Raw genomic sequence first — 43,939 nt, 5'->3', positions numbered from 1 at the left:
AAAGCACACCGACAAAATCGGCGAACCACCCGGGGGTCACTGTCCGCGGGGCCTGTTGACCGGGCCTCTCAGGGCCCGTTCTGTCCGGCTCTCTCGCTGACAGGGAGAAAGTTACGGCACGGTGTCCGGGCGGGTCAAACCGGGGGGTCCCCCGGGCCTCCCGTCATCGTCCTCGCAGGTCAGGGCGGTCGGATCGGGAGAACGCAGGGTTACCGACACCCACTCACACGGGTTTCGGGCCGATCATCAGTCGGTGTGACGCCGGGCACTCCTGCTTCGTCCGGTGTCCGCAGCGTGGTCTTCTCGGTGGTCGGGCCATCGTCCGTCCGGGTACGAACCGGCCGTTGACCAGCGGGGACGCCCCTGAGCCCGGCCGCGTCCGCGTGCACGTCGGCCGGCGTCGGCACGCCGGACCGGTCCCGTCGAGGCCCGGCCATCCGGCGAGCGGGCGCCGTGACCGGGCCCGGTCCCGCTTCGCGCGGGGCGGCGGCGCCGTCCCCCACCGGTGGAGGGGCACGGTCCGGGGCGGCGCGGGAGCCGGTCTCCCCGGCCCACGGGGCCCGACCTGCGGGGACAGCCCGCGTCACGCGGGCAGGCGGGCGGGTGCCCGGCCGGGTACCGGACCGACCGTCCACCGACCGGATCGCCCGTCGGCGACGTCCTGACCTGCGGGGACGTCGGATGGTTGCCCGGGCGCGCCCGCGTCACCGCATCAGGGGGGTATCCGTGCCCGTTCCGGCGCGTTGGTCCGTCGAGTGCTCCTCGTCGGGTCCTGCAGCGCGTCGGGGGCGAATGCGCGACGCGATCCGACGAGGGGCACTCCCCGTCCCACCCCCTGCGCGGTGACGCACGGGGCGTCACCGCGCGGAGCGGATCACGGCGTCGCGGGGGCCTGCGGGGCAGCCGGTGCGGCGGGCGCCTGCGGTGCAGCCGGAGCCGCCGGAGCCGCCGGAGCCGCCGACCGTCCCGGAGCGGCCGGGGCCTGCGCACCGGAGCCCTGGGCGTCCGGAGCCGCCGGGGCCTGCGCACCCGGCGCGGCCGGGGCACCCGCGGGCGGTGCCGGCGGAGCGGGCGGCGTCGCGCCGCCGTTCCCGGGTGCGCCGGCCGGACCACCCGGGGCCGGGCACGCGCCCGGGCCCGCGGGGCCGCCGTCGTCACCCGGCCCGTGCCCGCGGTGCGCACCCGGGCCACCGGTGGGGCCGCCGTCACCGCCCGGGCCGCCGGGGCCGCGGTCGTCCTGGGCGACGGCGGTGCGGCCCGGTCCGTCGCCCGGCCCGCCGAACGCGGTGCCCACGATCAGGCCGCTGCCCGCGGCCCCGATGACCAGGCCGATCACCCCGGCCGCGACGGCGGGCAGCGCGGACCGGCGGCGCAGAGCGGCGAAGCGGCGGCGGCGCGGCGGCGGGTCCCCGGCGTCCGACGCGGCGGCGAGGGTGCCGCCGTCGTGCGTGCCGTGACCGGCCCCCGCGGCCGCGTCGGACTGCGCCCGCTCGTAGGGCGCCGGGACCCGGCCGGTCGGGGTGTCGTCCGCGGGGACCGGCGGCTGCCGGTCGGTGGGGCGCTCGTCGTCGTCGCGGGGGGTGCGGTTCTCGTCGTTCATGGTTCTCCTCGGACGGGCCGTGCCCGGGAGCGGGCAGCGGCGACCGGCGGACCGCCGGACGGCGGACCGCGTCGGACAGGCGGGATCAGGCGGCGGGCGGGCGCGCGGCGTCGACGACGTCGCGGGCGGCGGAGGTCGTGGCGGGCAGCAGCGCGGTCACCGAGTCGACGATGCGGCTGCCGCCGAGCGACTCGACGGTCGTCGTGACCGGGGCGAGCGCCTGGGCACCGACGACCGCGGGCAGCACCCAGGAGACGAGCCAGATCACCAGCAGCGCGGTGACACCCCCGGTGACGGCACCGACGACGCGGTCCAGCACGGACAGCTTCGCGCGGGCGAGCACCCGGCTGACCAGGCCGCCCAGGAAGCCACCGACCAGCGACCCCAGCAGCAGGCCCGCGAGGACCCCGACCAGGCCCCAGAGCCACGCGGCGTCGGGGGTGTCGCCGTAGCCCGCCAGGTTCGAGCCCCAGGCGGCCCCGATCCCGGCGCCGACGACGAGGCCGAGCAGGCGTCCCGCACGGGCCACACCGCCCAGCCGGCGGAAGCCGCCGACGGCGGCGGCCACCACCACGATCAGCACGATCACGTCGAGCAGGGTCATGTCGTCCTCTCCGTGCGGGGCCCGCGGCGGGCCCGTCGCCTCCCGTGTCCCCCACGACGGTGCCCGTCGTACCTGAGACGGACCTGAAACCGGCGGGTCCTTCAGCTCCCCCTCAGGCTCGCGGCGCACCCTTGTCCCGTGCGGACACGTCAGGACCGGCCCGAACCCGACGACGCCCGCGGGCCCGCGACCCGCGTGCTGGTGCTGGAGGACTCCGACGCGATCCGGGAGTCCGTGGTCGACGCACTCACCGACGCCGGGCACGTCACCGAGGGCGCCGTCGACGGGGCCGGGTTCGAGGAGCGGCTCGCCGCGTTCCGGCCCGACCTGGTCGTCCTCGACGTCATGCTGCCGGGCGGGCGCGACGGGTTCGACCTGATCGACGTCGTCCGCGGGCACGGCGACGCCGGGATCGTCATGCTCACCGCCCGCGACGCGCTGCCCGACCGGCTGCGCGGCCTCGACGCCGGCGCCGACGACTACGTCCTCAAGCCGTTCGCCCTCGACGAGCTCGTCGCCCGGGTGGCGGCGGTGCTGCGCCGGCGGGGGCGGCTGCCGTCCGCGGTGCAGGTCGGGGACCTCGTCCTGGACCCCGAGGCGGCCGTCGCCTCCCGCGGCGGGGCGCTGCTGGAGCTCTCGGCCACCGAGCTGCGCCTGCTCACCTACCTCGCCGAGCAGCGCGGCCGGACGGTGTCCAAGACCCAGATCCTGCGCGCGGTCTGGGGCTACGACGCCTACGACCCCAACCTCGTCGAGGTCCACGTGTCCGCGCTGCGCCGCAAGCTGGAGGCGCACGGCCCGCGGCTGCTGCACACCGTCCGCGGGCTCGGCTACTCGCTGCGGGGCCCGTCGTGACCGCACCCGGCCCGCGCCCGGCCGCGACCCGGACGCCGTCGCTGCGGCGCCGGGTCACCGCCGCCGTGCTCGGGGCCGTCGCCGTGCTGCTGGTGCTGGTCGTGGTGCTCGTCGACGTGCTGCTCGGGGCCCGCCTGGAGTCCGACCTGGACTCCCGTCTGGCCGACCGGGTCACGCAGGCCCGCCAGCTCGTCGCGGCCGGGGCGAGCCCGGAGGACCTCGTGAGCAGCCTGTCCGGCCAGCAGATCCGGGTCCGCGTCACCACCGCCGACGGCGAGGTCCTCGGCGACCCCGGGCTCAACGCACCCGGCACCCCGCCCGGCCGCGACCGCGACGGCCCGGGCGACGACCCGACCACCGGACCCGCCGGACCGGGGGCGCCGGTCCCCGGCGTCCGCCCACCGGTGCCGCCGGACCGGGCCAGCCGCACCGTCACCCTCGACGCCGGCGACGGCACGCGGCTCGAGCTCGTCGCCGACGCCGCCGACGTCACCCAGGTCCGGACCGGGCTGCGGGCCGTCCTCGCCGGGTCGGTGCTGCTGACCCTGCTCGTCGCGCTCGGCGCGGTGTCGCTGGTCGTGCGCACCGCGCTGCGTCCGCTGGACCGGATGACCGCGCTGGCCGGGCGGATCACCGCCGGGGAGCGGGACGCGCGGCTGCGGCCGGACCGCCCGGGCACCGACCTCGGCACCGCGGCCGCGGCGATGGACGGGATGCTCGACGCCCTCACCGACGCCGAGCGCCGCGCCCGCGAGGAGGCCGAGCGCACCCGCGTCTTCCTGGCCGACGCCGCGCACGAGCTGCGGACCCCGCTGTCGGGGATCGCCGCCGTCGCCGAGTCGATGGAGCGCTCCGGCGCCGACGACGACCCGGCCCGCCGCGCCCGGCGCCTGGAGCTGCTGCTGGGCGAGACCCGGCGCGCCGCGCGGCTGGTCACCGACATGCTCGACCTCGCCCGCATCGACGGCGGCACCGCGGTGCGCCCCGTCGGCACCGACCTCGCCGCGCTCGCCCGCGCGGAGACCGACCGCGCCGGCGTCCTCGCGCCCGGCCTCGCGGTCACCACGGCCGGCGCCCCGGCCGCGCCCGTGCACGCCGACCCGCAGGCGGTCTCGCGCATCCTCGCCAACCTGCTCGACAACGCGCGCCGGCACACCCCTCCGGGCGGGCGGATCGACGTGACGGTGACCGCGGCGGGCACCGGCGCGACGGCGTCGGTGGCGGTCCGCAACACCGGCACCCCCATCCCCGACGACGACCGCGAGCGCCTGTTCGACCGGCTCGTGCGGCTGCAGGACGCGCGCGACCGCGACAGCGGTGGCGCCGGGCTCGGCCTCGCGATCGCCCGCGGACTGGCCCGCGCGCACGGCGGCGACCTCACCTGCCCGCCCGACGGCGGCGGCGCCACGTTCGTCCTCACCCTTCCTGCGACGGGCCCGGACGGCGCCGGACCACTACCGTCGTGACGGCACGCAACCATCCGCCCGAGGAGGCCGCGGTGAGCGAGGAACCGCGGATCCCCCGGGGGCTGCTGACGGCGACGAGCCTGGCCTGGCGCGGGCTGCTGATCGCCGCGGCGATCGCCGTCGTGCTGTGGCTGGTCGCGCAACTGGCGGTGCTGGTCGTCCCGGTGGTGCTGGCGCTGATCCTGGCCGCGCTGCTCGCACCGGTCGCCCGGCTGGTGAACCGGGTGCCGATGATCCCGCGCGGGCTGGCGACGGGCGTCGTCGTCGCGGGCGGGCTGGCCGTCGCGGTCGGGGTGCTGTGGTGGGCGGTGGCGGCCTTCCTCGACGGTCTCCCGGACCTGTCCGCGAGCATCGGCGAGACCGTCGTCGCGCTGCGGGACCAGCTGGCCGGGCCGCCGTTCGGGCTCGACGACGCGCAGCTCGCCGCCGTGTTCCAGTCCCTGCTCGACACCCTGCAGCGCAACCAGGCCGCGCTGGCCAACAACGTGCTCGGGGCGCTGGGCACCGCGGGCGAGCTCGCCGCCGAGACCCTGCTGATGCTGTTCGTGCTGATCTTCCTGATCCACGACGGGCGCCGGATCTGGCGGTTCCTGCTGGGCGTCGTGCCGCAGCACTCCCGGCGGCGCGCGGACGTGGCCGGGCGCCGCGCGTTCGCGTCGCTGGTCGGCTATACCCGCGCGACGGTCGTCGTCGCCGCCGTGGACGCGATCACCGCCGCGGTCGGCCTGTGGCTGATCGGGGTCCCGCTGGTCGTGCCGCTGGCGACGCTCATCTTCTTCGGGGCGTTCGTCCCCACCGTCGGTGCCGTCGTCACCGGGATCGTGGCGGTGCTCGTGGCGCTGGCCTCGGGCGGCTGGGTGGAGGCGCTGCTGGTCGTCGGCCTGCTGGTGCTGGTGCAGAACGTCGAGGGCTACGTCCTGCAGCCGCTGCTGCTGGGCCGCTCGGTCCGCCTGCACCCGCTGGCCGTGGTGCTGCCGATCAGCGCGGGCCTCGTCGTCGGCGGGGTGCCCGGGGCCCTGCTCGCGGTACCGCTGGTGACCCTCGCCGACGCCGGGGTGCGCTCGCTGCGCCGCCCCGGCGACGCGGCGCTGCGCGACCCGGACTCGGTGGACCCGCTCGACCCCGGCTCCGCCCGTCCGGGGCGCGGCCCGGGCCCCGGGCCCGTCACCGACCCCGGATCGGGCTGATCCGCAACCCGGATCCGGGAATCGAGACACGGCGCACCCCTGAGGGTGGCCCCGGTTTGTCGCGCAGGCGGTTCGGCTATCCCACCTCCGCCTCGCTCGAACGAACGGAGGACGACGCATGTCATCGATCGGGTCCGACCCGCGCCGGCTGAACGGTCTGCACCGTGTCAGCAGCGCGCTGGTCGGGATCATGCTCCTGGTGTTCGGGGTGCTGGGCTTCACCGACAACCTGGACTTCTTCTCCACCACCGGGTCCCCGGTGCTGGGCCTGTCGACGAACTGGCTGCTCTCGACCGTGTCCGTGGTCGTCGGTGTGCTGCTCGTCGGCGCCGCGGTCCGGGGCGGGCGCTTCGCCTCGACGGTCGGCGTGACCGTCGGCGCGCTGTTCCTGCTGTCCGGTGTGGTCAACGTGCTGCTGCTCGGGACGCCGTACAACGTCCTGTCGTTCCGGATGCCGAACGTGATCTTCAGTCTCGTCGTGGGGCTGGTCATGCTGGTGCTGGGCGCCTACGGCCGCTTCAGCGGACGGCTGCCGTCGGACAACCCCTACGCGGCCGGGCAGCGCCACCGCGTCGACGCCGAGGAGTCCGGTGACCGCGACCAGCGGCTGCCGACCGACGCCGCCGACGTCGCCGCGGCCCGCTCGCTCGCCGAGACCGAGCGGCTCGTCGCCGGCGGTGGCGGGACCGAGGAGCAGCGCCGCATGATCGCGGAGGTCGACGCCATCCGTGACCTCGGTGAGCGCCGGGCCGCGTGGCGTGCGCTGACCGAGCGCGGCAACGCCCCGGCATGACCGGGCCCCGCCCGGCGCAGGCCGGGTCCGCCACGGCGGGCCCGGCCGGTCCCGCGCCCGAGCCGGTCACCCCGGACCCGCCGGTCGCGTTCCGGCGCCCCCTGCTGCACCAGCACTGGGCCGACGTCGTGTTCCTGCACTGGCGTGCCGACCCGGACGCGATCGCCCCGCTGCTGCCGCCGCGCACCCGTCCGGACGTCCACGACGGCGTCACCTGGGTCGGCCTCGTGCACTTCCGGATGCGCCGGCTGGGCTTCGGCCCGTTGCCCGGCCTGCCCTGGCTGGGCAGCTTCGCCGAGACCAACGTCCGGCTGTACTCGGTCGACACCGAGGGCCGTCGCGGCGTGGTGTTCCGCTCGCTCGACGCCGACCGGATGCTGCCCGTGCTGGCCGCCCGCGGGGTCGCCGCGCTGCCCTACGACTGGTCGCCGTCGACGGTGTCCGGGCGGGTCGCCGAGGGCGAGGAGGTCGCCTACACCAGCGTCCGGCGCTTCCCCGGCCCCCGCGGCGCGTACGCCCGCACCCGGGTCCGCACCGGGGCGCCGTTGGAGCGGCCCTCGGAGCTGGAGCACTTCCTCACCGCCCGGTGGGCGCTGCACACCCGGCGCCCGCTGGGCACCGTGCGCTGGGCCAACCACCACCCGCGCTGGCGGCTGCACCGCGCCGAGCTGCTGGACCTGGACGAGGACCTGGTCGCCACGGCGGGTGCTCCCGACGTCGCCGGGCCGCCCGAGAGCGTGCTGAGCTCCCCCGGCCTGCCGGTGACGTTCACCGGCTGGCGGCGGGTGCGCGCCACGGGTGGGTGGGACGCAATCCCCCCGCCGACCGACGCGCCCCGGGTGGTCGCCCGCCGGGGGCGCGGTACCGTGGGGCGTTCCGTGCCCGGGTCCCCGGGCACCGACGACCGGCCGTGAGGCCAGGAGCTGACGTGACCGAACTGGAGCCGACGACCGGCGACGCGACCGTGGCGACCGGTGTCCCGACCACGGTCGACTCGCGCTGGACCGACGCCCCGTGCGCCGCGCTCACCGTCGGGGCGGACGGCGTGCTGCTGCAGGCCAATGACGCGGCCCGCGCCCTGCTGCCCCGGGCCCGTACCGGCGAGCCACTGTCCCGGGTCGCCCCGTGGCTGGCCACCGCCGTCGCCGCGGGCGAGGAGCGCCCGCGGGCGTTCTCCGACGTCGTGGACGGGCGCGCCCTGGAGGCCCAGCCGGTCCCGCACGACGACGGCACCATCACCTGGTGGCTGATCGACGTCACCGACGTCCGGTCCATCCGCGACGAGCTGCACCTGGAGCAGGCGCGCGCCGCGTTCCTGTCCGAGGCCTCCGCAGCCCTGCTCGGCTCGCTGAACCTGGCCCGCTGCATGGAGGTCGCCGCCGAGCTCGCCGTGAGCCGGCTGGCCGACGGTGCGCTGGTCATCACGCCGGGCGCGCGCGGGCAGTACCAGGTCGTCGACGCCGTCGCCGGCGGCGGCACGCGGCACCGGGTGCTCCGCTTCGACCCCGACGAGGTGCCCGGCCTGGCCGAGGCGCTGCAGGGGTTCCCGCCGGTGCCGTCGCGCTGGATCGACCCCGCGGTCGCCCCGTCGTGGATCACCCCCGAGGGGTTCGGCGAGGTCGGGTCGATCGTCGTGACCCCGCTGCCGGGGCACGGCATCCCGGCCGGCGCGCTGGTGCTGCTGCGCCGCGCCGACGCCGGCCCGTTCAGCGAGGGCGAGGAGGCGACCGCGCGCGAGTTCTCGGCCCGGTCCGGGCTCGCCATGTCCGCGGCGCGGATGTTCGCCCAGCAGGCGTCGATCACCGAGACGCTCATGCGGGACCTGCTGCCGCCGTCGCTGCAGCACGTGTCCGGCGTCGAGTTCGCCGGTGGCTACCGGCCGTCGCAGGACAACGAGCGCGTCGGCGGCGACTTCTACGACGTGCACCCCGGCGTCGAGGGCTCGGAGGAGACCCTCGCCGTGCTCGGCGACGTCTGCGGCAAGGGCCTCGAGGCCGCCGTCCTCACCGGCAAGATCCGCAGCGCGGTGCACGCGCTGCTGCCGATGGCCGGTGACCACCTGCGGATGCTGCACCTGCTCAACGACGCGCTGCTCTCCGACGACCACGCGCGCTTCGTGACGCTGGTGCTGGCCTCGGTCACGCGTCAGGGCGCCGACGTGCGGGTGCGCCTGACCTGCGCGGGGCACCCGCCGCCCCTGATCATCCGGGCCGACGGCCGGGTCGAGGAGGCGGCGACGCTGGGCACCCTGATCGGCGCGCTGCCCGACGTGCACGCCACGACCTGGGAGACCCGGCTGGCCCCGGGCGAGACCTGCCTGATGTTCACCGACGGCATCACCGAGGCCCAGGGCGGCCCGTACGGGCGCGACCAGTTCGGCGAGGAGCGCCTGCAGCGCGCCGCCGCCGAGTGCGCCGGGATGCCCGCGGAGGCCGTCGTCGAGCGGGTGCAGATGCTGGCCACCGAGTGGGTCGGGCGCAACTCCCACGACGACATGGCCGTCCTCGCCATCACGGCGCCGCGCGGGCGGCACCTCACCGCCGTCGGCGGGCACGGCCGCGGCAGGTACACCGCATGACGGCCGGGCAGGACACCGGACGCACCGCCACGGCCCGCTACACCGACCTGCTGTGGGACGCGGTCCTGCGCGGCGACGAGTACACCGCGGTCGACGTGGTCGTCGACGCCCTGCGCGACGGGATCGAGGCCGAGGCGGTGCTGCTGGAGGTCATCGGGGCCGTCCAGCGCCGGGTCGGACGCGAGTGGGCGGCCAACCGGATCTCCGTCGCCCAGGAGCACGCGGCCACCGCGATCAACGAGCGCGTGATCAGCACGCTGTCACTGACCAGCGGCCGGCACACCGGCGGCCGGGGGCGGGTCACCGTGGCCTGCGTCGACGGCGAGTGGCACGCGCTGCCGGCCCGGCTGCTCGCCGAGGTGCTGCGCCTGCGCGGGTTCACCGTGGACTACCTGGGCGCCCAGGTCCCCGCGGCGCACCTGATCTCGCACCTGCACCGGACCGGTCCGGACGCGGTCGCGCTGTCGTCGTCGATCGCGACGCGGCTGCCGACCGCGCACGCCACGATCTCGGCCTGCCAGGCCGCCGGCGTCCCGGTGATCGTCGGCGGCGGCGCCTTCGGCCCGGACGGGCGCTACGCCCGGCTGCTCGGTGCCGACGCCTGGGCGCCGGACGCGCGCTCCGCCGCCGACGCGCTGGCCGCGGGCCTGCCCGCACCGTCCCACCCGCACGCCCAGCCGATGGACGACCTGCCGCACCTGTCCGACCAGGAGTACACCCTGGTCACGCGGAGCACACCGCGGCTGGTCGCGCGGGTCGTCGAGCGGCTCGCCGAGCGCGTCCCGGCGATGTCCGGCTACGACGACGAGCAGCTCCGGCACACCGCCGAGGACGTGCGGCACATCGTCGACTTCCTCGCCGTGTCGCTCTACACCGGCGACGCCGAGCTGTTCGAGCAGTTCCTCGGCTGGACCACCGACGTGCTCGCGGCCCGCTCGGTGCCGCCGGCCGTCATCGTGCCTGCCCTGGACCTGCTGGCCGAGGAGCTGCGCGACTTCACCCGTGCCTCGGAGCTGCTGCGCGACGCGTCGGCGGCCCGGTCGGGGACCCCCGTCCCGGCCGGCGGGCCCGCGCCCGCCGGGGGCACCGACAGCGCTTCCCTGCACGAGACCGGAAGGCCCGCATGAGCGACCCGCGAGAGCTGTCCCTGACCTGGACCAGCCCCACGCCGGACGTCGCCGCGGTCGCACTCGCCGGGGACCTCGACTACGACAGCTCCGACGCCCTGACCGACGCGGTCGCGGCGCTGCTGGCGAACGGGTCGGGTGTCCGTGAGCTGCGGATCGACTGCGCCGGCGTCGAGTACTGCGACTCCTACGGGCTGTCGTCGCTGCTGATGGTCCGGCGGCGCACCCGGGCCGCGGGCGTCACGCTGCACCTGGACAACCGCACCGGCTCGCTGGAGCGGCTGCTGCGCGTCACCAACACGCTGGAGCACCTCACCGGCGCCGGCCGCGGGGCCCGCGAGCAGAAGCTCGACACCTGAGCGGGCCGCGGCGGCCGGGGCTCAGTCCGCCGCGCGCAGCACGGGCAGGGCGGCCTCGATGGTCGCGCGGTCCGGTTCGAGCCACGGCGGGAGCCGCAGCGCCCGACCGAGCTCCAGCAGCGGCTCGTCGGCGGTGAAGCCGGGCTCGTCGGTGGCGATCTCGAACAGCACGCCGCCGGGCTCCCGGAAGTAGATCGACGTGAAGTACCGCCGGTCGAGGATGTCGGTGACCTCCAGGCCCCGCTCGACGAGCTCGGCGCGCCAGCGCTCCTGGGTGGCGCGGTCGGCGACCCGGAACGCGACGTGGTGCACGGTGCCGCCCGCCTGACGGCCGCGGCCCTCGACCCCGCCCAGCACGTCGACGGTGGTGGCGACGTCCCCGGCCGAGCGGAACCGGGAGCGGGCGCCGTCGTCGCCGGTGTGGGTCATGCCGAGCTCGGCGAGCATCGCGAGGGTCGGCCCGGGGTCGGCCTCGGACAGGGTGACCGCGTGCAGGCCGCGCACCGCGTGCTCGGCCGGGACGTGCCCGGAGCCGTCCCAGCCCGAGCGGGTGTCACCGGGCGCGGCGACGAGCTCGACGACCAGACCGTCCGGGTCGCGCAGGGTGAGGACCTCCTCCGCGCCGGTCGCGCCGTCGCGGGTGACCGGGTCCGAGGCGTCGACGCCGAGACCGGCGAGGTGCTTCTGCCACCACCCCAGCGACTCCGGCGGCACCCCGAACGCGGTGGCGGTGGTCAGACCCGCACCCTGGCGGCCGGGCTCGACGCCGGGCCACGGGAAGAACGTGAGGATGGTGGCGGGGCGGCCGGCCTCGTCGCCGTAGTAGAGGTGGTACACCTCGGGCGCGTCGAAGTTCACCGTCCGCTTGACCAGCCGCAGCCCGAGCACGGTGGTGTAGAAGTCCACGTTGCGCTGCGGGTCGCCGGCGATCGCCGTGACGTGGTGCAGGCCGTGCGGGGTGATGTCGCTCGTCGCGCCGGTGCTCATCGGGGTTCGCTCCTCCTCGGGGCCGTCACCGGGCGGGTACCCGTTCCCGGCCACGGCGATCCGGTGCGGACGGCGCGACATGAATTCGCCGTGGACGGGTACCCGCCTCCCATGACGACGCCCGACCGCGCCGACCGTTCCGACGGTCACCCGGTTCCGACCGAGCAGAGCGACACCCCGGTGGACGAGACCCCCGACGGCGACGGCGTGCACCTCGACGCCCAGCCGGTCGAGGGCGACGACCCCCGCACCGCGGCGTCCTGAACCACCCTCCTGCAGCGCATCCCGTCACGGAAGGACACCCGACCCACCATGACCACGATCCGTTACACCGTCCCCGGTCTCGAGAAGGGCGACGCCGAGCAGGTCGTCGACATCCTCCAGCACCGCCTGCACGCGCTGAACGACCTCCAGCTCACCCTCAAGCACGTGCACTGGAACGTCATCGGCCCGAACTTCATCGCGGTGCACGAGATGCTCGACCCGCAGGTCGAGGCGGTCCGCGGCTTCGTCGACGACGTCGCCGAGCGCATCGCCACCCTGGGCGGGTCCCCCAACGGCACGCCGGGGGCCCTGGTCAAGGACCGCACCTGGGACGACTACTCCATCGGCCGCGACGACGCGATCGCCCACCTCGGCGCGCTCGACGTCGTGTACACCGGCGTGATCGCCGACCACCGCACGCAGATCGAGAAGGTCGGCGCGCTCGACCCGGTCACCGAGGACATGCTGATCGCCCAGGCCGGCGAGCTCGAGCAGTACCAGTGGTTCGTCCGGGCACACCTGGAGAACGCCGACGGCTCGCTCAACACCGGCGGCGCGGGCGGCGAGGCCGCCGCGGCCGACGCGGCGCGCTGACCGCGGGCCACCGCCGTCCGGGCCCGGTTCCGCACCCGCGGGGCCGGGCCCGACCCGTGTGGCGTGATCGCGACCGGGTCCCCGCTCAGCGCGCCGCGGGCTCCTCGCCGCCGACCCACAGCGCCGCCGCCAGCGTCGGTCCCCACTCGTGCTCGGCCCCGCCGTCGGCGGCGGCGGGCCGGGTCTCGCGCGAGCGTCGCAGCCGCACCACGAACGGGCCCTCGAAGGGCTTGCGGGTGAGCAGGTCCAGCCGGTCGCCGAGCCGGACGTCGTGTGCGTCGAGGAAGCGCAGCACCTCGGGGTCGGTGTCGTCGACGCGCACCAGGGTGCCGCCCTCGCCGTAGCGCAGCTCCGGCAGCCGGCGTGCGTGCACCTCGGGCATGCTGCCGTCGCGGCCGGGGATGGGGTCGCCGTGCGGGTCGAACCGCGGGTGGCCCAGACGGGTGTCGATCCGGTCGAGCAGGCGGTCGGAGACGGCGTGCTCCAGCGCCTCGGCCTCCTCGTGCACCTCGTCCCAGGCCAGGTCCAGCTCGGTGACCAGGAACATCTCGAGCAGCCGGTGCCGGCGCACCACGGCCAGCGCGGACGCGCGCCCGGCCGGGGTGAGGGTGATCCCGGCGTACCGGGCGTGGTCGACCAGCCCGGCGTCGACGAGCTTGCGCACCATCCCCGATGCCGACGGCGAGGACACCCCGAGCCGCTCGGCCAGCGCGGAGACCCCGACCGACCCCTCCCAGCGCTCGGCGAGCAGGAAGATGGTCTTCAGGTAGTTCTCCACGGACTCCGAGTGGCGCTCCGTGCTCATGCGGTCCACGGTATCCCGCCGCGACGGCCGCGGACGGGCGAGACGCCGTCAGGCCGGCCCGGCCGCGGGGTCGCAGAGCCGGGTGAGGGCGGGGGCGTCGACGGGCGAGCCGACGGCCGCGGACAGGCACATGCCGTTGACCGCGGCGACGAGCAGCGCCCGCCGTCCGGCGTCACCTCCGGTCAGCCGGGCGGCGGCCGCGTCGAGGGCCGCGTCCCAGCGGGCCTGCTCGCCGCGCAGCTCCGCGCGCCGCGCGACCAGCAGGAACAGCTCGTACTCCGCGACCGCCGCGGCGCGGTCGCGGCGCGCGCAGTCCTCGACGAGGGCGACCAGGTCGGCCGGCGCGGTCACGGCGTCGAGCCGGGCGACGTAGTGGTCGTTGACCGCGGTCAGCGCCGCCACGAGCAGCGCGTCGACGCTGGGGTGGTAGTAGAGGACGGCGCTGGGCGGCATCCCCGCCTCGGCGGCGACGGCGCGCTGCGACACCGCCGCGACGCCGCCCGCGGCCACCAGCCGCAGGGTGGCCCCGATCAGCTCCCGGCGGCGCCGGTCGCCCTTGCGGCGACGGCCGTCGGGGTCAGGCACGGGCGGTCGCACCGCCCAGCTCCAGGGCGAGCACCCCCGCGATGAGCAGCACGATCCCGCCGGCCTGGACCCAGGTCAGCGACTCCCCGAGGAAGAACACCCCGATCAGCGCGACGAGCGCGACCCCGGCCGCGGCCCAGGTGCCGTAGGCGACGCCGAGAGCCATGCCCCTGGTCAGCGCCTGGGACAGCGACCAGAACGCGAGGCCGTACCCGACGAGGGTGACCAGCGACGGGAGCGGACGGCTGAACCCCTGCGACGCCCGCAGCGCCACGGTGCCGGTGACCTCGGCCCCGATCGCGAGCGCCAACCACATCCACATCGTCCTGTTCCTCCCGCCGCGTCCTACTCCTGTCCATATAGTGAAGCACTCGCTCAGGTTTCTTCGCCACCCGGATGACGCCGTGCGAAACGGTTGTCATTGGCTACGGTGGATCATCGTGACCACGCAGAGCAGCCGTACGGACGCGCCCGGTTTCCCCGGCCCCCGCCACCCCGGCGACGAGGCCGCCACGCGCACCTCCGACCGGCTCGTCGGGCTGCGACGCCGGCTGGAGGCCACCGACCTGCACCCGGGGCCAGTCACCGACGCGGCGTTCGGCGAGCTCGTCGGCCTCTGCTGCCACCCGCCGGCCGGGTGCGCCGAGCTGGTGCTGCAGCTCGTCGCCCGGCACGCCGGGGCGCTGCGGACGCTCGCCTCCACCGGCGAGGGCCACATGGAGCGGCACTGGGCGGAGCGCATCGCCCGCGCCGCCGACCCGAGGGCGGAGCTGGCGCGGTTCCCCTACCTGGGGAACTACCACGACCTGGTGCGGCTCGAGCTCGCCGCGCTGGCCGCGGCCGGGGCCCCGGCGCCGCGCCGCGTGGTCGTGCTCGGCTCCGGGCCGCTGCCGCTGACCGGGCTGGTCCTGGCCGGGGAGCACGAGGCCCGGGTGCTGCACGTCGACCGCGACCCCGCGGCCGTCGCCGCCGGGGACGCGGTGTCCGGCGCGCTCGGAGCCGGCGGGCGGGTCACGAGCCTGGTCGCCGACCTCGCCGAGCCGCATCTGGACCCGGCGCTCGCGGCGGCGCTCGGCGCGGCCGACCTCGTCCTGGTGGGGGCGCTGGTGGGCACCGACGCGGCCGCCAAGGCCGCGATCACCGCGCGGCTGGTCACCGCGACCGGGCCCGACGCGGTGCTGCTCGTCCGGTCCGCCACCGGGCTGCGCACGCTGCTCTACCCGGAGGTCGCACCGGCCGACCTGCCCGCGCTGCGGGTGCTGCTCGAGGTGCACCCGCACACCGACGTCGTCAACTCGGTGCTGGTGGCCCGCGCGGCGACGTGAGCCTCGTCGCTGCGGGGGTTCGGGACCCCGCCGGCCGGGCACCCGGGCGGTGAGAAGGGCGCAGCGTCGCGCCGCGTGACGACACGACCCGAGGAGGTCGCGACGATGATGCGGACGACGGGCGGGTTCTCCCGTCCCTTCACCCCGGTGCAGCCGGTCGCTGCGGCCGTCGCCGGAGTGTTCCTGCTGGTGGGCGCGCTCGGCTTCGTGCCGGGCGTCACCGCGGGCGCACTGACGGCGCTGCCCGCGGCCGACGGCGCGCTGCTGGCCGGGCTGCTGCCCGTGTCGGTGCTGGAGAACGTGCTGCACCTGGCCGTCGGGATCGCGGGGACGGCCGCGGCCCGGTCGACGACGGCCTCGCGCGTGGCGCTGGTGGCCGGCGGCGCGGTGGCGCTGCTGGGCGCCGCGGCCGCACTCGACGCCGTCGGCGCGGCCCTCGCGGTCGTCGCCGTCGCCCTGGTCGGCAGCGCCGCGCTGCTGCGCGGGCGGCCGGTGGTGGGCACGCCGCGGCGGGGTGCCACCGCGACCTGAGACCTGGACGGGGCGGAACCCCCGTGGTCCGATGGCGGCGTGCCCGACACGCCGTCCACCGGGGCCCCGGTGCCCGGACGACACACCGGCGACGGCCGTGAGGCCGACGCCGGCGACCCGGTGTGCTGGCTGGACCGGTTGTGCCCGGACTGCGGGGCGATGCCCTCGCCGGAGGACGACGGCGGGCTGCCGCAGAGCTGCTGGCGCTGCGGCGCCGCCGTCCGACACTGACCGTGCTTGCGATCGTCTGACGATCGGGTGGAAGACCGCGGCGGGTTCGACGCCGCGGTGCCGCATCCGGTGGAATCGACCCATCATGAGCGAACACGGTCCGCGAACCCGGGTGCTGCTGGTCGACGACGACGTCCGGATCGGGCGCGCCCTCGGCCTGGCCCTGGGCGACGAGGGCTTCGACGTGGACGCCGTGCACACCGGCGAGGAGGCGCTCGCCCGCGCCGGTGACCCCGGCGTCGACCTGGTGCTGCTCGACCTGATGCTGCCCGGCGTCGACGGTCTCACCGTCTGCCGGCGGCTCCGCGAGGCCGGGGACCTGCCGATCATCATGGTGACCGCGCGGTCGGACTCCGCCGACGTCGTCGCGGGCCTGGAGGCCGGCGCGGACGACTACGTCACCAAGCCGCTGGTGGCCGCGGAGCTGGCGGCGCGGATCCGGGCGCTGCTGCGCCGCCGCCGCCCCGCGCCGTCGGCGCGCCGCACCGTCCTCGGCGACCTGGAGCTGCGGCCCGACGAGGGCCTCGTGCTCCGCGACGGCGCACCGATCCACCTGACCCGCACCGAGTTCCGGCTGCTCGCGGAGCTGGCCGCGGCGGGCGGGCGCATCGTCACCCGCGACGAGCTCCTGTCGCGGGTGTGGGGCTACGAGTACCACGGCGACACCCGGCTGCTCGACGTCCACGTGCGACGGCTGCGGCGCAAGATCGAGCTCGACCCGGACCGTCCCGTGCTGGTCCTGACGGTGCGGGGCGCGGGGTACCGGACCGGCGCCGAGCCCGCGCCGCCGCCCCGGCCGGACCCCGTCCCGGCGCCCGGCCGGGGCGGGTGAGCGCGTTCGACCGGCCGCGCACGGTGCTCGCCCGGCTGCCGCTGCGCCGCCGGGTCGGGGTGGCGTTCGCGCTGGTCTGCCTGGTCGTGACCGGCCTGTTCGCGACGGTCACCTGGAACCTCGCCTCGTACTACCTGGTGGAGCAGCGCGTCGACGGCGCCACCCGTCAGCTCCAGGTCAACCTGCAGCTCGTCGAGCGTGCGATGGCCGCGGACGACACCACCGGCCTGGACGACCTGCTGACCGGCCTCGCCGGGACCCCGGAGACGACCGTCGCGCTGCGCCGCGACGGGGTCTGGACGACCAGCGGCCGCGACGTCGACCCGGCCGCGTTGCCGGCGCCGCTGCTGGCGATGGCCGCGCAGGGCACCGGGGCCCGGCAGCGGGTGCAGGTCGCGGGGGTGCCGAGCGTCGTCGTCGCCGCGCCGGTGCCGGGCGGCGGGCTGTTCGTCGAGGTCTTCCCGATGCGCCGGCTCGACGCCAACCTGCGGTTCCTCAGTGTCGTGCTGTTCGTCGGCGTCGCGGTCAGCACCCTGCTCGGGCTCACGCTGGGGCAGTGGGCCGGGCGCCGCGCGCTGCTGCCGCTGACCGCGCTGACCCGGGCCGCCGCCCGGATCGCCGGCGGCGACCTGTCCGCGCGGCTGCCCGCCGGGTCCGACGCCGAGCTGGCCCCGCTCGTCGCGACCTTCAACCGCACCGCCGACGACCTGGAGCAGCGGGTCTCGCGCGACGCCCGGTTCGCCGCCGACGTGTCGCACGAGCTGCGCTCCCCGCTGACCACGCTGGTCAACGCCGTCGCGGTGCTGACCCGGCGGCGCGACGAGCTGCCCCCGACCGCGCAGGAGGCCGTCGACCTGCTCGACGCCGAGATCCTCCGCTTCCGCCGGATGGTGCTGGACCTGCTGGAGATCTCCCGCAGCGACTCGCTGCACCGCGAGGACGGCGAGCTCGGCGAGCTGGTCCGCGGGCTCGTCGCGGTGCGCGGCGGGCCGCACGCGCCGCAGGTCGACGCCCCGGCGCCGGTCCCGGTGCGGGTGGACCGCCGCCGGCTCGACCAGGTGCTGGGCAACCTCCTCGACAACGCCGACGCGCACGGGGGCGGCGCGGTCCGCATCGGCGTCGCCGCCCGCGACGGGCACGCCCGCATCGAGGTCGACGACGCCGGCCCCGGCATCCCGCCCGACCAGCGCACGGCGGTGTTCGAGCGCTTCGCCCGCGGGACCCTCGCCGGCAGCCGCGGCGACGGCGGCGGGACCGGCCTCGGGCTGTCCCTGGTCGCCACGCACGTCCGTCGCCACGACGGACGCGTGCACGTGGAGGACCGGCCCGGCGGGGGTACCCGGGTCGTCGTGGAGCTGCCGGGGGTGGACGGGTGAGGTCGTGGTCGCGCGCGCCGGCGGTGGCGGTCCTGCTGGTGCTGCTCACCGGGTGCGGCGTGACGCTGGACGACGAGCCCGAACCCTTCGACCCGGCGACGACGGCGGCGTCGCCGACCCCGGCGGTGCTCCCCTCCCCTACCGGCGACGGCGGCGCGGCACCGACGCACAGGTGATGCAGGTGGCCGCGGCGGGCAGCGCCACCAGCCGCTCGGCCGCGATCGGGCCGCCGCACACCGTGCAGCGGCCGTAGCCGCCTGCGGCCATCCGCTCCGCGGCCCGGCCGAGGTCGGCGCGTTCGCGCTCGGCGGCGGCGAGCAGGCCCTGCAGCTGCGCGCGCTGCACCGCGATCGTGACGCCCTCCGGGTCGTGCTCGTCGTCGTGGCTGGTCAGGGCCTGTTCCTCGGCGAGGGAGTCCAGCTCGTGGCGCAGCGAGGCGAGCCGGTTCTCGACGGCGGCGCGGGCGGCGGCCAGCGGTGCCGGGTCGGGGGTCACCGCTCCAGGATGCACACTGTCGCGGTGGATCTCGCGCGTCCGGTGTCCGGTGTCGGTGTCGTGCTGCAGCGCGAGGACGGGCTCGTCGCCGTCGGGCACCGGGTCACCGACGGGGAGACGCCGAGCTGGTCGTTCCCGGGCGGGCACCTGGAGGGCGGCGAGGCGGTCGTCGCCGCGGCGCTGCGGGAGCTGGCCGAGGAGACCGGCGTGGTCGCGACGGCGGGAGCGCTGTTCGCCGTGTGCGTGCGGCTCGACGGGTCGGGCGTGACGTTCGCGGTGCACGTGCCCGCCCCGCCCGGCGCGCGGCTGCGGGTGACCGAGCCGCACGCCGTCGACGCCTGGACCTGGGCCGAGCCGGACGACCTGCCCGGGCCGGTGTTCACCCACACCGCCGCGGTCCGGCACGCGTGGCGCTCGCCCGGGGCGCCGCTGCCCGGCTGGGACCTGCACCGGGCCGGATAGCCGCTCGACACCCCGGGCCCCGCGACGGATCATCGGCCGGTGGACACCCGCCTGCTCGCCTTCACCGCCGCCGCGGCGCTGGTCGTCGCCGTGCCCGGTCCGAGCGTCGTCTTCACCGTCGGGCGGGCGCTGGCCCACGGCCGGCGGGTCGCGCTGGCCACCGTCGCGGGGAACGCGCTGGGGATCGTCGTGCAGGTCCTCGCGGTGGCCGCCGGGCTGGGCCCGCTGGTCGCGGGGTCGGCGACGGCGTTCACCGTGCTGAAGCTCGGTGGCGCCGCGTACCTGGTGTGGCTGGGGATCCACGCGATCCGGCACCGGCACGAGGCCGGGGCCGCGCTGGCCGCCGCGGCGGGGGCCGGGGACCGGGTCGGCGCCGTCCGGGCCCTGCGCGACGGGGCCGTCGTCGGCCTCCTCAACCCCAAGTCGGTCGTGTTCCTGGTGGCGTTCCTGCCGCAGTTCGTCGACCCGGCCGGTGGTGTCGCCGCGCAGATCGTGCTGCTGGGCGCGGTGTTCGTGCTGGTCGCGCTGGTCCTGGACAGCGTCTGGGCGCTGGGCGCGGGGGCCGCCCGCGACCGGCTGGCGCGCTCCCCCCGACGCCTCGCGGCCGTGGGCGCGGCCGGTGGCGTGACGATGATCGGGCTGGGGGTCGGGGTGGCGGCCTCCCGGGCCGCCTGACCGCCCCGTCGGGGAGGCCCGGCCCCGTGTCCACCCGCGACACCGTCGACCGGCGCGATGAGTTCCGGACGGCGCGGCGGTCACACCGGTGTGCTGATCATCGCCGGACACCTCCTGACCGACCCGGACGACCGGGACGCCTTCGTCGCCGACGGCGTACCGGTCGTGGACGCGGCCCGGGCCGCCACGGGCTGTCTCGACTTCAGCCTGACCGCCGACTCCCTCGACCCGGCCCGGGTGAACGTGTTCGAACGGTGGGAGTCCGAGGCGGACCTGCTGGCCTTCCGCGGGTCGGGCCCGGACGCCGGGACGGCGACGCGGATCATCGGCGCCGACGTCCGCCGCTACGGGGTCTCCTCCGTCGGCGAGGCCTGACCGGCCGACCACGGGACGGGTCGCTGCCGGTCAGCTCGGCCACCTGAGCCCGGCGGGCGCAGGTGTCGGCCGCGGTCAGGAGGCGTGGGGCTGCAGGAACTCCAGCCGGTTCCCGAACGGGTCGGCCGCGTAGATGCGGCGGAACCCCGGGAGCTCCGTGTCCCACGTGGTGTCCTGGCCCGCCGCCGCGAGCCGGCGCACGACCTCGTCGAGGTCCTCGACCAGGATCCCGGGGTGGCCCTTGCGAGCCGGCCGGAAGTCGTCCTCGACGCCGAGATGCAGCTCGACGCCGCCGGCCCGGAACCACGCCCCGCCACGCGCGGCCAGCACCGGGGGCTTGGGGATCTCGGTCATGCCGAGGACGTCGACGAAGAAGCCACGGGCGTCGTCCTCGCGGCCGGCGGGCATGGCGAGCTGCATGTGGTGGAGGCGGGAGAACACACGGGGAGTATGGCCGGGCGGTGCGGTCCCGCCCGCGGACGCGCTGCACGCCTGGGAGGAGGTGGCCTCGCCGCCCCGACGGACGGGCCGCGGTCCGACGACGGCGCGACCGGCCTACGGGTGCCGGCTGCACGTGTACGGCGTCATGCCCTCGACGAAGAGATCGACGGAGCGTCCGTCGCTGATCACGATGCCGGTCGAGGTGAACCCCTTGGCGTGCGTGAGCATCCACCAGGAGAGCCGGCATGCGCGCTCCCACTCCTCGGGGGAGCCGATCCCGGCCGCCCTGGCGACGGCCGCCGGGTCGCTCCCGCGGGCGCACGTCCTGATCCTGGCTTCGGCCATGAACCGCCACGCCTCGTGGGGGTCGCCGGTGTGGAGCTCGTAGCGGGCGCCGGTGAGCCCGTGCCAGCGCTCCGCCGAGTACCTGATCTTGTCGTCGGTCGCGACGTCGTCGGTGCCGCAGTGCCAGTGCGTGACGCCGAGCTCCCGCCACCGTCCGGAGTCGTGCAGGTCGAGCGCGGGCACGGCGGCGGGGACGAACGCGACGGGCACGCGCGGAAGCTAGACCCGGGCACCGACATTCTCGGGCCGGCGCACGGCCCGACCGCACGGCCCGACCGCGGGGGTCACCGGACCAGCATGCCCGCGTCGACCGGTAGTGCGACGCCGGTGACGTAGCGGGCCTCGTCGGAGGCGAGGAACGTGACCGCGGCGGTGACGTCCTCGGGCTGCACGAGACCGACGTCGAGGAGGTTGGCGACGTCGTCGGTCGCCTTGGGCTGCTCGGGCGCGGCATCGCCGCCGCCGAAGAGCGCCTCGACCGCGGGGTTGAGGACCATGCGCGTCGCGACGCCCGACGGGTTGACGCAGTTGACGCGGATCCCGTGCGGTGCGAGCCAGGTCGCGAAGGTGCGCATCAGCCCGACGACGCCGTGCTTGCCGGCCACGTAGCCGTCGCTGCCGCCCCGGCCGTCCCCGCCACGCCCGGTCAGCCCGAAGGCCGAGCTGGTGAGCACGATCGCCCCGCCCCTCCGCCGCTCGATCATGCGGGGCGCGGTGGCCTGCACGGTGTTCCAGACCCCGGTGAGGTTGACGTCGAGCTGGTCGCGGAACTCCGCGGGCCCGTCGGCGCCCTTCATGAGCCCGATGCCGGCGTTGGCGAGCACGACGTCGGGCACCGCGTCCAGCTCGGCGCACGCACGGTCGACGGCGGTCCCCATCGCGTCTGCGTCCCGCACGTCGACCGCGAGCCCGACCGCCCGCCGACCGAGCTCCCGGACCCGGTCCGTCGTCGCGGTCAGATCGGCGGGCGTGGCGAGGTCGTAGGCGACGGTCGCGATGTCCCGGCAGATGTCCAGGGCGATCACGTCGGCGCCCTCGGCGGCCAGGGCGAGTGCATGGCTGCGTCCCTGGCCACGGGCCGCTCCGGTGATCAGTGCGACGCGGCCGTGGAAGCGGCCGGCGGTCCTCGGTCGGGGGGTGCTCATACGGAGGCCGACCGCCGGGGTGTCGCGAACTCATCGGGCGCGGTCCCGGGGGCGCTGCTGCGGGAGGCCGGGCAGCCGCGCCGCGGGTGCCGCCGGACGACGACGGCCAGGGGCCCGAGGGCGAGCCGACCGGTCCGTCGGATGCCCGGCGCGTCAGCCGAGCCCGCCGGGCAGGGGCAGCGGCGCGAGCCGGTGCGCCGGCGGCTCGGTGCCGTGCAGGTGCCGTACCAGGTAGTTCCAGGTCTGCCGGAACACGTAGTGCATCCGGCCGAGCAGGGCGTGCTCGGCGCCGGGGACGAGGAGCATGTCGACGTCCTTGTCCGCGGTGATCAGGGCGTCGACCAGCCGCAGGGTCTGCGACGGCAGGACGTTGTCGTCGAGCTCGCCGTGGATCAGCAGGAGCCTGCCCTGCAGGCTCGCGGCCAGCGCGGGGTTGGACAGCGAGCGGCGGGCCTCGTCGTCGAGCTCGCCGTGGTACCACTCGGCCCACATCGGCACGTAGGCGCCCATGTCGTGGTTGCCGGCCACCGCGACGCCGACCGAGTAGAACTCGGGGTGCGCGAGCAGCGCCCGGGCGGTGGCGAAGCCGCCGCCCGAGTGCCCGGTGATCCCGACCCGGCCGGTGTCCATCCACGGGTGGCGGTGCCCGAGCTCGCGGATCGCGGCGATGTGGTCGACCAGCGAGCCGGCGTCGCCGAGCGCGCCGTAGGACGCGTCGTGGAACGCCTTGCTCCGCCCGGCGGTCCCGCGCCCGTCGACGGCGACGACGGCGAACCCGAGCGCGGCCAGCGCCTCCGGTTCCCCCTCGTGCGGCACGTCGAACGACGGCCCCGCCCGGTGCACCTGCGGACCCGGATAGACGTGGTCGATCACCGGGTAGCGCCGCTGCGGGTCGAAACCGTGCGGGCGCCACAGCAGACCGTGGACCGGCGTGCGGCCGTCGGCGGCGAGCACCCGGAAACGCTCCGGCGCCGTCCAGCCCAGCGCCTCGAGCCCGCCCGTACCGGGCTCCTCCAGGGTGACCAGGACCCGCCCGTCGCCGTCGAGCACGGCCGAGCGCGGCGGGGTGCTCGGCGAGGACGCCCGGTCGACGAGGTGACCACCCTCCCGCGGGCTGACGGCGTCGTGGTCGAGGTCGTCGTCGGTGAGCCGGGTGAACCCGGTGCCGTCGAGCCCGACGCGGCAGATCTGGCGGACGTAGGGGTCGCCGTCGACGAGGCCGGTGGCCAGGAACCAGACCTGGCGGCTGTCCTGGTCCACCCACAGCACCCTGCGCACCGGCCACGGCCCGCGGGTCACCTGGTCGACCCGCTCGCCGTCGGCCGAGTAGAGGTACAAATGGCCCCAGCCGTCGCGCTGCGACCACCAGAGGATCTCGCCGGAGTCCAGCACGTGCGTCATGGTCGGCTCGCCGAGCTGCGACGCCGGGTCGACCCGGGTCTCGCCGGTCTCGCGGACCAGGGTGGTCGTCTCGCCGGTGGCGGGATCGAGACGGCGCAGCTCGAGCGTGCGCGCGTCGCGGGACTGCTGCAGGAAGTGCACGGCCTCGCCCTTCGCGCCGGTCCACCAGGCGTAGGTCATGGCACCCGGGTGCAGGACGACGTACGGCTCGCCCTGCTGGCGCACGACGCTGCGGTCGGTGACGTCCAGGACGGTCCACGACATCACCGCCTGCGCCTCGTCGCCGGGCATCGGGTAGCGGGACCGGTGCTCCACCGGCCGGCCGCCGTCGCGGGGCGCCGCCTCCACGAGCACCTGCTCGGGCAGTGCGCGCTGGTCGAGCCGGTGGACGAGCACCCGGGTCGAGTCCGGCGACCAGAACAGCTGCAACGGCTGCGCCAGCCCGAGGGCCCGCATCAGCGCACGCGCGCCGAGCGCCTCGGGGAGCCCGCCGTAGTCGTGGTGCGGCTCGGCGTCCTCGGTCAGGGCGAACCCGTCCCCACCGTCGCGGGGACGGACCCACACGTCGCCGGCACGGCGGAACGCCACCCACGCCCGGTCCGGCGAGACGACCTCGTCGGGTCCCGTCGGATCGTCGCCCTCGACGACCACGCAGGTGCCGTCCCGGTCCGACCACTGCCACCGCTGCCCGAACGCGGTGAACCGCACCGCACCGTCGCCCGGACGGTCGAGGTCGAGCGCGGTGATCGGCAGGTCGGCCGGGTCGACGGCGTGCCCGGACCCGCGGGTCAGTGCGGCGGCGAGCCGCTCGTGGTCGAACGCGTCGCGGCGGGTGCCCCCGGCCGGGTCGACGACGAGGTACCGCGACCCGGCGCGGTACCAGAACCGCGTCCCGTCCGCGATCCACCGTGGCGTCACGGTCGCCCCCGGCACGCGTCGCGCGCGGTACGGGGCGAGCATCTGCTCGGCGCGGGCGTAGTCGGCATCGGTCAGCTCGATCATGTCCCCGACGGAACACCCGGCCGCCGCGGCACACTCAAGCGGCGGAGCCGTGGTCGTGACCTGCGTCACCGTCGATGCGGCCGCGTCCGGTTCCGGGACCGTGCACTTGACCATGCCGTAGCGGCATCGTGTGCGCTTGCGTCCATGGGTACGACCGAGTCGAACGGATCAGCCGAGAAGGCCGGCGCGATCACCGGCGCGCACCGGGACGGGAATCCCCGACCGGCACACGCCGCCGGTCCGGCGGACGCCACGCCCCCCATGGGCACGCGGGTGCAGGGAATCGTCTCGGAGGTCGAGACCCCGCCGCACGGCACGCCCGCGACGCCCGCGACGAGGCGGCGGTTCCGATGGCGGAGCGCGCACTACACCCCGGAGGAGCGCGCGGAGGCCCGCGAGGCGCTGCGCAAGGTGGCTCCCTGGGACGGCCCCATGCGACGCGGCGACTGGTTCCTGATCATCGCGACGGCCGCGATCGTCGTGTTCAACCTGGCATCGATGCCGTTCCGGCCGCTGCTGATCGCGTCCTACCCCGTCGCGCTCGCCGCGGTGACCGGCAGCCTGTCCGCGGTCGGTGCCGGGGCCGCGTTCGCCCGGATCGGCGAGGCCGACCTGTGGCTGGTGGTCGCCGCCGGCGTCTTCGGGATGATCAAGTTCGACTGGCTGTTCTGGCTGGCAGGCCGCCGCTGGGGGGCGAAGATCATCCAGCTCTGGGCCCCCGGGGCGGGCGCACAGCGGTTCGTGGCGTGGGTGCGGTCGGCGCCGCGCTGGGTGCAGCCCCTCGCCGTCGTCGCGGCGGCGCTGCCGGGCGTCCCCGCCCCCGCCGTGTTCGCGCTGGCCGGCATGGGCCGGATGCGTCTGCTGCCGTTCCTGGTCTTCGACGCGATCGGCGCCGCACTCGTCGCGGGTCTGGTCGGGGGACTCGGCTACGGCATCGGCCAGCACGCCGTGGACGTCGTGCTCGCCGTGGACGAGTACGCACTGTGGATCACGCTCGGCCTCGTCGTGGTCATCTCGGTCCGGGCCGGCATGAAGGGGCAGAAGACGAGCAAGGCGGAGAAGGCGGGCGAAGCCTGATCCCGGACGGCCGGGCTGGGCGCCGTCGTCGCGAGCGTCCGGCCCGGCGCCGTCCGGTCGACGCCTGGTTCCTGCACCCCACGATCCGATGCCGGCTGGGCCGGGTGGTGAGCCACACCCTGCGGACGACCGTCGCGAACTTCCTCGACGACTCGCACGTCACTGTCCGAAAGATCAGTGACCAGCTCGGCCACTCCGAGATCAGCATGCCCCAGGATCGCTATCGCGGCCGCCGGCTCGCCGACCGTCAGACCGCCGACGTCCTGGAGGACGTGTTCGCCGAGGACACGAAACCCGTCCCACAACCGCACTCTGATCGTGACAGCGAGCCGGGCGCATCGCCCTGACCTGGTGATTGTGTGGGCCCCCGGGGGATCGAACCCCGAACCCGCGGAGACAAGATCCACTAATTCCGGCAACGCTCGACGTTCGCCGTAACCCATCGTGCGCTGCAAGGACTCGCTGAAGCGTCTTCCACGGGCCACGGTCCGTCGTCGGCTTCTGTCGTTGATTCCCGGGGGTAACCTAGGGGCGAGCCCGCTCCCCTGCGCGTTCCGCGTGCCATCCCGTCGACCTGTCGCCAGACCGACCGTGCGGGCGCCCGTGGGCGGCCCTCGACGCAGCCGCACCCGACCATGCCACGCTCCGCCCACGGGCGTCCGTGCGGTACGCCCTCCGGGAGGTCGACGGGATGGCACGATGCCACCATCCCGGAGACCTGCCTGCCCGGCGAGGGCCTGGCCTCTTCCTGGTAGACGGATCGTAACGGCATCGCGACTCACCGAGGTCCGTGGTTGCTTGATCCGTAGTGCACGATGACCACGTGGCTATCACGATCCAGGGCCTCCTCGACGATCTGCGTGAGACTGCCCTCGACGAACGAGACAAGGGCGATCGCTTCGAGCGCTTGGTGCAGGCGTACATGCGCACCGACCCGGTCTGGTCGGCTCAATTCGAGAATGTCTGGCTATGGTCTGAGTGGCCAGCTCGCGACAGAAAGCGCGACACGGGAATCGACCTCGTGGCGGAGGAGCGCGGGACCGGTCAACTCGCCGCCATCCAATGCAAATTCTACTCTGCGAATCATCGAGTCCAAAAGAGTGATCTCGACTCATTCTTTACTGCTTCAGGAAAGACCTCTTTCAGTCGACGAATCATCGTCACTACGAGTGACTCGTGGTCGGAGCATGCAGAAGATGCACTCAAGGATCAGCATATAGTTACGCAGCGGTTGGACGTCTCAACTCTGAACGATAGTGTCATCGATTGGGACCACTTCCAGTGGTCGAAGCCTGCAACTCTTCCTACGAAGGAGAAGAAGAAGCTTCGCGCTCATCAACTTACCGCTGTGGCGGACGTAAGGAAGGGATTTCAGTCCTCCGAACGCGGCAAGCTGATAATGGCCTGTGGAACAGGCAAGACGTTCACGAGCCTACGGCTCGCGGAGGACATCGTCGGGCCGGGCGGACGCGTGCTCTTTCTAGTCCCTTCGATCTCCTTGCTCTCCCAGAGCATCCGAGAATGGGTTCAGGAGTCTGTAGTCGATCTGCGGTCTTTCGCCGTTTGCTCAGACGTGAAGGTCGGCCGAGGTCGCGGCGAAGATATGAGTAGCGTCGACCTGGAATACCCGGCTACAACGAATGCGTCGAAACTCGTAGAGCAGATTGGGGCGACATCCTCCCAGGATGCGATGACAGTAGTATTCTCGACCTACCAATCCATCGCAGCAGTAGCCGCGGCGCAGGAACAAGGAATTGGCGAGTTCGATCTTGTCATCTGCGACGAAGCGCACCGAACAACCGGCGTGACGCTAGCTGGCGCTGACGAGTCTTCATTTGTACGAGTCCATAACTCGAAATTTATTCGAGCACAGCGACGACTGTACATGACAGCCACTCCGAGAATCTATGATGATTCGAGCAAGACAAAAGCGGCCGAAGGCACCGCGGTCTTGGCCTCGATGGATGATTCCGACCTCTTCGGGCCTGAATTCCACCGGCTCGGGTTCGGAGAGGCAGTGGAGAAGGGCCTGCTTAGCGACTATAAGGTCCTCGTCCTAGCGGTCGACGAGAGCGTCGTCTCTCGACAGTTCCAGCAGCAGCTTTCCGACGATGACCACGAGCTAGGTCTAGATGACGCCGCAAAGTTGGTGGGATGCTGGAGCGGGCTGGCGAAACGTGGAGTTGACGAGTCAAAACTCCAAGTTGACCTTCAGCCTATGAGGCGAGCAGTCGCCTTCGCGGAAAACATCCGAGTATCTAAGCGGATTGCTCGCCTCTTCGAGACTGTGAGCGATCAGCTAGCTGCACAAGATGCCGACAGTCTTGAATGTGAAGCGCGGCATGTCGATGGAACGTTCAACGTACTTGAGCGGAATCGACTCCTCGACTGGCTGAAGGCCGACGTCCAAGGCAATACCTGTCGGATCCTGTCGAATGCCCGGTGCCTTTCTGAAGGCGTAGACGTGCCAGCCCTCGACGCAGTTCTCTTCCTCAACCCTCGCAACTCAGTTGTCGATGTTGTTCAGTCCGTCGGCCGAGTCATGCGAAGAGCCGAAGGAAAAGAGTACGGATACGTAATCTTGCCGATTGGCGTTCCGGCTGACATGCCGCCAGAGGATGCCCTCTCCGACAACTCAAAGTATCGAGTCGTCTGGCAAGTCCTGCAGGCACTCCGTGCCCACGATGACCGTTTCAACGCGATGGTAAACAAGATCGAGCTGAACCGCTCGAAGGACGACAAGCTTCAAGTCATTGGCATTGGATCTGCGGATCTCGATGGCGGCAGTGCGCGGGAACAGCAGGGCGCTCAAACTCAAATACCGTTGACATGGTCCGACGAGTGGCGCGATGCGATCTATGCCAGGATTGTGTCCAAGGTGGGCGATCGACGCTACTGGGAGGACTGGGCGCGTGATATCGCGGATATTGCGGACCGCCACGTTGTTCGAATTCGCACTGCTCTTGAGGATGACAGCGCCGGTGAGATTAGAGGTCAGTTCTCTTCATTCCACGATGCCCTGCGGGCAAATCTGAATGATTCGATTACTGAGGCCAACGCGATCGAGATGCTGGCCCAGCACATTATTACGAAGCCAGTGTTCGACGCACTCTTCGAGTCTACTAGCTTCTCGGCCACTAACCCGGTCGCTGTTGTCATGCAGGAGATGCTAGACGCCCTCGATAGCTCAGGATTGGAAAAGGAGTCGGAGTCCCTAGATTCCTTCTACGCTTCTGTTCGAATGCGCGCTGCCGGAATCGACAACGGTGAAGGTAAGCAACGAATCGTCACCGAGCTCTACGAGCGCTTCTTTCAGAACGCATTTCCGAAAACGGCTGAATCTCTCGGCATTGTCTACACTCCCGTCGAGATCGTGGACTTTATTTTGCGCTCAGTCGATCACCTACTGCGGTCCGAATTTGACGCATCGTTGAACGACGAGGGCGTGCACTTTCTTGACCCCTTCACTGGCACGGGAACTTTCATCGTTCGACTTCTACAGTCCGACTTGATCTCGCCGAATGCTCTTATGCGAAAGTACACGAGCGAGCTGCACGCGAACGAGATCAATCTCCTCGCCTACTACGTAGCCGCAGTCAACATCGAGACGACATTCCACGGTCTGCTGCACACGATTGGGCACGACTACCAGCCATTCGATGGCATCGTGCTGACTGACACCTTCCAGATGCACGAGTTCGATGATGCACTAGACGACTCGGTCTTCGTTCGGAATAATGATCGCGTCGTCAAGCAGAAGCAGATGCCGATTCGCGTCATTGCCGGAAACCCGCCCTATTCAGTCGGGCAGACTACCGCTAATGACGGCAATGAGAAATTGAAGTACCCGACGCTCGATAGCCGAATCGACTCCACCTATAATAAGGGCCGCGGCAGGGGCGGCAATAACGCCCTGTACGACTCGTATATCCGAGCGATCCGATGGGCATCCGACCGTCTTGGAGATCAGGGAGTCATCGCCTATGTTTCGAACGGGGGCTATCTGGACTCCAATCTCATGGGCGGACTTCGGAAATGCCTCGTCGACGAATTCGATTCGATCTACGTATTCAATCTGCGCGGTAACGGCCGTATCGCTGGGGAGAATGGGCGCAAAGAAGGGCGGCCCATCTTCGAAGATGGCCGCAAGGGATCGGGAGGTTCGCGCACAACAATCGCGATCACGTTTCTCGTCAAGCGACCTGGCGCGCATTCCGCTGATACTGCCGGCGCGGTGTACTACAGTCAGGTAGCTGATTACCTGACCGCGAGGCAGAAACTTGATGTCGTTGGCTCTAGTCTCTTCCCCGACATTGACTGGGAACAGCGTTGGCCAGACAAGTACGGAGACTGGTTCGACCAGCGTGACGACGACTTTGATAAGTACGACCCGATCGGTGACAAGCTTACGGGGCGAGAGTCTGTCTTCACAACGTACTCACGAGGGCTGGAGACAGGGCGCGACTCGTGGGTGTACAACTTCTCGGCTCCAGAACTGAGAGCCAACATCCTCACAACCGCTGAGGCTTTCAACTCTGATTTAAGAAATAGACGAGGAATCGACCTCAATCCTCGACGGATCAGTTGGACGAATAGTCTCCGGCAGCGCCACAAGAGAGGTGAAGCGATCGAAGTAGATAATTCAGCCTTCACGACGGCCGTCTACCGCCCCTTCACTAAGGTGCACGCATACTACAATAAAGCGCTCAATCACATCGAGGGGCGCTTGCGTCGAATTTTCCCGACGGGCTCACATCAGAATTTGTGCATCTACAACGTCGGAATGGGTTCAGACGTTCCCTTTTCGGTTCTAATGGTCGACAGGCTCCCGGACCTTCACGTCACGGGCGCGGGTAGCGGTGGCCAAGTATTTCCGCGGTGGAGCTATGAGTCGGTTCCTGATGACGGAGGCCTTGAGCTTTTTGACCAGTCGGACGTCGTGGGCGGTTTCAGGCGTGTAGATAATATTCCCGACTCAATCTTGGCCAAGTACCGTCGGACTTACGGAAGATCGACGACGAAGGACGATATCTTCTTCTACGTGTACGGACTGCTACACAGTCCCGAGTACCAGGCCAAGTACTTTGGAGACTTGAAGAAGGTTCTGCCTCGCATTCCGATGGTCGACGCGTTCGAGCATTTCGCCGCGGCCGGCAGGCTCCTAGCAGATCTACACGTAGGATACGAGACAGTCAATCCGTACCCCCTCCGGGAGGAAGTAGCAGGATCGCCTGCGGATCCACGTACATTTACCGTTCAGAAGATGCGATTCGCAAAGAATGCGCAAACGAAGAAGATCGACCGGACTACGATTGTAGTAAACAGCAATGTCAGCCTTCACGGGATCCCGGACGAGGCTTACGCCTACACCGTTGGCCCAAGGTCCGCAATCGAGTGGGTCATGGACCGGTACCAGCTGAAGCCTGCCGACAAGAACTCCGGGCTGGTGAATGACCCGAACATGTGGGCTGTGGAGCAGCGGGAACCCAGATACATCGTCGATCTTCTGAAGCGTATTGTCACGGTGAGTATTGAGACGAGGCGGGTTGTAGAGGCGCTTCCCTCGATTCGACTCTCTGCGGCGGCCGAAGAATAGAGGCATGCGCCGATGAGTGTCCGCGCGGGGAACGGCCGGAGGCCGCACGCGCTGCGCGGACACTCATCGGCGGCGCTGAAAGCGCCGCCTTGATACCGAATGGAAGGTCTAGACACGGCGAGCGCTGTCGCCGCCCGATGGTGCGATTCGTGCTGTTCAGCAGGGGTGGACGATCGTCCCGTCGTGAGCTCGCGAGCAGGGTTCCGCGGTGAGCGCGTCGAGAATCCGGACGGCGTAGGCGGGCATCATGCGGTCCTCGACCTCGTCAGCCGTGAGCCACTCGACGCGCTGCGATTCCGCGGTGGTCGTCGGCGCGCCGGAGACGAAGTGGCAGCGGTAGACGATGGCGACGACGCCAATGGTCATGTTCTTGTAGACCCCGCTGAGGTGGTCGACGGCGACCGTCACACCCGTCTCTTCGGCGATCTCCCGGACGACACCTTGCTCGAAGGTCTCGTCCTGTTCGAGGACCCCGCCCGGCGCTTCCCAGTGGCCGTTGTCGCGACGCTGCACAACGAGGATGCGTCCGTCTTCGCGTACGGTGACCCCGGCTACGGCCACGGAGTGGCGCGGGATGCTGGTCATGCTCGGTTGGGCTGCCAGACGACGAGGGTCTTGTCGTCGTGCGGCTTGGCTCGTGGGAGGGCCTGCCCGTTCGGGTCGTTCTCGGTCTCCCAGCGGTGCAGCCGGTCAAGCAGAGCTTGGAGCTCCGTATCGTCGCTGGCGGCAACATCAGCCCAGGGCAGGCCGAGATGGTCGATGACCCGCTGAGCGCCGTCGGTGGCGATGACGGCCCAGGAAACGGATTCGTTGGGAAGGTGCATGGTCTCGGCGTGGTGTCCCGCGGCGGGGTCGGCTTCGGCGATCCAGTAGCCGTCCTGGGTATTGCGGGCCTGGACTTCGCTGCGCTGGATGGTGGTCAGGAGGTCGCGATGTCCGTCGTCGTAGCCGTGGCCGTGGCGTAGGCGCTCGTGGTAGTTCCGGCGGGCGGCTGGGGCGACGGTGGAGAGGCGATCGTCGCGAAGGCGAACCTCTCCCCCGCTGTTCAGTCCGAGCACGATGGTGTTGTCACCGAGTGCCGCCACCTCGATGGTTGTCTCGGTCCACCGGAGCAGGGCCACAGTCGATGACGGACCTCCCCCGGGTGCGATTCCTAGGGTGCCCGTGGCGTCGGCGATCGCCTCCGCGATGACGTCAGGCAGTTCGTCGCGGCCTGCGAGTCGGGTAGCCAGGGCGTCAAGCAGGGTGTCGACGTAGCGCTCAGCCGGTGGGACCTCGGGTGCGCTTGCGGTGGCACCGTCGAGCACGACGATGCCGTGCGGTGTTGCGATCCACCGGTCTTGCCCGGGAGGTGATCCGGCCGGTAGCAGCGCACCGTGGATGCTCACTGGGGCCACCGTCGGGGCGGCACCAGGACGTCCAAACCGGTGGGGTTCAGCTCGTGGAACTGTCCCCCGATGGCCATGCTGAACGAGTCGTCACCGAACTCGGCCCACAGTTCGGGCACGTGCTCCATGAGGTAGTGCGCCGCTCCCACCGACCCGAGGGCGTGGATCCCGGCAATGTGGACCACTACAGCGCCAGAGGGCATCGCATGGCGGGCCACGTAGGCGACGTCTGCGCGGCTGGGCTGCTCGTCGTCCATCGGGGACAGGAACCGCTCGCCGGTCTCGTGGTCGATGATGGCCCAGCGGGCGCCGTCGCCGATCGACATCGTGAGCAGCGGGTCGCGCTGCATGAGCAGGTTCCCAATGTGCGCTGACGCGGGACCGCAGACCACCACGGCGTCGCGCCCGGGTTCCCACTCCTGCCGCGGGTCGATGATGCGACGCTCGACGGTGAACGCCAGGCGCTCGGTCTCCTCGGTCAGGTAGGCACCGGTGGCGTCGTCCTCGGTGGCGATGACGACGTCCTGACGGTCGAGCAGGCGCCGGCCGGGTAGTGCGATGTCGAGCGGACCGACGCCGAAGAACGCCCGATGCGGCGGGGGCGCGGTGTTCCGGATCTGGGTGATCCTGCCCTTGGTCAGGCCGAACGCACGGGCCACCTCGGTGTAGCTGCCGCCGAGCTGGTCACGAGCCTCTTCGACCGCGGCGCGGCGGATGCGCGCGAGTTCCACCGATCGCTGCTGGTAGGTAGCCAGCAGGTCGGTTGCACGCCGACCGCGTCGGACCGGATCCGGCTCCGAACGCAGCGCGTGGAACTCCTCATCAACATCAACCACGCCCGCCAGTTTAGGCCCCTTGACAAGGACCACGCCCGACGCCATGCTTGTTTAGCCCCCTGAACAAGCTGTCTGACTGAGCAAGGGTTTAGGGGTATCAACGACGAGAGGTGGAGCGATGAGGGATCTTCCGGTGGTGCTCGACGGCTTCAAGCTCACGGTGGTGGAGCCGCCCGCACCTAAGACCCGTCAGGACGCCAACGGGGCGGAGGTGCCGGTCACGGATCGGGATGGGGTGACACAGTTCGTGGTGTCGCTGTTCGCCAAGCTCCAGGTCCAGGCCGGGCAGCGGGCGCCGAAGGGTGAGGAGATCAAGGTGACCCTGACCGCCGACCCGGGGGACGGGTTCGGAGAGGACGCCCGGGTGCAGCTGATCGACCCGAAGATCAACCCGTACTCGATCGAGTCCGCGGACGGGCGGACGGTGTCGGGGATCGCGTTCAAGGCGATGGGCCTCAAGCACGCCCACCCCGCTCCCGCGCCGATGCGGCGGGGCAAGGACGACGAGAACCACTCCTGACCGACCTCTGAGTCGTCGGTGTCGCCCGCAGTGATGTGCGGGCCGGCCGCCTGATAGAGCGGCCCAATCCATGCGCCGGAATGGTGTTCCGGCAATTCCCAGTAATTCCGAGACGGGGACACCTGTGTCCTCGACCAGGGGTGATCTGCGGTGGTGTGTGGCGAATGCAGCGGTAGCCGGTCCTGCGATGTGTGCGACGGCTACGGCGACTCGATCAACAGCATCGAGTGTGGGGTGTGTGGTGGTTCCGGGGTCTGCCCGGGCTGCTTCGGAGACGGCGAGACCCACGGCCCGCGGCCGTCGGTCGGAATGGAGATCACGGCATGAACACCAACACGAGTACCCGCCCGCGGGTCACGAGCGGTGTGGGTCGGCTGGTGCGACGGTTGGAGATCGAGCGGCGCCGCTGGTCCCGCACCGAGCACCCGGTGGTGGCGACGGAGCAGGCGTGGCGGGCCGGGGTCGCCGAGGGCCTGCGCCTGGCCCAGCTCGCGATCCGCAAGGGGGTCTGAACGGCATGGCGATCAACCTCGGGGCCCGGGACCGGGTCAAGACGCTGCCGAAGGTCAACCGGCGCGCTTTGCGCAAGTACGGGGAGTTCTGGCGGGCCTTGCAGCTGGTCGGGGACGCTCTCGCCGAGGCGGACAAGGTCGCTGCGAAGGCCAGCGACTCGAAGTCCAAGCGCTCCGGCAAGGGGATGTCGGCGAAGGCCGGGGCTCAGGGGGAGCACTGGTCGACTGCGTCGCCGGAGGAGATCCGGGCCTCAGCGAAGACCGCGCACGCCTCGCTGCGGGTGATGGCGTCGGCGGCGAAGAAGTGGGAGGCCGAGTTGGTCTCCCGCGAGTGGAGGAAGTGATGTCGAAGGCTGTGGACCGCACCGTCGAGGAACTGGATGCCGCGATGCGCGAACTCCGGCGCTCGTTGCGCGGGATTCCGTATCGGACGGGTGGGTTCAAGAACACCCACGACAACCTCGCCCGCGACGTTGCCCACCTGACCGTGCATCTCGATTCGGCGCGTGGGGCTTTGCGCGAACAGAAGTAACCCATCTCTGGGTGGTGGGGTCGCCCGCTGCACTGATTCTTGGCGGAAACACACAGCGGGCGCCCCTGCTACCCGACACAAACTCTCGTGAGGACTGGTAGCAGTGAACAAGCGTAGTAGCTCTGCAACACGTATGAACGGCCCGGCTCGTACCCATGTCGGGCGTGCGTCTCGGCCTCCGGGTCGGGAGTTCCAGGCGTTGGCTTGGACCGCACGGCATCCCGGTTTCGTCGCCGTCCCGCTCGTCGTCCTGGGCCTGGTCCTGACGCTCGGGCCGTTCGTCACCGGACTCGGGCTCGGCGTCCTGGTCGCCTCGGTGGCGGTCTGGGGCCGTGCCCACCCGGCCACCTTCGATCGGTTCGCCGCACCCGCCCTACGGGCCACCTGGCGGCGCTGGACGGTCTACCGCGGCCGTCGCTGGGCCCAGCTCATGTCCGACACCGGACTCACCCGCGAGCACCGCCACACCGGCGATCTGCTTGTCCCCCGCGTGCTGCGGGTCCGCTCTTCCTCGGCGTCGATCGACACCGTGTACGTCCGCATCGTTCGCGGGCAGGATGTCGCCTACTGGCAGGAGCGCTCGTCCGTGCTGTGGGAGGCGCTGATCGCGCACCGGGTGGCGATCACCCGCCACCGACCGGGCGTGGTGGCGATCGTGATCGAGTGGGAGATGCCGTTCACTCGCACGATCCCGGCCCCGGACATCCCCGAGCAGGTCGACGATGTGGACCTCGGTGCCGTGGAGATCGGGGACAACGAGCGCGGCGAGCCCTTCACCGCGCCCGTCATCGGCGGACACCGCCTCGTGGTCGGCGCCTCCGGCTCTGGGAAGGGCTCCGTCCTCTGGTCGACCCTGCGCGGGGTCGGGCCGTGCATCCGCGACGGCATCGTCCGCGTGTGGATGGTCGATCTCAAGGGTGGGGTGGAGACCGAGCAGGGCGCACCGCTGTTCCACCGCTACGCCACCACCATGCCCGCCGCGCTGGAGCTGCTCACGGAGTTCCGGGATGCGATGCGCGACCGGCAGGACGACATGCGCGACCAGAACATCCGCGCCTGCACCCCCAGCACCGGCACGCCGGTGGAGCTGCTGGTCATCGACGAGATGGCCATGCTCACCGCCTACGGCGACCGCACCTCCGTCCGAGACGCACTGCGGCTGCTGGCCGAAGTGATGACCCAAGGTCGGGCGTCGCTGTTCGCGGTCCACGGCTACCTGCAGGAGCCCTCCAAGGACGTCGTGGACGTGCGGGAGCTGTTCACCCAACGGATCTGCCTGGGCGTCACCGCTGCCTCCCACGTCGACATGGTCCTCGGGGAAGGCGCTCGGGAGCGGGGTGCGTTGGCCGATGAGATCCCCGGCGACGCCCGCCACGCCGGGATCGGGTTCGTGATTGACAAGGGCTCCCGCCTCCCGGTGCGCTTCCGCGCTGCGTTCGTCTCCGACGACGACATCACCGAGCTGGTGACCCGCTGCACCCCACCGCCGGACGCGGACGTGATCGACCTCGACACCGAGCAGGGGGCCGCCTGATGGGCACCACCACCGCATGGGTGCTCCGCACCTGGGCCAGGTTCACCCTGCTCTTCGTACTGATCGTCGGCGCTACGTGGCTTTACCTCGGGTCAGCGTCGGGCTGGTTCTGGGTTGTGACGGCTGGTGCGGTCGTGGCGGAGTGGTACGTGGTCCGCCAGCTCGCCCGAGAGTGGTCATGGGAAGCCCGCGCCACCTGGTGGTGGTCCGCATGACCGGGACCGTGCAGGGGGCGTTGTTCGGGGACCCGGTCACCGTCGAGACCACCGACCACGGCCCCGCCGTGACCCAGGACCCGCGCGAGGTCGCCCGCATCGTCGGCCTGGTTCAGGACCCGGGGCTGTTCGTCATCGAGCGCACCGGCCTGGTGCTGCGCGCGGACCCGGCTCGACCTGGCTGCGCTGAGGTGCTGGCCAGGCATGACGGGGACACCGTCGGTCAGCTTCTCGACACCGGGCACCTGCGGCTCGGCGGGATCCATCACGTCCACCACAACGGCACGGAGAGCCCGGCCCGGTCAGTGCTCGTGCTCAAGGCGACCCGGGACATGGTGTCGCGCTGGGACCACCTCCGGCCCATCCCGGAACCGACACGGGCACCGGAGACCACGAAGGAACCGCAGCGCTCCACGGGTGTGATCGGCGTCGATGTGGTCGAGCCCGGTAAGGCGCTGGTCTGCCTCGGCACGACCGGGCAGGGCGGCACGGTGCTGCGCGACGGCGGCCGCTATCGCGTCGAGAACGACCACGGCGCCACCGTCGGCCACGCATCGTCTTACCGGGCCGCTGCCCGGCTCCTGGCCCGCTACCACGGCTACACGCCCGGCCCGGTCGAGATCGAGCACGAGCACCGCCTCTACCGCCGCTGACCCCGGCAATCCGGCCCGGCCCCGCCGCAGACGAGACCAGCTCCCGGCGGGGCCGGCGCCACCCCAACCCACCGCCACGAACCATCCCCGGGAGGGATGCCGTGATGACGGCTGCCACAACCACCCCACACGACCACGACCTGTCCCACCTGCTGCGCTCCGACGGCTTCCAGACCTGGCGCCGGGAAGTCACCGCCATCGGCGGATGCGCCGCCCCCATCCACCTGACCGGCTCCTCGCGGATCTACGACCGCGCCACCGGCACCGTGCTCGCCGAGCGCGACGGCAAGATCCTGGCCCCGTGCGGGAACAGGCGCGCAAGCGTGTGTCCGGCCTGCTCGGACCGCTACGCCTCCGACGCCTATCACCTCCTGCGCTCGGGGATGACCGGCGGCAAGGGCGTCCCCGACACCGCCGCCGCACACCCGCGGCTGTTCGTCACGCTGACCGCGCCGTCGTTCGGGCCGGTCCACACCCGCCGGGTCACCGCCCGCGGCCTCGTCATCCCCTGCCGCTGCGGCGACAAGCACCACCGCGACGACCCCCGCGTCGGCTGCGCCCTCGACCCGGACACCCACGACTACATCGGCGCGGTCCTCTGGCAGGCGCACTCCGGGGTCCTGTGGAACCGCTTCGCCATCCGCCTCCGCCGCCTCCTCGCCCAGATCCTCGGCGTCAAGGTCCATGACTTCCGCGACCACGCCCGCCTGTCCTACGCCAAGGTCGCCGAGTACCAGCGCCGCGGACTGGTCCACTTCCACGCCGTCATCCGCCTCGACGGCCCCGACGGACCCTGGACCGCCCCACCCGCCGGGATCACCGCCGACGCGCTCCACGCCGCTATCCGGGACGCAGCACACGACGTGTCACTGACCGTCGACCGGCCCGACGGCACCCCGCAGGCGCTCTCCTGGGGGACGCAGGTCGACATCCGGCCTATCACGAGCACGACCGCGGCGGCGCTGGAGAACGACGACGGCGAGATCACCGACTCAGCGCTGGCCGCCTACGTCGCCAAGTACGCCACCAAGGGCACCGGCAAGTCCGAGGCCACCGACCGGCCCATCCGCGACATCGCCCACCTCGACCACCTCGACATCACCCCCCACCACCGGCGCCTGATCGAGACCGCCTGGAAGCTCGGCGGCCAGGAGCAGTACGAGGGGCTGAACCTGCGCCGTTGGGCGCACATGCTCGGGTTCCGCGGCCACTTCCTCACCAAATCCCGCGCCTACTCGACCACCTTCGGTGCAATCCGCGGGGACCGGCGCACCTACCGGCTCGGCGAGACCCTCGCCGCCCTCGACACTCCGGCCGACCCCGGATCGGTGCTGGTGGTCAACGACTGGGCCGTCGTCCACATCGGCCACCGCAACGACGCCGAACGAGAGATTGCACTCGGCATCGCCGAACGCCGACGCGAGCAACGCCAGACCCGCAGCACCGACCGCACACACCTCGGGAGGACCTCATGAACGGGATCGAGAAGCTGTGGGGCGTCAAGGATGTCGCCGAGTACCTCGGCATCCCCGTCCAGACGCTCTACCGCTGGCGCTGCCAGGGCTACGGGCCCCGGGGCCGGCGGATGGGCAAGCACGTCCGCTACATCCCCGACGACGTCCGCGAGTGGGTCGCGTCGCTGCGGGACGAGGTGGCCTGATGGCACGCCCTCCCCTGCCGATCGGCACGCACGGCCGCATCCGCGTCTACCAGCTCGGGCAGAAGCGCTACCGCGCCCGGACGAGCTACCGCGATCACGACGGGGTCGTGCGTGACGTCGAGCGAACCGGCCCGAGCCGGTCCGGCGCCGAGAACGCGTTGCGGCTGGCCCTACGCGACCGCGGCCGGGTCTCCCGGGGTGGTGAGGTCACCCGCGACTCGACCGTGCGCGACCTCGGGGAGCTGTGGTTGGCCGAGATGGACCGCGCCGTCCGGCTGGGCAAGCGCTCACCGACGACTGCCGAGGCCTACCGCTACCGCTGGGACCGGCACGTCCGCGAGGGCGTCGGCATGCTGCGGGTCCGTGAGCTGACCGTATCCCGTCTCGATCGCCTGGTGGTCGAGGTCCACGACCGGTACGGGGCCGGTGCCGCGAAGACCACTCGCACGGTGCTCAGCGGTCTCGTCGGCCTGGCAGTCCGTCACGACGCGCTCGACCGCAATCTCGTGCGCGACGTCGGCCGGATCGAGAACACCACCTCGTCCGCCCGGTCACTGACCGTGGTGCAGGCCATCGACCTCCGGGGCAGGATCAGCGCGAATCCGAAGGCCAGGGAATGGGACCTGGTCGACTTCACCGACTTCATGCTCTCGACCGGCCTGCGTATCGGTGAGGCAGCCGCCATCACCTGGCCGTCGCTCGATCTCGACGCCGCGACGGTCGAGGTCCGCGGCACCGTCGTCCGGATCAAGGGCCAGGGCCTCACGATCAAGCCCCGGCCGAAGAGCAAGAGCGGTTTCCGCACGCTGGAGCTGCCGGGCTGGGCGGTGGCGATGCTTCGTCGTCGACGTGCCGCGAGCGTGCCGAACGAGTGGGAGGTCGTGTTCACCGCGCCGCACGGTGGGCTGCGGGACCCGTCGAACACCCAGTCGGACCTACGAAAGATCTTCGACGCAGCCGGGTACGAGTGGGTCACCTCCCACGTCTACCGCAAGACAGTGGCGACTCTCATGGACGAGGCCGGCCTCACCGCGCGCCAGGCCGCCGACCAGCTCGGGCACGCCAAGATCTCGATGACCCAGGACAACTACTTCGGCCGCAAGGTCGCCCAGACCGGGGCCGCCGGAGTCCTGGAGGTGTTCAGCAATCCCGGGGGTAATCCGGGGGTGGATCTTGACGATTCCGAGGAGTCAGGCTCGTGACCTGGGAGAATGTGGGCCCCCGGGGGATCGAACCCCGAACCCGCGGATTAAAAGTCCGCTGCTCTGCCGATTGAGCTAGAGGCCCCTGACCGCCACCGTCGCACCGGGCGGGATCCACCGCCGGTTACCCCCGGCCGGTCACGGCGAACCCGAGCCCACCTTACCGTCCGCAACCACCGATCTCGTCACGACGACACCGTCACCGCGGGGGCGTGTCTACTGCCCGCGGCTCTCGATCGCCGTGGTCAGCTCCCGCTTCCACGCCTCGCGCTCCTCGGGGTGGTTGCGCCCCATGTCGGAGATGCAGTCCGCGCAGCGCCCGACGATCGTCAGCAGCGCCGTGTTCGAGCACCGCGTGCACGGCACGGGCTCGGCGACGGCGTCCAGGGCGTCGTCCGGGCGTTCGGCCACCTCGGCTGTCACACCACCCACGGTAGCCGACCCCCGCCCCGGTGGACCCGCCGGCGAGCGTCCCCGTCGACGGCGGGGCGCCCGTGGCCGTCGCCCGCCGACCGCCCGGACGCGCCCGGACGCGTCCGGCCACCGGTGTTTGGGACAATGGTCGGCGTGACCGTGCTGGACAGCGTCCGCGACGAGCGGACGGACACCCCCGCCCTCCGCGAGCGCGTGCTGCCCCCGCTGCGCATCGGCCCCTTCGAGGTGACGACGCCGGTGGTGCTCGCGCCGATGGCCGGCATCACCAACCCCGGCTTCCGGCGGCTCTGCCGCGAGCAGGGCGCCGGCTACTACGTCTGCGAGATGATCACCGCCCGCGGGCTGGTGGAGAAGAACCCGCTGACGTTCCGCATGATCGCCTTCGACGCCGACGAGCACCCGCGCTCGATGCAGCTCTACGGCGTCGACCCGGTGTCGATGCAGCGGGCCGCGGAGATGATCGTCGAGCGTGACCTCGCCGACCACATCGACATGAACTTCGGCTGCCCGGTGCCCAAGGTGACCCGCCGCGGGGGCGGCGCGGCGCTGCCGTTCAAGCGGGAGCTGTTCCGCCGGATCGTGCGGGCCGCCGTCACCGGGGCGGGCGACCGGCCGGTCACGGTGAAGATGCGCATCGGCATCGACGACGAGCACCACACCTACCTCGACGCCGCGCGGATCGCCGTCGACGAGGGCGCCGTGGCCGTCGCGCTGCACGCCCGCACCGCGTCCCAGCGCTACTCCGGCACCGCGGACTGGAGCGCGATCGCGCGGCTGCGCGAGGCCGTCCCGTCGCACGTTCCGGTCCTCGGCAACGGCGACATCTTCTCCGCGCAGGACGCGCTGGACATGGTCGCCCGCACCGGGTGCGACGGCGTCGTCGTCGGCCGCGGCTGCCTGGGCCGCCCGTGGCTGTTCGGGGACCTCGAGGCGGCCTTCGCCGGCCGCGCGCTGCCCGCCCCGCCCGACCTGGGCCAGGTGGCGGCCACCCTGCGCCGGCACGCGGTCCTGCTCTGCGAGCACATGGGCGACCACAAGGGCATCCGCGACGTCCGCAAGCACATCGCCTGGTACCTCAAGGGGTTCCCGGTCGGGCCGGAGCTGCGCCGCAGCCTCGGCATGGTCGAGTCGATCGACCACCTCGACGAGCTGCTGTCCCAGTTGGACCCGTCCGAGCCGTTCCCGGCCGAGGCCGACGGCCCGCGCGGGCGGCAGGGATCACCGGGCCGCGTCGTCCTGCCCGAACACTGGCTCGACGACCCGGACGACCCCTCGGTCCCCTTCGGGGCGGACGTGGAGCACTCCGGCGGTTGATCGCCGCGACCCCGGGGCGATCATGCGTTAGCCCGTCCCGGGGGAACAGGGGCGCCGAACGGGTGCCGGCGCCGCGTACGTCTCAAGCGGTTCCGCCGTGCCACCGATGAACAGTCCCAGTGGGCGGCAGCGACCGGGGAGGTGGACGATGACCGACACGGCATGGACGGTGCGCAGGCTCGTGCGCTCCGCGCGCCGGGCCACCCCGGCGCCGGCCGAGCCGGCCGCCGTCGCCGACGACCTCGCCCCGGCCTCGCCCGCGGCCCGCGCGGCCCTGCACACCGCGGCCGCGGAACGGCTCGCCGAACACCGCCGCTACGAGCAGGCCTACCTGCACCTGCGCGAGGCCGTCCGGCTGCTGCACGGCACGTCCGTGCCCAGCCCTGCCGACGAGCTCGACCGGCTCCGCCGCGAGCACGCGGAGGCCCGCGAGCAGAGCCGGCGCGACAGCCTGACCGCGTCCTACAACCGGCGCTACCTCGACGAGCGGCTGACCGACCTGCTCGCCACCGACGCCGGCACCCCGGTGTGCCTCGCGCTCGCCGACATCGACCACTTCAAGCTGGTCAACGACACGCACGGGCACCCGTTCGGCGACCGCGTGCTGCAGCGGATGGTGCTGGAGCTGGCCCGGACGCTGCCCGCCGGGGCGTTCTGCGCCCGCTACGGCGGCGAGGAGTTCGCGCTCGTGCTGCCCGGCCTGACCGAGGACGAGGGCGTCGCCGCCTGCGAGACCGCGCGGGAACGCGTCGCGGCCCACGACTGGACCGACCTGCACCCGGACCTGCGGATGACGATCAGCATCGGTGTCGCCCGCTCCGCACCCGGCGACGGCGACGTCGAGGCCCTGGTCACCGAGGCCGACGTGCTCCTGTACACGGCCAAGCAGGCCGGACGCAACGCCGTCGCGCACCGGTGCCCCGACGGCCGGGTGGTGCTCGCCGGTGCGGCAGCCGGCCGCAGGGCGATCCCCCAACCGGAGCACGGCGCGTCGCGCCCCGCGCCCCCGGCACCGGGCACCGCCGAATAGAATCCCCGCGCGGTCACCGCGACCGCACGACCCCGGAGAGGCGCGCCCGCCGTATCGCGCGCGCCCGTCACGGCGCTCCGCCCGAGGGCGGCGACGAGGAGGCCCGGTGCAGGACGGCGACGACGAGGTGCGCCGGCCCCGGCGTACCCGCCGGCGCCCGGAGGACGGCGGGCCCGCCGACACCCGGCGGGGCACGCACCCGGCCGATCCGCGGCAGCACCCCGAGCACCCGTCCGGCCCGCGGCAGCGCGCCGACCACCCGTCCGGCCCGGAGCAGCGCCCCGAACAGGCCTCCGGTCCCCAGCGGCGGCCCGACCAGCCGTCCGGTCCCCAGCGGCGACCGGAGCAGGCCCCCGGTTCCCGGCCGCGACCCGAGCAGCCGCCCGCGGGCGCCGTGCCCCCGGCCGGGGTACGCCGCGTCCGGGGCGGGCCGGTGCCGCGCCACCCCGGCGACCCGCTCCCGCCGGCCCCCGGGCGCCGGGCGCCGCAGGACGCCGCGCCGCGCCCGCCGGCCGCCCCCGGGGACGGCGGACCGTCCCGGCCGGTCCCGCTCCCGCCCGGGAGCCCGCCGTCCCGCCCGCTGCCGGTCCCGCCGGACGGCGCCCCCCGGCGTCCGGGGCCACCGCCGGAGGGACCCGCGTCGCGACGGCTGCCGGTCCCCTCCGACGGCACGGCCGCACGCGCCGCGACACCCCCCGGCGCCCACCCGGCGCCGGCCGAGGACACCGGGCGACGCCCGGCCCGGCCGTCCGTGGATACGCCGCGCCGACGCGGGGCCGCGGACTCCCGGGGCACCGAGGTCCTCGACTCCCTGGTCCCGCGCCGGCTGCGCCGTCGCTACGCCGACGACCTGCCCGGCGACGCACCCGACGAGCGGCCCGGCGACCGGGCCCCCGCCGACCCACCGTCCGCGGGACCCGCGGCCCTCGGCGAGCCGCCCGGGGCCGAGCCCCCCACCGGCCGGCCCGGCGCCGGGCCGGCCGACCACGAGCCCG

49 protein-coding genes, 1 tRNA gene and 1 pseudogene are annotated in these 43,939 nt (G+C 72.7%); 34 read left to right on the top strand and 17 right to left on the bottom strand.

The features are described from left to right. Positions 1-874 precede the first annotated feature (874 nt). Both WJX68_RS24525 and WJX68_RS24520 read right to left on the bottom strand, forming a co-directional pair. Complete coding sequence (locus tag WJX68_RS24525) at positions 875-1,600, bottom strand: hypothetical protein (protein WP_340295224.1); 726 nt, start codon at positions 1,598-1,600, stop codon at positions 875-877. 85 nt (positions 1,601-1,685) lie between these two features. Then, positions 1,686-2,204, bottom strand: a complete 519-nt coding sequence (locus tag WJX68_RS24520; protein WP_340295222.1) for a CvpA family protein — start codon at positions 2,202-2,204, stop codon at positions 1,686-1,688. Between the two features lie 138 nt (positions 2,205-2,342). Here WJX68_RS24520 and WJX68_RS24515 point away from each other — a divergent pair, with 138 nt between their 5' ends. The 8 genes from WJX68_RS24515 (at position 2,343) to WJX68_RS24480 (ending at position 10,569) form a co-directional block, all read left to right on the top strand. Continuing rightward, a complete protein-coding gene (locus WJX68_RS24515) occupies positions 2,343-3,059 on the top strand; it encodes a response regulator transcription factor (RefSeq protein WP_340295220.1) in 717 nt (238 codons plus the stop codon). Beyond that, complete coding sequence (locus tag WJX68_RS24510; RefSeq protein ID WP_340295218.1) at positions 3,056-4,525, top strand: ATP-binding protein; 1,470 nt, start codon at positions 3,056-3,058, stop codon at positions 4,523-4,525. Before WJX68_RS24515 ends, WJX68_RS24510 begins: the two co-directional genes overlap by 4 nt. 32 nt (positions 4,526-4,557) lie before the next feature. After that, positions 4,558-5,712 carry an AI-2E family transporter gene (locus WJX68_RS24505; RefSeq protein WP_340295216.1) on the top strand — a complete coding sequence of 385 codons (1,155 nt, stop codon included), beginning with the start codon at positions 4,558-4,560 and terminating at the stop codon, positions 5,710-5,712. A 118-nt stretch (positions 5,713-5,830) separates the two neighbouring features. Next, a complete protein-coding gene (locus tag WJX68_RS24500; protein WP_340295214.1) occupies positions 5,831-6,505 on the top strand; it encodes a DUF4383 domain-containing protein in 675 nt (224 codons plus the stop codon). Beyond that, complete coding sequence (locus WJX68_RS24495; protein WP_340295212.1) at positions 6,502-7,419, top strand: YqjF family protein; 918 nt, start codon at positions 6,502-6,504, stop codon at positions 7,417-7,419. Before WJX68_RS24500 ends, WJX68_RS24495 begins: the two co-directional genes overlap by 4 nt. Before the next feature lie 14 nt (positions 7,420-7,433). Then, on the top strand, positions 7,434-9,083 hold the full coding sequence (locus tag WJX68_RS24490) for a PP2C family protein-serine/threonine phosphatase (RefSeq protein ID WP_340295210.1): 1,650 nt from the start codon (positions 7,434-7,436) through the stop codon (positions 9,081-9,083). Continuing rightward, positions 9,080-10,210: a cobalamin B12-binding domain-containing protein gene (locus WJX68_RS24485; protein WP_340295208.1), complete on the top strand. Its 1,131-nt coding sequence runs from the start codon at positions 9,080-9,082 to the stop codon at positions 10,208-10,210. The genes WJX68_RS24490 and WJX68_RS24485 overlap by 4 nt, the downstream gene beginning before the upstream one ends. Continuing rightward, entirely contained in the window at positions 10,207-10,569 is a 363-nt protein-coding gene (locus WJX68_RS24480; protein WP_340295206.1) for an STAS domain-containing protein, read from the top strand. The genes WJX68_RS24485 and WJX68_RS24480 overlap by 4 nt, the downstream gene beginning before the upstream one ends. Positions 10,570-10,590: 21 nt before the next feature. Here the strand turns inward: WJX68_RS24480 and WJX68_RS24475 are convergent, their stop codons facing one another. Further along, a complete protein-coding gene (locus WJX68_RS24475; RefSeq protein WP_340295204.1) occupies positions 10,591-11,556 on the bottom strand; it encodes a ring-cleaving dioxygenase in 966 nt (321 codons plus the stop codon). 111 nt (positions 11,557-11,667) lie between these two features. On the opposite strand from WJX68_RS24475, the gene WJX68_RS24470 reads away from it, so the two are divergent. After that, on the top strand, positions 11,668-11,820 hold the full coding sequence (locus tag WJX68_RS24470; protein WP_340295202.1) for a hypothetical protein: 153 nt from the start codon (positions 11,668-11,670) through the stop codon (positions 11,818-11,820). A gap of 48 nt (positions 11,821-11,868) precedes the next feature. Next, on the top strand, positions 11,869-12,414 hold the full coding sequence (locus WJX68_RS24465) for a Dps family protein (protein ID WP_340295200.1): 546 nt from the start codon (positions 11,869-11,871) through the stop codon (positions 12,412-12,414). Between the two features lie 85 nt (positions 12,415-12,499). Here the strand turns inward: WJX68_RS24465 and WJX68_RS24460 are convergent, their stop codons facing one another. From WJX68_RS24460 to WJX68_RS24450, 3 genes are read right to left on the bottom strand one after another with little or no spacing between them, the layout of a single operon-like run. Then, positions 12,500-13,219 (bottom strand): metal-dependent transcriptional regulator, encoded by a 720-nt coding sequence (locus tag WJX68_RS24460; RefSeq protein WP_340295198.1) that lies wholly within the window; start codon positions 13,217-13,219, stop codon positions 12,500-12,502. Between the two features lie 48 nt (positions 13,220-13,267). Next, positions 13,268-13,804, bottom strand: a complete 537-nt coding sequence (locus tag WJX68_RS24455; RefSeq protein WP_340295196.1) for a TetR/AcrR family transcriptional regulator — start codon at positions 13,802-13,804, stop codon at positions 13,268-13,270. Next, positions 13,797-14,126 (bottom strand): DMT family transporter, encoded by a 330-nt coding sequence (locus tag WJX68_RS24450; protein WP_340295194.1) that lies wholly within the window; start codon positions 14,124-14,126, stop codon positions 13,797-13,799. The genes WJX68_RS24455 and WJX68_RS24450 overlap by 8 nt, the downstream gene beginning before the upstream one ends. A 118-nt stretch (positions 14,127-14,244) precedes the next feature. Here WJX68_RS24450 and WJX68_RS24445 point away from each other — a divergent pair, with 118 nt between their 5' ends. From WJX68_RS24445 to WJX68_RS24425, 5 genes are all read left to right on the top strand, one after another. After that, complete coding sequence (locus WJX68_RS24445) at positions 14,245-15,129, top strand: nicotianamine synthase family protein (protein WP_340295192.1); 885 nt, start codon at positions 14,245-14,247, stop codon at positions 15,127-15,129. Positions 15,130-15,204: 75 nt separating this feature from the next. After that, positions 15,205-15,660, top strand: a complete 456-nt coding sequence (locus WJX68_RS24440; RefSeq protein WP_340295190.1) for a DUF4383 domain-containing protein — start codon at positions 15,205-15,207, stop codon at positions 15,658-15,660. Between the two features lie 39 nt (positions 15,661-15,699). Next, positions 15,700-15,891, top strand: coding sequence for a hypothetical protein (locus WJX68_RS24435; RefSeq protein ID WP_340295188.1), 192 nt, complete (start codon positions 15,700-15,702; stop codon positions 15,889-15,891). An 85-nt stretch (positions 15,892-15,976) separates the two neighbouring features. Next, positions 15,977-16,723, top strand: coding sequence for a response regulator (locus WJX68_RS24430; RefSeq protein ID WP_340295185.1), 747 nt, complete (start codon positions 15,977-15,979; stop codon positions 16,721-16,723). Beyond that, on the top strand, positions 16,720-18,099 hold the full coding sequence (locus WJX68_RS24425; protein WP_340295183.1) for a sensor histidine kinase: 1,380 nt from the start codon (positions 16,720-16,722) through the stop codon (positions 18,097-18,099). The genes WJX68_RS24430 and WJX68_RS24425 overlap by 4 nt, the downstream gene beginning before the upstream one ends. A 138-nt stretch (positions 18,100-18,237) precedes the next feature. Here WJX68_RS24425 and WJX68_RS24420 read toward each other — a convergent pair whose 3' ends face one another. Further along, positions 18,238-18,594, bottom strand: coding sequence for a TraR/DksA family transcriptional regulator (locus tag WJX68_RS24420; protein ID WP_340295181.1), 357 nt, complete (start codon positions 18,592-18,594; stop codon positions 18,238-18,240). Between the two features lie 24 nt (positions 18,595-18,618). On the opposite strand from WJX68_RS24420, the gene WJX68_RS24415 reads away from it, so the two are divergent. From WJX68_RS24415 to WJX68_RS24405, 3 genes are read left to right on the top strand one after another with little or no spacing between them, the layout of a single operon-like run. Continuing rightward, the gene (locus WJX68_RS24415) at positions 18,619-19,056 is read left to right on the top strand and encodes an NUDIX domain-containing protein (RefSeq protein ID WP_340295179.1); all 438 of its coding nucleotides are present in this window, start codon (positions 18,619-18,621) and stop codon (positions 19,054-19,056) included. A 39-nt stretch (positions 19,057-19,095) separates the two neighbouring features. Next, a complete protein-coding gene (locus WJX68_RS24410) occupies positions 19,096-19,731 on the top strand; it encodes a LysE family translocator (protein ID WP_340295177.1) in 636 nt (211 codons plus the stop codon). 57 nt (positions 19,732-19,788) lie between these two features. Next, positions 19,789-20,106 carry a putative quinol monooxygenase gene (locus WJX68_RS24405; RefSeq protein ID WP_340295176.1) on the top strand — a complete coding sequence of 106 codons (318 nt, stop codon included), beginning with the start codon at positions 19,789-19,791 and terminating at the stop codon, positions 20,104-20,106. A 75-nt stretch (positions 20,107-20,181) separates the two neighbouring features. On the opposite strand, the gene WJX68_RS24400 is transcribed toward WJX68_RS24405, so the two are convergent. From WJX68_RS24400 to WJX68_RS24385, 4 genes are all read right to left on the bottom strand, one after another. Further along, entirely contained in the window at positions 20,182-20,547 is a 366-nt protein-coding gene (locus tag WJX68_RS24400) for a VOC family protein (RefSeq protein WP_340295174.1), read from the bottom strand. A 114-nt stretch (positions 20,548-20,661) separates the two neighbouring features. Next, entirely contained in the window at positions 20,662-21,102 is a 441-nt protein-coding gene (locus WJX68_RS24395) for a hypothetical protein (protein ID WP_340295172.1), read from the bottom strand. A 74-nt stretch (positions 21,103-21,176) separates the two neighbouring features. Beyond that, entirely contained in the window at positions 21,177-22,037 is an 861-nt protein-coding gene (locus WJX68_RS24390; RefSeq protein WP_340295170.1) for a mycofactocin-coupled SDR family oxidoreductase, read from the bottom strand. A 153-nt stretch (positions 22,038-22,190) separates the two neighbouring features. Beyond that, a complete protein-coding gene (locus tag WJX68_RS24385) occupies positions 22,191-24,440 on the bottom strand; it encodes a S9 family peptidase (RefSeq protein ID WP_340295168.1) in 2,250 nt (749 codons plus the stop codon). A gap of 273 nt (positions 24,441-24,713) precedes the next feature. Here WJX68_RS24385 and WJX68_RS24380 point away from each other — a divergent pair, with 273 nt between their 5' ends. From WJX68_RS24380 to WJX68_RS24370, 3 genes are all read left to right on the top strand, one after another. Continuing rightward, a complete protein-coding gene (locus WJX68_RS24380; protein WP_340295166.1) occupies positions 24,714-25,517 on the top strand; it encodes a DedA family protein in 804 nt (267 codons plus the stop codon). A gap of 107 nt (positions 25,518-25,624) precedes the next feature. After that, on the top strand, positions 25,625-25,864 hold the full coding sequence (locus tag WJX68_RS24375) for a site-specific integrase (RefSeq protein ID WP_340295164.1): 240 nt from the start codon (positions 25,625-25,627) through the stop codon (positions 25,862-25,864). A 476-nt stretch (positions 25,865-26,340) separates the two neighbouring features. After that, entirely contained in the window at positions 26,341-31,113 is a 4,773-nt protein-coding gene (locus tag WJX68_RS24370) for a DEAD/DEAH box helicase (protein ID WP_340295162.1), read from the top strand. 156 nt (positions 31,114-31,269) lie between these two features. Here WJX68_RS24370 and WJX68_RS24365 read toward each other — a convergent pair whose 3' ends face one another. Genes WJX68_RS24365 through WJX68_RS24355 form a run of 3 tightly spaced genes read right to left on the bottom strand, consistent with a single transcriptional unit; the run spans position 31,270 to position 33,370 of the window. Continuing rightward, entirely contained in the window at positions 31,270-31,698 is a 429-nt protein-coding gene (locus WJX68_RS24365) for an NUDIX hydrolase (protein WP_340295160.1), read from the bottom strand. Next, positions 31,695-32,501: a hypothetical protein gene (locus WJX68_RS24360; RefSeq protein WP_340295158.1), complete on the bottom strand. Its 807-nt coding sequence runs from the start codon at positions 32,499-32,501 to the stop codon at positions 31,695-31,697. Before WJX68_RS24360 ends, WJX68_RS24365 begins: the two co-directional genes overlap by 4 nt. Further along, positions 32,498-33,370, bottom strand: a complete 873-nt coding sequence (locus WJX68_RS24355) for a hypothetical protein (RefSeq protein WP_340295156.1) — start codon at positions 33,368-33,370, stop codon at positions 32,498-32,500. The genes WJX68_RS24360 and WJX68_RS24355 overlap by 4 nt, the downstream gene beginning before the upstream one ends. Positions 33,371-33,455: 85 nt before the next feature. On the opposite strand from WJX68_RS24355, the gene WJX68_RS24350 reads away from it, so the two are divergent. The 10 genes from WJX68_RS24350 (at position 33,456) to WJX68_RS24305 (ending at position 40,165) form a co-directional block, all read left to right on the top strand. Continuing rightward, positions 33,456-33,857 carry a hypothetical protein gene (locus tag WJX68_RS24350; protein ID WP_340295154.1) on the top strand — a complete coding sequence of 134 codons (402 nt, stop codon included), beginning with the start codon at positions 33,456-33,458 and terminating at the stop codon, positions 33,855-33,857. A gap of 323 nt (positions 33,858-34,180) precedes the next feature. Then, the gene (locus tag WJX68_RS24345; protein WP_340295152.1) at positions 34,181-34,369 is read left to right on the top strand and encodes a hypothetical protein; all 189 of its coding nucleotides are present in this window, start codon (positions 34,181-34,183) and stop codon (positions 34,367-34,369) included. A 5-nt stretch (positions 34,370-34,374) separates the two neighbouring features. Continuing rightward, positions 34,375-34,713 carry a hypothetical protein gene (locus WJX68_RS24340; RefSeq protein WP_340295150.1) on the top strand — a complete coding sequence of 113 codons (339 nt, stop codon included), beginning with the start codon at positions 34,375-34,377 and terminating at the stop codon, positions 34,711-34,713. Continuing rightward, positions 34,713-34,901 (top strand): hypothetical protein, encoded by a 189-nt coding sequence (locus tag WJX68_RS24335; protein ID WP_340295148.1) that lies wholly within the window; start codon positions 34,713-34,715, stop codon positions 34,899-34,901. Before WJX68_RS24340 ends, WJX68_RS24335 begins: the two co-directional genes overlap by 1 nt. A gap of 103 nt (positions 34,902-35,004) precedes the next feature. Continuing rightward, on the top strand, positions 35,005-36,435 hold the full coding sequence (locus tag WJX68_RS24330) for an FtsK/SpoIIIE domain-containing protein (RefSeq protein ID WP_340295146.1): 1,431 nt from the start codon (positions 35,005-35,007) through the stop codon (positions 36,433-36,435). Then, complete coding sequence (locus tag WJX68_RS24325; RefSeq protein ID WP_340295144.1) at positions 36,435-36,650, top strand: hypothetical protein; 216 nt, start codon at positions 36,435-36,437, stop codon at positions 36,648-36,650. The genes WJX68_RS24330 and WJX68_RS24325 overlap by 1 nt, the downstream gene beginning before the upstream one ends. Positions 36,651-36,718: 68 nt before the next feature. Then, positions 36,719-37,303: a hypothetical protein gene (locus tag WJX68_RS24320; RefSeq protein ID WP_340295142.1), complete on the top strand. Its 585-nt coding sequence runs from the start codon at positions 36,719-36,721 to the stop codon at positions 37,301-37,303. A gap of 104 nt (positions 37,304-37,407) precedes the next feature. Next, complete coding sequence (locus WJX68_RS24315) at positions 37,408-38,778, top strand: replication initiator (protein ID WP_340295140.1); 1,371 nt, start codon at positions 37,408-37,410, stop codon at positions 38,776-38,778. After that, positions 38,775-38,963 (top strand): helix-turn-helix transcriptional regulator, encoded by a 189-nt coding sequence (locus WJX68_RS24310; protein WP_062401553.1) that lies wholly within the window; start codon positions 38,775-38,777, stop codon positions 38,961-38,963. The genes WJX68_RS24315 and WJX68_RS24310 overlap by 4 nt, the downstream gene beginning before the upstream one ends. Beyond that, positions 38,963-40,165, top strand: a complete 1,203-nt coding sequence (locus tag WJX68_RS24305) for a site-specific integrase (RefSeq protein ID WP_340295134.1) — start codon at positions 38,963-38,965, stop codon at positions 40,163-40,165. The genes WJX68_RS24310 and WJX68_RS24305 overlap by 1 nt, the downstream gene beginning before the upstream one ends. A gap of 12 nt (positions 40,166-40,177) precedes the next feature. On the opposite strand, the gene WJX68_RS24300 is transcribed toward WJX68_RS24305, so the two are convergent. After that, positions 40,178-40,250, bottom strand: a tRNA-Lys gene (locus WJX68_RS24300). 131 nt (positions 40,251-40,381) lie between these two features. Continuing rightward, a complete protein-coding gene (locus tag WJX68_RS24295) occupies positions 40,382-40,588 on the bottom strand; it encodes a hypothetical protein (RefSeq protein WP_340295132.1) in 207 nt (68 codons plus the stop codon). Between the two features lie 204 nt (positions 40,589-40,792). Here WJX68_RS24295 and dusB point away from each other — a divergent pair, with 204 nt between their 5' ends. After that, positions 40,793-41,914, top strand: coding sequence for a tRNA dihydrouridine synthase DusB (gene dusB / locus WJX68_RS24290; protein WP_340295226.1), 1,122 nt, complete (start codon positions 40,793-40,795; stop codon positions 41,912-41,914). 148 nt (positions 41,915-42,062) lie between these two features. Next, complete coding sequence (locus WJX68_RS24285) at positions 42,063-42,944, top strand: GGDEF domain-containing protein (RefSeq protein WP_340295130.1); 882 nt, start codon at positions 42,063-42,065, stop codon at positions 42,942-42,944. A gap of 67 nt (positions 42,945-43,011) precedes the next feature. On the opposite strand, the gene WJX68_RS24280 is transcribed toward WJX68_RS24285, so the two are convergent. Continuing rightward, a complete protein-coding gene (locus WJX68_RS24280; protein WP_340295128.1) occupies positions 43,012-43,389 on the bottom strand; it encodes a hypothetical protein in 378 nt (125 codons plus the stop codon). Positions 43,390-43,695: 306 nt separating this feature from the next. Here WJX68_RS24280 and WJX68_RS24275 point away from each other — a divergent pair. Continuing rightward, a pseudogene (locus tag WJX68_RS24275) lies at positions 43,696-43,939 on the top strand (hypothetical protein); the annotation flags it as partial.

This window comes from Pseudonocardia spirodelae (genome assembly GCF_037727765.1).
GTDB lineage: Bacteria > Actinomycetota > Actinomycetes > Mycobacteriales > Pseudonocardiaceae > Pseudonocardia > Pseudonocardia spirodelae.
Note: the sequence above shows the minus strand (reverse complement) of the source record. Positions and strands in the feature narration are given on the sequence as shown.

What these genes read in the sequence shown, in the direction of transcription:
- WJX68_RS24525 (WP_340295224.1), bottom strand. Translation starts at nt 1,600, where the DNA reads ATGAACGACGAGAACCGCACCCCCCGCGACGACGACGAGCGCCCCACC.
- WJX68_RS24520 (WP_340295222.1), bottom strand. Translation starts at nt 2,204, where the DNA reads ATGACCCTGCTCGACGTGATCGTGCTGATCGTGGTGGTGGCCGCCGCC.
- WJX68_RS24500 (WP_340295214.1), top strand. Translation starts at nt 5,831, where the DNA reads ATGTCATCGATCGGGTCCGACCCGCGCCGGCTGAACGGTCTGCACCGT.
- WJX68_RS24495 (WP_340295212.1), top strand. Translation starts at nt 6,502, where the DNA reads ATGACCGGGCCCCGCCCGGCGCAGGCCGGGTCCGCCACGGCGGGCCCG.
- WJX68_RS24485 (WP_340295208.1), top strand. Translation starts at nt 9,080, where the DNA reads ATGACGGCCGGGCAGGACACCGGACGCACCGCCACGGCCCGCTACACC.
- WJX68_RS24480 (WP_340295206.1), top strand. Translation starts at nt 10,207, where the DNA reads ATGAGCGACCCGCGAGAGCTGTCCCTGACCTGGACCAGCCCCACGCCG.
- WJX68_RS24475 (WP_340295204.1), bottom strand. Translation starts at nt 11,556, where the DNA reads ATGAGCACCGGCGCGACGAGCGACATCACCCCGCACGGCCTGCACCAC.
- WJX68_RS24470 (WP_340295202.1), top strand. Translation starts at nt 11,668, where the DNA reads ATGACGACGCCCGACCGCGCCGACCGTTCCGACGGTCACCCGGTTCCG.
- WJX68_RS24465 (WP_340295200.1), top strand. Translation starts at nt 11,869, where the DNA reads ATGACCACGATCCGTTACACCGTCCCCGGTCTCGAGAAGGGCGACGCC.
- WJX68_RS24460 (WP_340295198.1), bottom strand. Translation starts at nt 13,219, where the DNA reads ATGAGCACGGAGCGCCACTCGGAGTCCGTGGAGAACTACCTGAAGACC.
- WJX68_RS24450 (WP_340295194.1), bottom strand. Translation starts at nt 14,126, where the DNA reads ATGTGGATGTGGTTGGCGCTCGCGATCGGGGCCGAGGTCACCGGCACC.
- WJX68_RS24430 (WP_340295185.1), top strand. Translation starts at nt 15,977, where the DNA reads ATGAGCGAACACGGTCCGCGAACCCGGGTGCTGCTGGTCGACGACGAC.
- WJX68_RS24405 (WP_340295176.1), top strand. Translation starts at nt 19,789, where the DNA reads ATGAGTTCCGGACGGCGCGGCGGTCACACCGGTGTGCTGATCATCGCC.
- WJX68_RS24390 (WP_340295170.1), bottom strand. Translation starts at nt 22,037, where the DNA reads ATGAGCACCCCCCGACCGAGGACCGCCGGCCGCTTCCACGGCCGCGTC.
- WJX68_RS24385 (WP_340295168.1), bottom strand. Translation starts at nt 24,440, where the DNA reads ATGATCGAGCTGACCGATGCCGACTACGCCCGCGCCGAGCAGATGCTC.
- WJX68_RS24365 (WP_340295160.1), bottom strand. Translation starts at nt 31,698, where the DNA reads ATGACCAGCATCCCGCGCCACTCCGTGGCCGTAGCCGGGGTCACCGTA.
- WJX68_RS24350 (WP_340295154.1), top strand. Translation starts at nt 33,456, where the DNA reads ATGAGGGATCTTCCGGTGGTGCTCGACGGCTTCAAGCTCACGGTGGTG.
- WJX68_RS24345 (WP_340295152.1), top strand. Translation starts at nt 34,181, where the DNA reads ATGAACACCAACACGAGTACCCGCCCGCGGGTCACGAGCGGTGTGGGT.
- WJX68_RS24340 (WP_340295150.1), top strand. Translation starts at nt 34,375, where the DNA reads ATGGCGATCAACCTCGGGGCCCGGGACCGGGTCAAGACGCTGCCGAAG.
- WJX68_RS24335 (WP_340295148.1), top strand. Translation starts at nt 34,713, where the DNA reads ATGTCGAAGGCTGTGGACCGCACCGTCGAGGAACTGGATGCCGCGATG.
- WJX68_RS24325 (WP_340295144.1), top strand. Translation starts at nt 36,435, where the DNA reads ATGGGCACCACCACCGCATGGGTGCTCCGCACCTGGGCCAGGTTCACC.
- WJX68_RS24315 (WP_340295140.1), top strand. Translation starts at nt 37,408, where the DNA reads ATGACGGCTGCCACAACCACCCCACACGACCACGACCTGTCCCACCTG.
- WJX68_RS24310 (WP_062401553.1), top strand. Translation starts at nt 38,775, where the DNA reads ATGAACGGGATCGAGAAGCTGTGGGGCGTCAAGGATGTCGCCGAGTAC.
- WJX68_RS24305 (WP_340295134.1), top strand. Translation starts at nt 38,963, where the DNA reads ATGGCACGCCCTCCCCTGCCGATCGGCACGCACGGCCGCATCCGCGTC.
- WJX68_RS24285 (WP_340295130.1), top strand. Translation starts at nt 42,063, where the DNA reads ATGACCGACACGGCATGGACGGTGCGCAGGCTCGTGCGCTCCGCGCGC.